The 57,671-nt window shown below is 25.9% G+C and carries 53 protein-coding genes and 1 pseudogene (2 of these 54 cut by a window edge); 44 read left to right on the plus strand and 10 right to left on the minus strand.

The annotated features are described in order from the left end of the window. Positions 1–567: the 5' portion of a hypothetical protein gene (locus AC07E4_RS14045; RefSeq protein ID WP_040328339.1), read on the minus strand. It extends 66 nt beyond the left edge of the window; only the first 567 of its 633 coding nucleotides appear in the window; the start codon lies at positions 565–567; its stop codon lies beyond the left edge, outside the window. Positions 568–878: 311 nt separating this feature from the next. Between AC07E4_RS14045 and AC07E4_RS14050 the strand changes: the two genes are divergently transcribed. From AC07E4_RS14050 to AC07E4_RS14075, 6 genes are all read left to right on the plus strand, one after another. Beyond that, complete coding sequence (locus AC07E4_RS14050; RefSeq protein WP_478216724.1) at positions 879–1,853, plus strand: ABC transporter ATP-binding protein; 975 nt, start codon at positions 879–881, stop codon at positions 1,851–1,853. Then, positions 1,850–2,653 (plus strand): ABC transporter permease, encoded by an 804-nt coding sequence (locus tag AC07E4_RS14055; RefSeq protein ID WP_430830378.1) that lies wholly within the window; start codon positions 1,850–1,852, stop codon positions 2,651–2,653. Before AC07E4_RS14050 ends, AC07E4_RS14055 begins: the two co-directional genes overlap by 4 nt. 4 nt (positions 2,654–2,657) lie before the next feature. Then, positions 2,658–3,440 carry an ABC transporter permease gene (locus AC07E4_RS14060; protein ID WP_040328342.1) on the plus strand — a complete coding sequence of 261 codons (783 nt, stop codon included), beginning with the start codon at positions 2,658–2,660 and terminating at the stop codon, positions 3,438–3,440. 373 nt (positions 3,441–3,813) lie between these two features. Next, positions 3,814–4,635 (plus strand): methyl-accepting chemotaxis protein, encoded by an 822-nt coding sequence (locus AC07E4_RS14065; RefSeq protein WP_040328343.1) that lies wholly within the window; start codon positions 3,814–3,816, stop codon positions 4,633–4,635. A gap of 341 nt (positions 4,636–4,976) precedes the next feature. Next, a complete protein-coding gene (locus AC07E4_RS14070; RefSeq protein WP_478216725.1) occupies positions 4,977–5,417 on the plus strand; it encodes a hypothetical protein in 441 nt (146 codons plus the stop codon). A gap of 282 nt (positions 5,418–5,699) precedes the next feature. Continuing rightward, the gene (locus AC07E4_RS14075) at positions 5,700–7,088 is read left to right on the plus strand and encodes an MATE family efflux transporter (protein WP_478216726.1); all 1,389 of its coding nucleotides are present in this window, start codon (positions 5,700–5,702) and stop codon (positions 7,086–7,088) included. A 55-nt stretch (positions 7,089–7,143) separates the two neighbouring features. Here AC07E4_RS14075 and AC07E4_RS14080 read toward each other — a convergent pair whose 3' ends face one another. After that, entirely contained in the window at positions 7,144–8,496 is a 1,353-nt protein-coding gene (locus tag AC07E4_RS14080; RefSeq protein ID WP_478216727.1) for an MATE family efflux transporter, read from the minus strand. A 237-nt stretch (positions 8,497–8,733) separates the two neighbouring features. Between AC07E4_RS14080 and AC07E4_RS14085 the strand changes: the two genes are divergently transcribed. The 9 genes from AC07E4_RS14085 to AC07E4_RS14125 all read left to right on the plus strand — a co-directional run bounded on the left by AC07E4_RS14085 (position 8,734) and on the right by AC07E4_RS14125 (position 17,820). Next, complete coding sequence (locus AC07E4_RS14085; RefSeq protein WP_478216728.1) at positions 8,734–9,258, plus strand: RNA polymerase sigma factor; 525 nt, start codon at positions 8,734–8,736, stop codon at positions 9,256–9,258. After that, positions 9,233–10,186 carry an anti sigma factor C-terminal domain-containing protein gene (locus AC07E4_RS14090; protein ID WP_478216729.1) on the plus strand — a complete coding sequence of 318 codons (954 nt, stop codon included), beginning with the start codon at positions 9,233–9,235 and terminating at the stop codon, positions 10,184–10,186. Before AC07E4_RS14085 ends, AC07E4_RS14090 begins: the two co-directional genes overlap by 26 nt. A 185-nt stretch (positions 10,187–10,371) precedes the next feature. Continuing rightward, positions 10,372–10,932, plus strand: a complete 561-nt coding sequence (locus tag AC07E4_RS14095; RefSeq protein ID WP_430830385.1) for a class I SAM-dependent methyltransferase — start codon at positions 10,372–10,374, stop codon at positions 10,930–10,932. Between the two features lie 41 nt (positions 10,933–10,973). Continuing rightward, positions 10,974–11,735 carry an alpha/beta hydrolase gene (locus tag AC07E4_RS14100; protein WP_478216730.1) on the plus strand — a complete coding sequence of 254 codons (762 nt, stop codon included), beginning with the start codon at positions 10,974–10,976 and terminating at the stop codon, positions 11,733–11,735. 82 nt (positions 11,736–11,817) lie between these two features. After that, the gene (locus AC07E4_RS14105; protein WP_478216731.1) at positions 11,818–12,771 is read left to right on the plus strand and encodes a transposase; all 954 of its coding nucleotides are present in this window, start codon (positions 11,818–11,820) and stop codon (positions 12,769–12,771) included. 356 nt (positions 12,772–13,127) lie between these two features. Next, on the plus strand, positions 13,128–13,427 hold the full coding sequence (locus AC07E4_RS14110; RefSeq protein ID WP_203226295.1) for a DUF898 family protein: 300 nt from the start codon (positions 13,128–13,130) through the stop codon (positions 13,425–13,427). 132 nt (positions 13,428–13,559) lie between these two features. After that, positions 13,560–14,567 carry a YeiH family protein gene (locus AC07E4_RS14115; RefSeq protein WP_203226296.1) on the plus strand — a complete coding sequence of 336 codons (1,008 nt, stop codon included), beginning with the start codon at positions 13,560–13,562 and terminating at the stop codon, positions 14,565–14,567. Between the two features lie 159 nt (positions 14,568–14,726). Next, positions 14,727–15,602 (plus strand): potassium channel family protein, encoded by an 876-nt coding sequence (locus AC07E4_RS14120; protein WP_478216732.1) that lies wholly within the window; start codon positions 14,727–14,729, stop codon positions 15,600–15,602. 190 nt (positions 15,603–15,792) lie between these two features. After that, positions 15,793–17,820, plus strand: coding sequence for a carbohydrate-binding domain-containing protein (locus AC07E4_RS14125; RefSeq protein WP_478216733.1), 2,028 nt, complete (start codon positions 15,793–15,795; stop codon positions 17,818–17,820). 855 nt (positions 17,821–18,675) lie between these two features. On the opposite strand, the gene AC07E4_RS14130 is transcribed toward AC07E4_RS14125, so the two are convergent. The 4 genes from AC07E4_RS14130 to AC07E4_RS14145 all read right to left on the minus strand — a co-directional run bounded on the left by AC07E4_RS14130 (position 18,676) and on the right by AC07E4_RS14145 (position 22,176). Beyond that, entirely contained in the window at positions 18,676–19,932 is a 1,257-nt protein-coding gene (locus AC07E4_RS14130) for a sensor histidine kinase (RefSeq protein ID WP_478216734.1), read from the minus strand. Positions 19,933–19,934: 2 nt separating this feature from the next. Next, a complete protein-coding gene (locus tag AC07E4_RS14135) occupies positions 19,935–20,606 on the minus strand; it encodes a response regulator transcription factor (protein WP_430830392.1) in 672 nt (223 codons plus the stop codon). Between the two features lie 134 nt (positions 20,607–20,740). Then, positions 20,741–21,430, minus strand: coding sequence for a DUF4956 domain-containing protein (locus AC07E4_RS14140; protein WP_478216735.1), 690 nt, complete (start codon positions 21,428–21,430; stop codon positions 20,741–20,743). Continuing rightward, complete coding sequence (locus AC07E4_RS14145) at positions 21,424–22,176, minus strand: polyphosphate polymerase domain-containing protein (protein WP_040328365.1); 753 nt, start codon at positions 22,174–22,176, stop codon at positions 21,424–21,426. Before AC07E4_RS14145 ends, AC07E4_RS14140 begins: the two co-directional genes overlap by 7 nt. Before the next feature lie 411 nt (positions 22,177–22,587). Between AC07E4_RS14145 and AC07E4_RS14150 the strand changes: the two genes are divergently transcribed. Beyond that, a complete protein-coding gene (locus tag AC07E4_RS14150) occupies positions 22,588–25,524 on the plus strand; it encodes an insulinase family protein (protein WP_478216736.1) in 2,937 nt (978 codons plus the stop codon). 316 nt (positions 25,525–25,840) lie between these two features. Here the strand turns inward: AC07E4_RS14150 and AC07E4_RS14155 are convergent, their stop codons facing one another. Further along, the gene (locus AC07E4_RS14155; protein WP_040328368.1) at positions 25,841–26,146 is read right to left on the minus strand and encodes a hypothetical protein; all 306 of its coding nucleotides are present in this window, start codon (positions 26,144–26,146) and stop codon (positions 25,841–25,843) included. Between the two features lie 538 nt (positions 26,147–26,684). Between AC07E4_RS14155 and AC07E4_RS14160 the strand changes: the two genes are divergently transcribed. From AC07E4_RS14160 to AC07E4_RS14225, 14 genes are all read left to right on the plus strand, one after another. After that, a complete protein-coding gene (locus AC07E4_RS14160; RefSeq protein WP_478216737.1) occupies positions 26,685–27,179 on the plus strand; it encodes a MarR family winged helix-turn-helix transcriptional regulator in 495 nt (164 codons plus the stop codon). Next, on the plus strand, positions 27,154–27,651 hold the full coding sequence (locus tag AC07E4_RS14165) for a GNAT family N-acetyltransferase (RefSeq protein WP_478216738.1): 498 nt from the start codon (positions 27,154–27,156) through the stop codon (positions 27,649–27,651). Before AC07E4_RS14160 ends, AC07E4_RS14165 begins: the two co-directional genes overlap by 26 nt. A 364-nt stretch (positions 27,652–28,015) precedes the next feature. Then, the gene (locus tag AC07E4_RS14170) at positions 28,016–28,462 is read left to right on the plus strand and encodes a DUF2712 domain-containing protein (protein WP_478216739.1); all 447 of its coding nucleotides are present in this window, start codon (positions 28,016–28,018) and stop codon (positions 28,460–28,462) included. Positions 28,463–28,546: 84 nt separating this feature from the next. Then, positions 28,547–29,365 (plus strand): hypothetical protein, encoded by an 819-nt coding sequence (locus AC07E4_RS14175; RefSeq protein WP_478216740.1) that lies wholly within the window; start codon positions 28,547–28,549, stop codon positions 29,363–29,365. 34 nt (positions 29,366–29,399) lie between these two features. Beyond that, positions 29,400–30,182 (plus strand): hypothetical protein, encoded by a 783-nt coding sequence (locus AC07E4_RS14180; protein ID WP_478216741.1) that lies wholly within the window; start codon positions 29,400–29,402, stop codon positions 30,180–30,182. A 92-nt stretch (positions 30,183–30,274) separates the two neighbouring features. Further along, positions 30,275–31,057, plus strand: a complete 783-nt coding sequence (locus AC07E4_RS14185) for a hypothetical protein (protein WP_478216742.1) — start codon at positions 30,275–30,277, stop codon at positions 31,055–31,057. A 104-nt stretch (positions 31,058–31,161) separates the two neighbouring features. Next, positions 31,162–31,956 carry a hypothetical protein gene (locus tag AC07E4_RS14190; RefSeq protein WP_478216743.1) on the plus strand — a complete coding sequence of 265 codons (795 nt, stop codon included), beginning with the start codon at positions 31,162–31,164 and terminating at the stop codon, positions 31,954–31,956. Positions 31,957–32,064: 108 nt separating this feature from the next. Further along, the gene (locus tag AC07E4_RS14195) at positions 32,065–32,859 is read left to right on the plus strand and encodes a hypothetical protein (protein WP_478216744.1); all 795 of its coding nucleotides are present in this window, start codon (positions 32,065–32,067) and stop codon (positions 32,857–32,859) included. A gap of 132 nt (positions 32,860–32,991) precedes the next feature. Beyond that, on the plus strand, positions 32,992–33,684 hold the full coding sequence (locus AC07E4_RS14200; protein WP_478216745.1) for a hypothetical protein: 693 nt from the start codon (positions 32,992–32,994) through the stop codon (positions 33,682–33,684). Beyond that, the gene (locus AC07E4_RS14205) at positions 33,677–34,552 is read left to right on the plus strand and encodes a hypothetical protein (protein WP_478216746.1); all 876 of its coding nucleotides are present in this window, start codon (positions 33,677–33,679) and stop codon (positions 34,550–34,552) included. Before AC07E4_RS14200 ends, AC07E4_RS14205 begins: the two co-directional genes overlap by 8 nt. A 20-nt stretch (positions 34,553–34,572) precedes the next feature. Continuing rightward, a complete protein-coding gene (locus tag AC07E4_RS14210; protein ID WP_034439505.1) occupies positions 34,573–35,238 on the plus strand; it encodes an ABC transporter ATP-binding protein in 666 nt (221 codons plus the stop codon). Next, positions 35,228–35,803, plus strand: coding sequence for a hypothetical protein (locus tag AC07E4_RS14215; RefSeq protein WP_478216747.1), 576 nt, complete (start codon positions 35,228–35,230; stop codon positions 35,801–35,803). The genes AC07E4_RS14210 and AC07E4_RS14215 overlap by 11 nt, the downstream gene beginning before the upstream one ends. Positions 35,804–36,009: 206 nt before the next feature. After that, complete coding sequence (locus AC07E4_RS14220) at positions 36,010–36,408, plus strand: GntR family transcriptional regulator (RefSeq protein ID WP_478216748.1); 399 nt, start codon at positions 36,010–36,012, stop codon at positions 36,406–36,408. Positions 36,409–36,410: 2 nt separating this feature from the next. After that, on the plus strand, positions 36,411–37,799 hold the full coding sequence (locus tag AC07E4_RS14225; protein ID WP_478216749.1) for a PH domain-containing protein: 1,389 nt from the start codon (positions 36,411–36,413) through the stop codon (positions 37,797–37,799). Between the two features lie 62 nt (positions 37,800–37,861). Here AC07E4_RS14225 and AC07E4_RS14230 read toward each other — a convergent pair whose 3' ends face one another. Together AC07E4_RS14230 and rpsD are read right to left on the minus strand one after the other, a co-directional pair. After that, the gene (locus tag AC07E4_RS14230; RefSeq protein WP_034439495.1) at positions 37,862–38,551 is read right to left on the minus strand and encodes a hypothetical protein; all 690 of its coding nucleotides are present in this window, start codon (positions 38,549–38,551) and stop codon (positions 37,862–37,864) included. Positions 38,552–38,734: 183 nt separating this feature from the next. Beyond that, complete coding sequence (rpsD, locus tag AC07E4_RS14235; protein WP_478216750.1) at positions 38,735–39,328, minus strand: 30S ribosomal protein S4; 594 nt, start codon at positions 39,326–39,328, stop codon at positions 38,735–38,737. 1,113 nt (positions 39,329–40,441) lie between these two features. Between rpsD and AC07E4_RS14240 the strand changes: the two genes are divergently transcribed. From AC07E4_RS14240 to AC07E4_RS14300, 13 genes and pseudogenes are all read left to right on the plus strand, one after another. Then, positions 40,442–41,401 carry an ABC transporter permease gene (locus AC07E4_RS14240; RefSeq protein ID WP_034439490.1) on the plus strand — a complete coding sequence of 320 codons (960 nt, stop codon included), beginning with the start codon at positions 40,442–40,444 and terminating at the stop codon, positions 41,399–41,401. Further along, the gene (locus AC07E4_RS14245) at positions 41,391–42,401 is read left to right on the plus strand and encodes an iron chelate uptake ABC transporter family permease subunit (RefSeq protein WP_478216751.1); all 1,011 of its coding nucleotides are present in this window, start codon (positions 41,391–41,393) and stop codon (positions 42,399–42,401) included. Before AC07E4_RS14240 ends, AC07E4_RS14245 begins: the two co-directional genes overlap by 11 nt. Next, positions 42,398–43,153, plus strand: coding sequence for an iron ABC transporter ATP-binding protein (locus tag AC07E4_RS14250; RefSeq protein WP_034439488.1), 756 nt, complete (start codon positions 42,398–42,400; stop codon positions 43,151–43,153). The genes AC07E4_RS14245 and AC07E4_RS14250 overlap by 4 nt, the downstream gene beginning before the upstream one ends. A 43-nt stretch (positions 43,154–43,196) precedes the next feature. Beyond that, complete coding sequence (locus tag AC07E4_RS14255; protein WP_430830411.1) at positions 43,197–44,129, plus strand: siderophore ABC transporter substrate-binding protein; 933 nt, start codon at positions 43,197–43,199, stop codon at positions 44,127–44,129. 644 nt (positions 44,130–44,773) lie between these two features. After that, entirely contained in the window at positions 44,774–46,048 is a 1,275-nt protein-coding gene (locus tag AC07E4_RS14260; RefSeq protein ID WP_478216752.1) for a radical SAM protein, read from the plus strand. A 299-nt stretch (positions 46,049–46,347) separates the two neighbouring features. Further along, entirely contained in the window at positions 46,348–47,949 is a 1,602-nt protein-coding gene (locus tag AC07E4_RS14265; RefSeq protein ID WP_478216753.1) for a Na/Pi cotransporter family protein, read from the plus strand. Positions 47,950–48,175: 226 nt separating this feature from the next. Next, positions 48,176–48,649: a helix-turn-helix transcriptional regulator gene (locus AC07E4_RS14270; protein ID WP_478216754.1), complete on the plus strand. Its 474-nt coding sequence runs from the start codon at positions 48,176–48,178 to the stop codon at positions 48,647–48,649. An 80-nt stretch (positions 48,650–48,729) separates the two neighbouring features. Then, a pseudogene (locus tag AC07E4_RS14275) lies at positions 48,730–48,786 on the plus strand (hypothetical protein); the annotation flags it as partial. 12 nt (positions 48,787–48,798) lie between these two features. Continuing rightward, positions 48,799–49,143, plus strand: a complete 345-nt coding sequence (locus AC07E4_RS14280) for a WCX domain-containing protein (protein WP_478216770.1) — start codon at positions 48,799–48,801, stop codon at positions 49,141–49,143. An 87-nt stretch (positions 49,144–49,230) separates the two neighbouring features. Then, positions 49,231–49,794, plus strand: a complete 564-nt coding sequence (locus AC07E4_RS14285; protein WP_430830415.1) for a DJ-1/PfpI family protein — start codon at positions 49,231–49,233, stop codon at positions 49,792–49,794. A 231-nt stretch (positions 49,795–50,025) separates the two neighbouring features. Continuing rightward, positions 50,026–51,192: a methyltransferase gene (locus AC07E4_RS14290; RefSeq protein ID WP_040329532.1), complete on the plus strand. Its 1,167-nt coding sequence runs from the start codon at positions 50,026–50,028 to the stop codon at positions 51,190–51,192. Positions 51,193–51,644: 452 nt separating this feature from the next. After that, positions 51,645–53,021 (plus strand): L,D-transpeptidase family protein, encoded by a 1,377-nt coding sequence (locus AC07E4_RS14295; protein WP_040329531.1) that lies wholly within the window; start codon positions 51,645–51,647, stop codon positions 53,019–53,021. A 599-nt stretch (positions 53,022–53,620) separates the two neighbouring features. Further along, a complete protein-coding gene (locus AC07E4_RS14300; RefSeq protein ID WP_478216755.1) occupies positions 53,621–55,366 on the plus strand; it encodes an oleate hydratase in 1,746 nt (581 codons plus the stop codon). A 76-nt stretch (positions 55,367–55,442) separates the two neighbouring features. Here the strand turns inward: AC07E4_RS14300 and AC07E4_RS14305 are convergent, their stop codons facing one another. Beyond that, positions 55,443–57,095 (minus strand): hypothetical protein, encoded by a 1,653-nt coding sequence (locus AC07E4_RS14305; RefSeq protein ID WP_051540428.1) that lies wholly within the window; start codon positions 57,093–57,095, stop codon positions 55,443–55,445. A 198-nt stretch (positions 57,096–57,293) separates the two neighbouring features. Here AC07E4_RS14305 and AC07E4_RS14310 point away from each other — a divergent pair, with 198 nt between their 5' ends. Then, positions 57,294–57,671, plus strand: the 5' portion of a protein-coding gene (locus tag AC07E4_RS14310) for a hypothetical protein (RefSeq protein ID WP_478216756.1). It continues 51 nt past the right edge of the window; the window shows 378 of its 429 coding nt (coding positions 1–378); its start codon is at positions 57,294–57,296; the stop codon falls past the right edge of the window.

A 57,671-nucleotide genomic window follows, 5' to 3' on the forward strand; every position in this document is an offset into this window, starting at 1 on the left:
ATGAAGCTCTTGTCCGTATTTCCCAAGATCAGAAACAAAGTATTTAACCCAACCAACTTGATCCATATAGTCAACTTTTGGAGTCCCATATGCGTTAATAACATCATCATATGTTGAGTTTAATGTAATTCCTTTTGGTAATACTACAGTATTTTCATAACCTTCCTTGGTTTTGGAAATTTTAATGATTCCTAACATTGCGTCATCAAAATTAACTGTATCTCCACTTGTGTTAAAAAGAGTTGCATACATACGACTTTCTTCACTTTTGCTTCCATCATCCATACAGATATCTTCAACATAATATCCAGTCTCTAAAGGCTGACCTTTATCACTATAATTATTATATTTAAAACCGTTATCTTCTAAGTTCTTAGCTTTTGTTGGTAAAGTGTATTTTACACCATTTAAAGTTATATCACCTGATAGAGGTTCTTCACTCATTTGTGAAGTATAAGTTTTAACATCATCTTCAGTCAGTTCTTTAACTTTATTAGATGTGCCACATGCAGTTAATATGAATAAACATAATGATAAGTTTAAACATAAAATAAGTAATTTTTTCATAAATAAATCCTTTCAAATAGAAAATATAATTTTTTCAAACAAAATAATATTCGAAATTTTTCTACATTATTATACCATATTTTTATAAAAAGTAAAATATGTGTAAAATATGACAAAATAATATTAGAGGTTTTATTAACATTTTAATAAAATAATATAGTTACTATAAATAGGAGCAAACTTTAAAAGAAGATGTATGGCTTATATTCCACGAGAGTATTTTAAAAATTTTGAATAATCTTTCAAAAATCTTATTGTTATGGTATAATTTATAAGCATTTCACCTAATTTAAAATAGGAGGATTAATATTTTGATAGAAGTTAGAAATTTATGCAAGAGTTTTAAAGTTTCCAAAAGAGATGAAGGTCTGGGGAAAGCTGTAAAGGCACTTTTTCATAGGGAATATGAATTAATTTATGCTCTTAAAGATGTATCTTTTAAAATTGAGGAAGGAGAAATGGTTGGTTATATTGGTCCCAATGGTGCAGGAAAAAGTACTACAATAAAAATTATGAGTGGTATTCTAAATCCAGACAGTGGAGAATGTATTATAAATGGAAGAACACCATGGAAAGATAGAATAAATCATGTAAAAGATATAGGAGTAGTATTTGGACAAAGATCTCAGCTTTGGTGGGATGTACCTGTAGTAGACTCCTTTAGTTTAATAAAAGATATATATAAAGTACCAGACAAACAATATAAAAAGAACATAGATGAGCTTGTAGAAATGCTTAACATAAAAGAACTAATTAAAATGCCAACTCGTCAACTAAGTTTAGGACAACGTATGAGATGTGAAATTGCGGCTTCACTAATTCATAGTCCTAAAATCTTATTTTTAGATGAACCTACCATAGGATTAGATTCAGTATCAAAAATTGCAGTTAGAGAATTTATAAAAAACATTAATAAAGAAAGAAAAACAACTGTTATTCTTACCACACATGATACCCAAGATTTAGATGCATTAACAAATAGAATAATATTAATAGGAAAAGGACAAGTACTTTTAGATGGAAAATTAGATGAATTAAAAGAAAAATTTAATATTAAAAGAACTATATCTCTTAATTACTCAGGAAAACTAGATGCAACGTATAATGGACTTAAAATTATAGATAATCATAATGAAATAGCCAATATAGAAATAGACACATCAAAAATTTCAGTTTCAGAGGGAATTGCATATTTATCATCAAAAGTAAATATTAATGATATACAAATAAGTTCAAGTACAGTAGAAGATGTGGTTGTTGGACTTTACAGGGAGTATAAGATATGAAGGCATATTTAAGTTTTTTTAGGATAAGATTTATAAATGGGCTTCAATATAGAGCTGCCGCTTATGCAGGAATAGTAACTCAATTAGCATGGGGATTCATGTATATTATGTTATATCATGCTTTTTATAGAAGCAATCCATCGGCTGTACCTATGGAAATTTCAAAACTTTCAACGTATATATGGTTACAACAAAGTTTTCTAGCATTATTTATGACTTGGTTTTTAGAGAAAGATATACTGGAGTTAGTATCAAGTGGAAATGTTGCATATGAAATGTGTAGACCATTAAATATATATGATATGTGGTTTATGAAAAATTTAGCAACTAGAGTATCAAAGACAACATTAAGATTTGCACCAATATTAATAATTACAGCTTTTTTGCCACAAGCATATAAATTTAACGGACCTAATTCATTTATAGAATTTATACTATTCTTAATATCTATGATATTAGGAACTATTGTTGTTATTGCATATTGTATGCTTATTTATATATTTAGTTTTTATACTATATCATCCAAAGGTGTTGAAATAGTTATGATTATGGTAGCAGACTTTTTTTCGGGCGGTGTTATTCCATTACCATTATTACCAGATAACCTAAAAAAATTTATTTACATAACACCTTTTGCATCTATGCAAAATGCTCCATTTAGAATATATATAGGTGACACACAAATTAAAAGTGCTTTGATTTCTATAGTATTACAATTATTTTGGGCTATAGTATTAATTTTTATTGGAAAAATTATAATGAAAAAAGCAATGAAAAAAGTTGTAGTGCAAGGAGGTTAAGGTTGTGAAGTTGTATTTAAAATATTTTTCAATACATTTAAGATCTGCTATGGAGTATAAAACATCATTCTTTTTCACTATATTTGGACAAGCCATTGCAACAATACTTTCATTTTTAGGAATGTATTTTTTGTTTGAGAGATTTGGTAGCGTAGATGGATATACATTTAACGAAGTATTATTATGCTTTAGTACTATACTTATGTCCTTTGCATTAGCAGAATGTTTTGGAAGAGGCTTTGATAGATTTTCAGTTATAATATCTAATGGAGAGTTTGATAGGATAATGTTAAGACCAAGAAATGAAATTATTCAAGTCTTAGGGAGTAAAATAGAATTTTCACGAGTTGGTCGTTTAATTCAAGCTGGAATAATTTTTATATATGCAATAATTACTTGTGATATAGGTTTTACTATAGGAAAAGTATTCACATTAATGCTTATGATAATAGGAGGTACAGTTCTATTTTTTAGTCTATTTATGATATATGCAGCAATATGCTTTTTTACTATAGAGGGATTAGAATTTATGAACATATTTACAGATGGAGGAAGAGAAATAGCGCAATATCCACTAAGTATATATAAAAAGTGGATATTGAAATTTTTTACATTTGTAGTACCATTAGCATTTGTTAACTACTATCCTTTCTTATATTTAATAAATAGGGTTAGTAAAAATACATGGTTATATATGATATCACCAATATGTGCAATATTATTTATTATACCTTCATATATTTTATGGAGAATAGGAGTTAGACATTATAAATCTACAGGATCATAAAATTTAAATTAGAAATAAAGATTTATAAAAGGTAGTTATTGCTATATTTTTATAAATCTTTATTAAAATATAGCACCTATGTGTATTATAGATTCATACTTTTATAATTGTCATATAAGTTTCTTTCTATATTGATATATTTTTTGTTTTTAACGGTAATATAATAATTTTCGTATAATAATAGTAATCAAAAATTTAATATGTAGTTTTTTATAAGTAATCTGCAAAATATAATATTCGATATGTACAGAAAGTGGAGAATATTTAATTAATTATTTATGAACTATATTGATAGGTGGGTTATTTAATAGTAAAATATTTTTAAAATAATTTTAATTTTACTATAATTTAAATTAAAAGATAGGAGCTATATATGAGAGAAGAAAAGTTACAGCAGTTGAAAGAAATGCTACCATTAGTAAAGAAAATGGTTGATGAAGATTTAGCTATAACTATATTTGATAGAGAAGGAACTGTTTTATATTTTCAAAAGGCAGATACATTCCCTTTGCATTTTGATATTGGATATAGAATTGAAAATAGAAATGATAAAATATTTGAGGCTATGAGGACAGGAAAAGTTATACATAATAAATTACCTAAAGAAGTTTTTGGGGTGGCAATTCAAGGTAATTTAGTTCCAGTTGAAGATGATGGACAAGTAGTGGGTATTATTACTTGTGCATTCTCAACAGAACACAAAGAAAAAATTGGTGAAGAAGCTATAGAAATGAATAATGCACTTAATGAAACTAAAGATTCTATTAATGATATTAAGAATGGAGCAGTAGATTTATCAGGAGCATTAAATAATATTAAAGATATAATGAAGGTTGTAGAAAAAAATGTAAGTGATGTTGTATCAGTAGTTAATTCTATAAGAAGCAATGCATCAAGGTCTAATATATTATCATTAAATGCATCTATTGAGGCAGCTAAGGCAGGCGAAACAGGAAAAGGATTTACAATAGTTGCAAGTGAAATGGGTAAATTAGCAAAGATGAGTGGAGAATCTGCTAATCAAATTGATAAGGCGCTAAATGAAATGATTAAGTCCATAGAAGGTGTAGCAAAAGCGGTACATGGTTCAAATGATATAGCAGCTACTCAAGCTGAGGCTGTTCAAAAAATTACATTAACACTAGAAAACATAACTCAATCAGCAAATTTAATATCAAAAACTATAAATAAATAATAGTAAGAAAGGAATTGTAACTAATTTTGTTAACAATTCTTTCTTTATTTAAAGCATATTAATCATATACACTAAATATAATTTAAAAAAGCGTAAATTAATATAGTTACATGAAGAACTATATTAATATTATGATAATTAATTTTTATATAATATAGCTACAACTATTTGAAGTATATAGTAAGGTGAACTAATATTAAATTGTTTTAAAATAAAAATATCTATATTTATAAAAAGTATACAGGTAAAATTTATATAAACAAATTATAACTATCTTTTTTAAAAAATATGAATATACATATAATATACTCGTATTTATAAAATCGAGGAGTGATTGTTTAATGGGATATTATGAAGAAGATATATTGAAATATAAAAATTCTTCTTTAGAATACTTTGAAGGACTAATTAGTGAATATACTGACATAGAAAAGATAGAGGATGAAGAATTTATATTAGGATTAGAAGAATTAAGGGATGCAATTGAAAGCATAGAATATGGAATATTATTAAATTGCCAAAGTAATGAAGTTAGAAATGAAGTTAATAAATGGATAGATAGTTTTATAGAAGTATATGATACTAATTGGTCAGATAGTAAATGTAAAATATTAAGGCAAGAATTAGAAAATATTATTAATGAGGTAGAAGAGTTAGAAGCAGAAAGTTTATATTATGCTAAAATTGCAAAACAGAAGTTAGCAAAAAGCAGAGAACTAAATAAATTTTTAAATGAATTGCAACAAAAAATGGAAGAAAATTGTTATATAAATTTAAATTAGATATAAATAACACAATATGGATAAAGATGTTTGTATTTTCAAACATCTTTTTTATATATGTATAAATATTAAATTTCTTTTATATAAAATTAAGATTTATAAAATTTTATACCAAAAATGAGGTGAGTTTTTTTTACTTTATATGATATAATAGTTTTAATTTCTAAAATATGTTAGATGGTATTTTAGAAATTAAGAGTTAATTAAATGCAAATTAATGCCAATATTCATAATATTATTTAATATATTATGAAGTTTTTTATTTACAAAGGAGGGGAATCTATGGCAAAAATTTCAGAATTATTTGCGCCAAAAGACATGACAGAAGGAACGCCGTGGAAGAGAATTGTTGAATTTTCAATACCAATGCTAATAGGTAATATAGCTCAGCAACTCTATAATACAGCAGATTCTATAATTGTTGGTAAATATGTAGGAGATAACGCTCTTGCAGCAGTTGGAAGTGCATCACCAATATTGAATTTGTTACTTGTATTATTCGTCGGAATTTCAGTAGGTGCTGGAATTATGGTTTCACAGTATTTTGGAGCAAAAGAACGTGAACATTTATCACATACAATAGGCATTTGTATATCGCTTACAGCTATTGCATCTGTGATAATAATGGTTATAGGTCCAATTGTTACAAAACCATTACTTTTATTACTTAATACACCAGATGCAATACTTGATTGGTGTTCAAAATACCTTATAATATACTATTTAGGTATTGCAGGATTTGCTTATTACAATATTTTAGCAGGGGTTTTAAGAGGACTTGGAGATTCTATATCAGCACTTGTTTTCTTATTAATAGCAACAGTTTTAAACATAGGACTTGATATTTGGTTTGTAGCAGGACTTGACTTAGGAGTTCCTGGAGTTGCACTTGCAACAGTTATTGCACAGGGTGTGTCAGCAGTGCTTTGCATTATTAAGCTAGCTACAATGAAGAGTACTTTTGATTTGAATTTAAAAATGTTAAAGGTAGACAAAAAATATTCAATGAAACTTATAAAACTAGGGTTACCATCAGGACTAACACAAGCTATTTTTTCATTAGCTATGATAGTTGTACAATCTTTAACTAATAGTTTTGGAGAAATGGTTATAGCTTGTAATGTAATAGTTATGCGTGTAGATGGATTTGCAATGATGCCTAACTTTACTTTTGGAAGTGCTATGACAACATATGCGGGTCAAAATATTGGTGCAAAAAAGATGGATAGGGTTGACAAAGGAACCAAAGATGGAACAATGATTGCGGTTATGGTCTCAACTACTATAACAATTTTAATTTTAACTTTTGGCAAGTATTTAATGGCTATATTTACAGATACACAAGAATTAGTTGATTTAAGTATGCATATGATGAGGATTCTTTCATTAGGTTATATTGCTATGGCAGTAACACAAAGTTTATCAGGGGTTATGAGAGGTGCAGGAGATACAATGACACCTATGTGGATTTCATTAATAACTACTGTAATACTACGTGTACCAATTGCGTATGGAGTTGCTTATTTAACAAGAAGTGCAGCATATCCTACAGGCAGACCTGAATCTACATTTATATCTTTACTTGTTTCTTGGGTATTAGGAGCAGTAGTAACTGCGATTTTCTTTAAAAGAGGTAAGTGGAGAGAAAAAGGAATTACAGGTGAAATTTAATTAAAATGCGAATGAATTCAATGCTAATATTAGTGTTGAATTCATTCGAAGGACATTACTTCTCTTTAAGGGAAGGCCAAACTGTAAAAATCATTGTTATGTAACAAGCTAAACCTCCTAAAAAATTAGAGATTGGTTCTGCTAAAAATACACCCATGATACCTAAATTAAACATTTTCGGTAGTGTTAATGTAAGTGGAACAACAATTATTATTTTACGTAATAATGAAAAAAAGATTGCTTGTTTAGATTTGCCAAGTGCTACATAAGTAGATTGTCCTGAAAACTGTAAGGACATCATGAAAAATCCAAAGAAATACATATTCATAGCAGGAACAGTGCTTTTAATTAAAGCAGGATCACTATTAAATATTTTTATAAAAAATTCAGGAAATATTCTTAAGACTAACCATATTAAACTTGCATATATAATACAAACTATAGACATGAATTTAATACCACTTCTAACTCGTTCATATTTTTTTGCACCATAATTAAAACCTAAAACAGGTTGTGAACCATTAGTAATTCCATGAACAGGCATCATGATAATTTCACGAATTGAGTTAATAACAGTCATAACACCTATATATAAATCTCCACCATAAACTTGCAATGTAATATTACAGATAGCTTGAACAACACTATTTGTTAATGCCATAATAAAACCAGATAAGCCTAGAGAAATAATTTGTTTTAGTATAGGTATTTTTATTTTGAAGTTTTTATATTTGATTTTAAGAATTGCATTTTTGCCAGTTAAAAATTTTAAAACCCATATTGATGATAAGCATTGTGAGATTATAGTTGCAATTGCGGCACCTTGTACACCCATATTTAATGCAAATATAAAAATAGGATCCAAGACTATATTTGTAATTGCGCCAAGTAAAATAGTCATCATACCAATTCTGCCAAAGCCTTGAGAATTGATAAAACTATTCATACCAAGACTAATCATAACAAAAATACTTCCAAGAAGATAAATAGTAATATAATTATTTGCATATGAAAAGGTAGATTCACTAGCACCAAATAGAAATAGAAGAGGCCTTTTAAATATTAAACCTAATGCAGTAAGTAAAATTCCAAAAATAATTAAAAGAGCAAAAGAATTTCCCATAATTTCTTCTGCTTCATCAATATTACCTTTTCCTCTTGCAATAGAACAGAGCGGAGCCCCACCCATTCCAAATAAATTAGCAAATGCCATTATTATTGTAATAATAGGAAATGTAATTCCAACACCAGTAAGTGCTAAAGTTGAAGCATTTGGTATTCTGCCAATATACATACGATCAACAACATTATAAAGAATGTTTATAAGTTGAGCTAATGTCATTGGTAATGCTAAATCTATTATACATTTAGGAACACTTCCTTTAGTAAAATCATTTTTTGGTCTCATATGTATCTCCCCCTAAACATAAATTTTAAAACAGATAAATATTACGAAATAATACATATTTTTACACTATGTATATTAATTATTATACAATTAAATAAGAAATTAATAAAATTATAATTTAAAATATAGGTAAAAATTATAAAAAATGTATACATTTTAAAATATGGATTGTTATATATATGAAGGCAATTTAATTAGAGAGGATTTTAAGCAATAAATAATTAGAAAGGATGAAAGATGGAGCAAGATTTAGTTATAAACTTATATAAAAAGCAATTTAAAATAATATGTTTATATCTTGTCAAATGTGGTTGTTCTATTAGTGATGCAGAAGACATTGTGCATGATAGTTTTATAAAAGCTATAGAATATATGGATTCTGTTGAAGTTGAAAAACTTTCTTCATGGCTATTTAAGGTGGCTATGAATAACTATAAAAATAGAATAAAAAGAAAAAAAATAATAAGTTTTGTTTCAATTAATGAAGAGCGATTTTACGAAAATATTGAAGATGAATGTAATGTAGAAAATGAGATATTGAAAATGGAAAAAGCTTTAGAAATATCGAAGCTTTTAAATGATATGAAGGAAGAATATAGGTCACTTCTAATCTTAAAATATGAATTACAGTTAAGTTATAAAGAAATAAGCTTATTATTGGGGACAGAAGAAACAAATGTAAAAACTTATTTATATAGGGCAAGAAATAAATTTAGGGAAGAATGGAGGGCTTTAAATGAAAGAAATAGAAGAAATCTTTGATGAGAAGAAAATAAAGAAATCAGTAAAAAAGGCTAAATTTAAATTAATTATTAAAATAGTTACTATATCTATAATGGTATTTTTAGTTGGTGGAGTTTTAAATTGGTTAATGTGTTTTAAGTTTAGTAATGATGCTTATGAAAAAAATGAAGTTGATGTTAAATTATCAATTCCCAATGGATATATGAGTGAAGCAAATGATATTTTTGGATTTTTAGGTGGACAGGGAACTTATAAAATATCAAAACAAATTGGAGATAAATCTATTATATTAGAAGATAGGACATCTTCATTTGGAATTAGTTTTTTTAAGATGTGTTATAGATTCTGTGGAGCGGGATATCATAAAAGTGGAGAGTGGCCAGTAGATTTTTGGGAAAATGGATATAAGAAAATGAGATTTTTTCATCCAGAAATTAAATATAAGGAATATCAAAATGATTTGGAGAAAATAGACAGAATTCCTGATGGAAAAATTATTGAAATGGCAATATCATTTGACAAAAAGTATAAAATAGTAAACATGCCTACAATGAAAAATAAATATAATTTTCCAGAGATAACATGGATATGGTTAAATGAATTCACAAATAAAAAAATGGATGAATACAAATATAAAGTTGATAACTATGATGCTAAAGCCAATGGAATTAGGGAATCAGAGGTATTAGGTTTAGAAATTTCACACGAAATTTATGGTAGTTATGACAATGATTATGATGAATTGATAGAAAATTTAAAGAAAAGTAGATATAGATACAACAATGAACTACATGATGCAATTATGGAAAGAGGAAAAACATCAGTTGAAGATGCTGAAATCTTAGGTGTTATTGTTCAAGGAACAAAAGAAGAAATGAAAAAACTTATAAATAGCCCAGTAATAAAGGCTACATCAATTGGAATCGTAACAGACCCAGTCTATTAAGGATAAAGAACAGTTTATTCTTAATAGACTGTTTCTATTTAAATAAAAATACCAATATATAATGTAACAAAAAATACATCAATTAAGAAAATAAAAGGATTATAATGTAAGAAGGTTATTTTGATAATGTATGACAAATACAAAATGGAATAAATATTTATGGGGAATACATGGGGGAAAATAAAATGTTTATTAAAGAATATATAAAACATCCAAGAAAAGTAGGGGCTATTGCACCAAGCAGTAAATATTTAGCTTATAAAATGATTAAAGAAATAAATTTTGAATTAGCAAAATGTATTGTAGAATATGGTCCAGGAACAGGAGCTTTTACAGAAAAAATATTAGCAAGAGCTAAAGATGATACTAAAATAATATTGTTAGAGGTTAATGAAGAATTTTACTGCAAACTGAAAGAACTATATGGACACAAGAAAAATGTAATAATATTAAATGAAAGTGCAGAGAAAATAAGTGAAATAATAAAAAAATATAATATAGAATTTGTAGATTATATAATTTCAGGGCTTCCATTTGCATCATTGCCAGAAGAGGTATCTATGAATATTTTAAAGGAAACGTCAAAGACAATAGAAAAAAGAGGAGAATTTATAACTTTTCAATATACTTTATTTAAAAAAAATTTATTTAAAGAATTTTTTAATGAAATTGAAATTGATAAGACCTTTAGAAATTTACCACCTGCATATGTTTTACAATGTAAAATGGAAAGTGAAAGTGTATAAAATTTAATTTAAAACATTATAAGAATAAAGGAAGTAGCAATATGATAGGAAAATTAGAAAGTATTATTTTAAACAAAAGAAAAATACTTATATATACACCAAATTCGTACAATAGTATCAACTGTAGCTACCCAGTTTTATATTGTAATGATGGTGATATTATGGAAAAATCAATAAATAAAATTATAGAAAAAGTTGAAAAATCAAATGAAGAAAACAAAACTTATGAATGTATCATAGTAATGATTTATCCTATTAATCGTGGTGAGGAGTATACTCCATGGAAAAGTAAAAATCCATTTGATAACAGTATTTTTAGTGGAAATGGAGACAGATATTTAAGTTTTATAAATAATAATGTTAAAAGTTTTATAGATAATAATTATAGAATAATTAGAGACAAATCATATATTGTGGGATATTCATTAGGTGGATTAATTTCACTATATGCTATGTACAAAATTTTCAACTTTAAAAAAGCTGCCTGTATATCTAGTTCATTATGGTATGATGGATGGTTAGAATTTGTAAAAAATAATAAAATAATAAATAAAGATTCTGAAATATTTTTATCACTTGGAAAAAATGAATGTAAAACTAAAAATAAAATAGTATCAAAAGTTCAGGAAAACACTTATGAAACATACAAAAGTATAAAAAATCAAATTAATATAAATGGTAAAGTGGAAATTGTACTTAATGAAGGTGGACATTTTAGTAATGTAGAAGAAAGATATTTGAGCGCAATACAATGGTTAAATAAAAAAGAATTAAAAGAGAAAAATGAAAAATCATATTTATAGAAAAACAAGACACTCCTTTTGTTTAAATAAATATCAGTTGGTAATACTTACAAACAAATGATAATAAAAAGGAGTGATTGTTTTGTCACGTCAAGCAAGAGTAACAGATTTAAATGGAATATATCATATAGTAATCCATGAATCAAAATCAAAACCATTATTTACATCAGAATCAGATAAAGAAATGATGATGGAAAAAATAAGAGAAAGTCAAATAAAATATCAATTTAAAATCTATGCATATTGTTTAATGGACACTCATGCACACTTCATAATAGACTCAAATGGCGAAGAAATTAGCACCATAATGAAAAGTATAGGACTTAGGTATGTAAAATACTATAACCCTAAATATGACACAAACGGACCACTGCTAAAAGAAAGATTTTTTAGTGAAGTAATAAATACGGATGAATATTTACTAAAAGCATCACTATACATACATGCTAATCCAAAAGACATATTTGGATATAGTGAAATGCCTGAAACATATAGATTTTCAAGCATGCGTTGTTACCTCGGAAATGAAGATGAATTTGGAATATTAGATACAGACTTTATACTAAGTATATTATCAATAAACTCTAGATATGCAGTAGAATCATACGTAAAACTATTCAAACACACATTAATACAAAAAGTATCACACTTTAAAGAATTAAACCTATCAACCACACTAACAATCAACAACAGAAAAATAGAAATAAAAATAAACGATAAGAAATTTGGAATAATAAGAAAAATACTAAAAAGAAACTTTGATGTAGAACAAATAATAAACTTCGTAGAAAAAGAAACAGGAATAACAAGAAGTTCATTCCTAACAAAAGCAGATCATGGAGTAAAAACACCAAAAGCATTATTCATACTATTAGCAGGAATATACACAGAAAAAACAACATATGAAATAGGACATATCCTAGAAAACATGTCCATAGAAGAAGTAAATGCCCTAAGCAACGAAGGCATTCACTTAGTACTACATGAAAATAAATACAAAAACATAATTGAAAAATTTTATAGTGAAAATAAATAACAAAAAAATTTAACAACTAAAATAACACTAGAAATTTTAAAAAAAATAAAGACATTCTACTTTTCTCCTTTAAAAGTGTACAAGCTATCAAAACTTCAATTAAAATTGAAAATATATACCCTTTATAGCTCATTTATAAGTGACAGTCACCAATTTATATGCTATTTAAAGTTATTTAAAGTGACAGTCATTAAAAAATAGTCAATAAATAAATGACTGTCACCTATAAATTATGACTGTCACTTATAAGTCACCTACAGTTTAGTTAAGGATTATTTAAGGATGAATAAATGTATAGTTTATGTTAGAAAGTTACTATACTATTATAGATATAACAAATGAGGAGGAAGGATATTATGTCAAGATTTGAAGGTGGATTATTAGGTCTGATATGTGTTAATTTATTAGCAGCTTTAATAAGTGTTGTTACTTTAGGGATAGCAACACCATGGGCTATGTGTATAAAGTATAGATGGGAAATAGAGAATACAGTTATAGAAGGAAGAAGACTAAGGTTTATAGGCAGTGGTGGTAGTTTGTTTATGAATTATATAAAATGGTGGATGTTGACTATTATAACATTTGGAATATATGGTTTTTGGTTATATATAAAGTTAATAGAGTGGAAGACTGAAAATACTGTTTTTGATAATTAGATTATAAATAATCATTAATAATATTAATTATTATCATATGAACAATTCATTTTACTTATGATTTATCAGTGATTATACTATTACTTGTGATTAGGAAATTAATTAAATTTTTATATAAAGAGGTAATGGTATATGATGAAGAAAATAAAAGAAATTATTCCAGGACTAGTCGTTTCAATAGGTGTAGGAGTTTTGAGTATATTTATAGGGCAGTTTGTTCCAAAGTTAGGAGCTGCAACAATTGCTATATTTTTAGGGATGATTGTTGGAAATCTATTTTTAAATCAAGAAATTTTTCAAAAAGGATATAAATTTTCAGAGACAGACTTATTATCATATTCAATAGTATTATTAGGGGCAACATTGAGTGTTTCAACATTAATGGAGCTAGGAATTGGAGGAATTACATTTATTGTATGTCAAATGACTGTTACTATAGTTGGTGCTTTGTTTATAGGAAAGAAATTAGGCTTTGGAGAAAATTTTAGATTTATGATGGCTAGTGGAAATGCAGTTTGTGGTTCATCTGCAATTGCAGCTACAGCACCTGTAATAGATGCAGATGATAAAGAAAAGGGAATAGCAATTACAATAGTTAATGTAACTGGCATATTTTTAATGTTTTTATTACCGCTTATTGCTAAGGTTCTTTACAGTCATGAAACTATGCAAACGTCAGCGTTGATTGGAGGAACATTACAATCAGTTGGTCAAGTTGTTGCAAGTGGGGCAATGGTAAATGAATCAGTAAAAGACCTATCTACTATATTTAAAATTGTAAGAGTTATATTGCTTGTAGTAGTAGTGCTTGTATTTGGTCATTTAAAGAATAAAAATAATGAAGAAATAATTGAAGAAGAAGCTATAGATGTAAAAAAGGGCAAGGTAAAAATACCTTGGTATGTAATAGGATTCTTTGTTACTTGTGCATTGTTTTCATTAGGAATCATATCTAATGATGTATCAATGTTATGTAAAACAATAAGTAATAAGCTTGAAATATTTGCTTTAGCTGCAATAGGATTAAAAGTAAATGTTAAAGATTTAATAAAACAAGGAAAAGCAGTATCACTTTATGGATTGTTTGTTGGATTACTACAAATAGTTTCAGCAGTTATATTAATAATGATTTTCCTATAATATAATAGATATATTAGATAGAGTTAAAAGATGATGAAAATAAATCTTTTAACTTTATTTTTTTACTTAAATATTTAAAAGTAGAAATAAATAATTTTACTGTAGTATAATTACTTTAAATTTATATAAAATATTTTATATGGTAAATGGAGATTATTTATGGGAAAATTTTTTATGATTGCAACTACAATTATCATATTAATAATTGTGTTTATTAGAAAAGTTTATAATAAGAAAACAGTATATTCACTTAAAAAAGGAATAAAAGATATAAATAACTATTATAAATCCTTATTTAAAGAACGAAATGCAATTGGGAGATTGATGCAAACTATACTTTTAGTATTAGCACAGATATTTATGATGATAAATATTACAACGGGAATTATAAAGTATTTAGATGTAGCAGAGAACATTTATGTAAATTTAATTACAAAAACAATAATTATAGCTTGTATAATTAATGGGATTTATTTTATAGTAGGATATATTCTTTTAATTTCATCTAAAGTATATAAGTTATTTTATACAGTTGAAGATATGAGTATGAAAATAGACTTATTAATTAGTTATTTTATATTAAATATATATTTTACTATTCTTATATTTTTTCCAAGTGAATTTGCAGACACTTGCTATATTGGTATGATTGGAGTTGCTATAAGTCATTTGCTAAATTTAAGAATTCTTATTAAAGTTATAAGAAATCCTAGAAATATAAGTGGGAAGAGTTCCGAAAAAGTGGATTCAAGAAGTATAATTATAGTTTCTATAGTTATATTAATTATGATAATTTTAAATTTATTTTTGGGTGTATGCCTTGTTGAGAGTATGAATGCAAATGCATATTCTGGTAATCCAAGCAAATTTGATTTATTCTACTATACAATAATAACTTTTACTACTATTGGGTATGGAGATATAGTGCCTATATCAGTTTTAGCAAAACTTATGAGTATAATAATTGCAATAACAAGTGTTATATGTCTTACTGTTTTTTTAGGATCAGTTTTAGGAAATAAAGAAGAACATTAAAAAAAGATGACTGTCACCAAATTTTATTTTGGTGACAGTCATCTTTTTTTCAATAAAACACCTAGATATGAATTTTGCATTTTAAAATTCTAATTTGAAACTTAAGTTTGGTTTAAGGTACAAGTGTTATTATTTCATTAACGATGAAAGAACTTTATTTTTTATATAAATATAAAAAGGAGAATTTATTATGAAGAGAAAATGTATATCAATTTTAATAGCATTAACATTATGTTTAACAGCTACAGCTTGTTCAAGCAATACAAGTACCAATAATTCAAATGAAGTTAGTAAAAGTTCAAAAATAGATATAAAGTCATTAGATAATGAAACTGTAGGGGATGTTGATACAATTATAAAATTAGGAAGTGATATGTCGGTTCAGGGAGAAGGAGCTTCCATAGATAACAACAAGATAAATATTACAAAAGCTGGAACTTATAGCATAAGTGGAGATATGGAAGATGGACAAATAGTAGTAAATGCAAGTTCAGAAGATAAGATATATATAATATTAAATGGTGTAAATATAACATCTAAAAGTAGTGCGCCTCTATATGTAAAGAGTGCGAAAAAATGTGTGCTTGCTTTAGAGAAAGGTACAGAAAATACTTTTACAGATGGGGAAAGTTATGTATTAGATGATGAAGCTAATAATGAACCTAATGCATCAATTTTTAGTAAGGATGATTTAACAATTATAGGGGAAGGTAAATTAATTGTTAATGGGAATTATAATAATGGAATTGCAAGTAAAGATGATTTGAAAATACAAAGTGGAGAAATAGTAGTTAATGCAAAGAATAATGGGATAAAGGGTAAAGATTGCATTAATATATCAAGTGGAAATTTAACAATTAAATCAGAAGGTGATGGCTTAAAAGCGGATAATACAACAGATGCAACTAAAGGATATATATATATTGAAAATGGGAGAATTAATATAACATCAGGAGAAGATGGAATTCAAGCTGAAACAGAATTGCTAATTGCAGATGGAGACATTACAATTTCTTCAGGTGGAGGAAGTGCTAATAGTAGTTCTAAGAGTGAAGAGTTGAGTATTAAGGATAAGATGAAAGGTGAAAAATTTGATCCTAATGCTTCTGAAAATATAGATCCAAAAGCTGTAAAGCCTCAAGAGCCACAAACTAATACGACAAATGAAACAGAAGAAGAATCTACTAGTAGAAAAGCAATAAAAGCAACAACTAATATAACTATAGATAGTGGAAATATAAAAATAGATTCATCAGATGATTCTATACACTCAAATGGTGATTTAACAATAAATGAGGGAACATTTGATTTATCATCTGGAGATGATGGAATACATGCAGATTCTACAGTAACAATAAATAATGGAATTATAAATGTAAAAAAATCATATGAAGGAATTGAAGGACAAGTAATAAATATTAATAATGGAGATATTCATGTTACTGCTAGTGATGATGGAATAAATGCAGCTGGAGGAAATGATAGTTCATCGGTAAATGGAAGACCAGGTCAAAATGAATTTGAATCTTCAGGAAGTGGAGAAATTAATATAAATGGGGGAAATATTTTTGTAGATGCAAGTGGTGATGGGTTAGATGCTAATGGTTCAATTAACATGACTGATGGAGTTGTAATAGTAAATGGACCAGAAAACAATGGAAATGGAGCACTAGATTATGATGGAAAGTGTGAGGTTAGTGGAGGAACATTAATTGCAGCAGGAAGCTTAGGAATGGTTCAAACACCAAGTGATTCATCTAAGCAAAATACATTAAATATAAGTTTAACATCACAAGAAGCAAATACTTTAGTCAATGTAAAATCAGAAAGTGGTGAAGAGATTATTACATTTGCACCATCAAAATCATATCAATCACTTGTTATATGCTCACCAAATATAAAAAGTAATGAAAAATATTTAGTTTCAGTAGGGGGATCTTCAACTGGAAAACAAGTAGATGGATTATATAGTGATGGAAAATATTCAGGTGGAGCTAATGTAGGCGACATAGAAGTTACAAGTGTTATAAATAACATTACACAGGAAGGTGCCACTCAAGGTGGAGGCATGGGCGGTGGCCGTGGTGGAAATAAGGGTGGACGTCCAGAAGGTGAGATGAATGGAGAAAATTTAACACCACCAGGAAAAGAAATGAAAAATCCTAATGATGCTGAAACATCAGCAACACCAAAAAACGAAAATAATAGTCAATTATAAGAAGTATATATAAATTTGAATAGAAAAGGGTGAATTATTTAAGATAATTTACTCTTTTTCATTGTATTTTATTCTAAATGCAATGATGTATAGTACATTTAAAATTATTAATGACTGTCACTAATGATGATAGTGTATTTAAATTAGGGCCCGCCAAGATTGAAATCTCGGCTACAAAGAAGAAAAAAATGTGACAATATATGTAGGGTGGAATTCATTCTACCAGGAATTAGGAAATGAGAAAAATCAAAGTCCGCCAAGGTTAAAACCTCAGCTACAAGTGAGAAAGAAAATTTGTTTTCAATATATAGGCCAGGTTTTAACCTTGCAAAACGTTATTTAAATATATATTTTAGCTTACAAAAAAGACAGTCACATAAATTAATGACTGTCACCAATGATGAGAGTGTATTTAAATTAGGGGCTGCCAAGATTGAAATATCAGCTACAAAGAAGAAAAAAATGTGACAAGATATGTAGTAGGATGAAATTCATTCTACCAGGACTTAGGAAAGGAGAAAAATCAAAGTCCCCCAAGGTTAAAACCTCAGCTACGAGTGAGAAAAAAATTTGTTTCCAATATGTAGGCCAGGTTTTAACCTTGCAAAACGTTATTAAAATATATATTTTAGCTTACAAAAAAGACAGTCACATAAATTAATGACTGTCACCAATGATGATAGTGTATTTAAATTAGGGCCCGACAAGATTGAAATCTCGGCTACAAAGAAGAAAAAAATGTGACAAGATATGTAGGGTGGAATTCATTCTACAAGGACTTAGGAAAGGAGAAAAATCAAAGTCCGCCAAGGTTAAAACCTCAGCTACGAATATGAAAAGAAAATTTATTTTAATTTATTGAGGCAACTCTATAATGAAGGAAGTAGATTTATTAATTTCGCTTTCAGCATAAATTTTACCTTTATGTTGTTTTACTATAGAGGTTGCAATAGAAAGTCCTAAGCCATAACCACCAGTTTTTCTATCACGAGAACTATCAACTCTATAAAACCTTTCAAATATTTTTTCAAGATGTTCAGGTGCTATTCCTTCACCAGTATTTTTTATAATTATTCTAACCTTATTTTTTTCAATGGACATAGAAACTGTTATTTTTCCTCCTGGATTAGTGTGTTTAACCGCATTGTCCATTATAATACTAAATAGTTTTTTTATACTTTCTTGATCTCCATTTATTAAAACATCATTTTGAATATTTGATTCTAAATCTATTTCGTTTTCATAAAGAACAGCATCAAACATTAAAATCATATTGTTCATAATTTTACTTATATTTATAGGGGTTAATGTAAGTTTGTTTTCAGCAATATCTAATTTAGCAAGTGATAACATTTCATTTATAAGTGTAGACATTCTATCAGCTTGTGCATTTATATAATTAATCCACTTTGATTGATTTTCTACTGTGTCTTGTGGATTACTAAGAATTAAAGATGTGTTTGTTTTTATTATAGTTAAAGGTGTCTTCAATTCATGAGATGCATTTGCAATAAATTCCTTTTGCTTTTCAAAAGTTTCTTTTATCGGAGCTATAGTTTTATTAGTAAGATAAACACTTATTACAAATAAAGCAATTAAGCTTATAGAACCTATTAAAAGAAAGTTTTTTAATAGCTCAGCCATTAGGTACTCATAGTGGCTTCTATCTACAAAAGCAATTTTACGTCCAAATTCACTAGTATACTTTAAATATGAATAATTAGTACTATCTATAGTTATTGTCCCAGAAGACGATTCAGTATTTAAAGTTGTGTTTATAGCATTTTTAAGTATAGCATCATCAATATCTACACCAAATGATTGAAATTTTTTTAGAATATTACCTGTATTATCAACCTCAACAACAATGCTATCTGAATTTGGAATTGGTTTATGATTAGCTTTAATTAATTCATTAGAAGTTTTATCAAATTCCTTAATTTTAGGTTTATTAATATTACCGTTTTTTATCAAATTATCAAGAGTCATATTAATTTCCCTATTTATATTTGTTGAAGTCATTATATAGATAGTTCCAAATATAGCTAAAAACACTACAGTTAATAACATCATATTTATTAGAATAAATTTTGATTTAAGTTTATCAAACATATTTATTCCTCCAATCTATATCCAACTCGTCTAATAGTAGTAATTTTCACATTGGAATTTAAATGAGATAATTTCTTTCTTAAAAAAGATATATAAACTTCAATATTATTATGTTCAACTTCAGATTCAAAACCCCAAAGTTTAGTTATTAAGTCATCTTTACTTACTACAATTTTAGGTCTTTGCATAAAATATTTTAGAATTTCAAATTCTTTTAAAGTCAGTGTCAATGAATTATCATACACTATCATTTCATATGTAGCTAAATTTAAATTTATATCACTAAATTTAAGTATATTTTCATTAACAAATTCACCATTTCTTCTTGTAAGAGCTCTTAATCGTGCAAGCAATTCATCTGGTGAAAATGGCTTTGGCAAATAATCATCAGCACCAGAATCAAGACCTATAATTTTGTCTTCTATGCTACCTTTAGCTGTAAGCAAAATTACTGGTGTAGAGATATCTTTTTTTCTAATTTCTTTTAAAACATCTAAGCCATTTAATTTTGGAAGCATAATATCTAAAATTATTACATCATAAACATCTGTAAGTGCATATATAAGCCCATCTTCACCATCAAACAAAGCATCAACAGAATACTTGTTTTTAACAAGGATTTGCTTTAATGCTTCAGAAAGTTGTATTTCATCTTCTATTAGTAATATTCTCATCTAAATCACCTCATAACATATAATATATACAGTTTTAATTTTTATAATTAGATTTTAACATTTTAACCTTAAATGAAAATTAATTTATAAAAAAATCCCTGAATATATTTTAATAATACATTCAAGGATGGAGGTTAGCCATATATTTTTTCTTCAAAACCATTAAAAGTTAAACTAATATTTAAATTACCATTTCTAGAGCGTAGTGAATCTAAAAACTCTTTTTGATTTATATCTTCTTTTAAATAAATCATGTAACTAAGTTCAAATAATGCTCCAAAATCTCTAGTTCTTACCTTTTGCATTTCATGGAAAGTAGTATAAGTATTTAATATATCTTCAAAAATGTCTTCATAGTTTAATTCTTCAGGAATAGTAATTTTGAGTTGCATAATCTTACCATTAGGTGCAGCAAATTTTGTTACAGAAAGAACAAACATTAAAAGACAAAGTATAGTTGTAAATATTACAGCATATCCAATATAACCCATACCACATGTAAGTCCTACAGCTAAAGTAAAGAATACATAAGAAATATCTTTTGGATCGCCAGGGGCACTTCTAAAACGAATAATTGAAAATGCACCAGCTAAACTAAATGCTCTAGCAACATTATTCCCAACAAGTAGTATTATAATTGAAATTATAACAGGTAACATTATTAATGTAATTGTAAAACCTTGATTATACCCATTTTTTTTATTAGTTTTCATATATACAATACTAATTATTAAACCAAGTATAATAGAGGAAGCTATAATTATTAGTGCGTTAGCCAGGGTAAACGATTCTCCTGTAGTTGATGATATTAGTGTATTTAACATATTGCTTTTCTCCTTTCAACAATGCCATATCTTTTTTTATAAGAATAATCCATATACTCATTTCCGTACTTTGAAAAATGTGTATTATATATTTCTAGTTCAGAAAGTATTTTAGTAAACCACACAGGGATTGCTCCCAAAAACTTAACTTCCATAAGATATTTATTTGTTCCTAAAATATCATTTCCAAAACATCCCTCTTCTAGGGACAAATAATCACGTCGTGTTAATATTTTAGAATCAAAGGTTATTCTAAAATCTCTATCATCTTTTGCAAACAAGGCATTTCTTGTATAAGCAATATAAACTTTAGGCTTAACTTTATTTTTGCTAAGATAATATTCAATCTCCCGTATAACTTGATTATTTATATAATCATTAGTAATAGGTGGTTTTCCAGATTCTAAAAAATCGTAAGCTTCTTTAAGTGTAAGAACTACTCTACGCTTGCTGACAATCCCATTAATCTTCTTTTTTAATTCAAGGAAAACTTTACTATTTAAATTAGTAGGATTTGTGTAAGTTCTTAATCTAAGTTTTTCCTTATAATAAGGACTTGCAATGGAATGACGTATTACATCATCAGTATCTGTATCATAATATATATTGAAAATATCATATGTTTTAGAAAGTTTACAATATTCATCTTGTGTCATATAAGGTTCTAATTTCAAAAGCAAATTATCATATTCAGTTTGGTTTAATATAAATTTTTTTTCAAAACGTTTAAAAGATTTTATAGCCATAAGTATTTACCTCCCATAAAAGTTGTTTTCGTTTCTATGAGTAAATTATAAAATTATAAGCTTAAACAAATCTTAAATTAAAAAACAAATTTTAAATAATGATAAAAACTTTAAAAGCTAAACTTAAAACACTATAAAAATAAAGGACATAACAGATTTTAAACTTTATATGAATAAAAATTTAAAAGTATTTACTTAAATGTAAAAAAGTGATAAAGTCAAAACATAAAGTTTATTAAAAGGAGGTCATTATAATGAAAAGATTAATATATATAAGCAAATTTAATAATATTTTAAATGACCTTGATTATAAATTTTAAAAATTTTTTATTTGATATTTTAAGTCATAGGGTAATTTAAACTCTATGGCTTTTTATATTGTTTTAGAAATGATGGGGGAGATGATTTAATATGAATTTTAAAGTCGATGAAATGTATCATGGTTTTAAATTATTAAGAGAAGAAAAAATTTGTGAAGCACAATCTATAGCTAGAGTGTTCGAACATGTTAAAAGTGGGGCTAGACTATTACATTTAGCAAATGAAGATGATAATAAATTATTTTCTATAGGCTTTAGGACAACTCCTACAGACAGCACAGGTGTTGCTCATATTTTGGAGCATTCTGTACTTTGTGGATCAAGAAAGTTTAAAGGAAAAGACCCATTTACTGATATAGCAAAAAGTTCATTAAATACTTTCATAAATGCTATGACATACACAGATAAGACAATTTATCCTGTTTCAAGTAGAAATCACAAGGATTTTATGAATTTAATGGATGTGTATTTAGATGCAGTGTTACATCCAAGAATATATGAAAATCATGAGATATTACGTCAAGAAGGTTGGCGCTATGAAATTGATCCAAATACTAATAAATTATGTTATAAAGGTGTAGTTTATAGTGAAATGCAAGGGGCTGTATCTTCACCAGAAGAAGTAATGGCAAGCAAAATATATAGTTCATTATTTCCAAATACAACATATGAATTTGTTTCAGGTGGAGCACCAGAAGACATTCCTAAATTAACACAAGAACAATTTGAAAAATTCCATAGTAAATATTATCATCCAACTAATAGTTATATATTTTTATATGGTAATCAAGACTTAGATAATTGTCTAAAATTTATAAATGAAGAGTATCTTGATGAATTTGATAGAATAGAAATTCCTTCTTGTATAGAAGATACTAAGATTTTTACTAATATTGAGGAGCAAATAGTAGAATATTCTATTAGTGAAGAAGCTGATGACAAAAATAAATCTTTCTTAGCATTAAACTTTGCGTTTGGAGAAACAAAAAATGGAGAAGATTATTTAGCATATCAAATACTTTACGATATGCTTATAGAATCTAGTGCATCGCCAATTAAAGAAGCTTTGCTTAAAGCAGGTATAGGAGAATGCATAATAGATATAGATGAAATGAATATGGACCCAACTAAGGAAATGTTATTTCCAATAGTAATAAAAAATGTTGAGGGAGATAAAAAGGATGAATTTAAAGAAATTATATTCAATACTTTAAAGGAACTTGTTGAAGATGGCATAGATAAGGATAAATTAAAAGCATCTATAAATACATTAGAATTTGTACTACGTGAAGCAGATTCTTTGCAAATTGCTAACAAAGGAATTGAATATAATGAAAGAGTGTTAAATAGTTGGTTATACGATGGTGATCCATTAACACATTTAAAATATGAAGAGAATCTTAATAAAATAAAAAATGCTATAAATGATGGATATTTTGAAAAATTTATAGAAGACAATATGATTAACAATAAACACTGCTCATTAGTAGTTTTAAATCCTAAAAAAGGATTAGAAGTAGAGAAAAATAGATTATTAGAAGAAAAACTACAAAATTATAAGAATAGTTTAAGTGAAGAAGAATTAGAAAAGCTTATGGAAAGAAATGAAAAATTACATCAAGCTCAATTAAAAGAAGATACAGAAGAAGAAAAAAATACTTTGCCTAAATTACCTATGGAAGAAATAGATAGAAAAGCAGAGAAGATACCGAGTGAAGTAATTAAAAATAAGGATTATACATTAATAAAAACTAATTTAAATACTAATAAAATTGCATATATAAATTTCTTATTTGATGCTACATGTATTGATGAAGGCAATATTAATTATTTAGGGTTATTAAGTGATGTATTAGGTGAAATGGATACTAAAAAACGAAATTATTCTAAGCTTATAACAGAAATTCAAAAAAATACTGGTGGTATACACTTTGAAAATGAAGTTTATACAGAAAAGAATAAGAGCATGGAATATTACCCTAAATTTACTATTAAATCAAAGGTTATTTCAGAAAATATAAGTGTATTATTAGAATTAATTAAAGAAATAATATTTGATACTAAGTTTGATGATAGTGCAAGATTAAAACAAATTATTCAAGAGATAAAATCTAAACTTCAAATGAAATTAATAAATGCTGGACATGTAATTGGAATGAATAACGTATTATCAAAAGTTTCATGCAGCAGAGAGTATAGTGATAGGGTAACTGGTGCTTCATATTATAAATTTATATGCAATTTAGAAAATAACTTTGAAAATAATGTAGATGAAATTAAAAATAAACTTTCAAAGGTTTATAAAACTATATTTAACAAAAATAATTTAATTGTATCTATAGTTGGAGAAAATGGTGAAAGTGATAGATTAACATCTAATATAAACACAATTTTAGATAGTATGAATAATATCAAATATGAACCTTTTAAATTAGAAGAGAAAAAAGGCAGGGATATTGAAGGAATAATAACTGCTAGTAATGTACAATATGTAATAAAAGGATTTAACTTTGCAAAACTTGGATATAAGTATTCAGGTAATCTAAATGTACTTGAAAATATATTAGAAAATGAATATTTATATCCTATGGTTCGTCTTCAAGGTGGTGCATATGGTTGTTATATGAATATAAATAAAAATGGAAATATGGCATTTTTCTCTTACAGAGATCCAAGTCTTACAAAAACAATAGATGTTTATAATGAAACTTATAAATTTATAGAGAAAATGGATTTCAAAAAAGATGATATGGATAAATTTATAATTGGAACAATAGGTAGAGTTTATGAACCACTAACAGTATCACAAAAGGGTGAGAAGGCAGTTAGTAATTATATTTGTAATGTAACTTATGAAGATACACAAAGAGAAAAAGATGAAATTTTAAATACAACACTTGATGAAATGAAAGAATACACAAATATGATTAAAGAAGGTATGAATGAAAATTACTGTACAGTAGTAGGTAATGAAAGCAAAATTAAAGAAAATTCATCTATATTTAATAAAATAGAAAAGCTAATATAAAAAATTAAGGCATCCATTTATATGAAGAATGGATGTCTTAATTTTATAAATTAAAACAAAATATGATAGTTATTATAAAACAAATATTTATAAATATTGTAGTATAAAGAATGAATTGTTTATACTTAGTGTTTTTAAATCGTTTAAAAAGAATTAGACTATTAAGAAGTATAAATATAAATAGGAAAATTAGATATTTTAATATGAAAATCACCACCTTGATGAAAATATATACTAATTGTGTCATAAATACATATATTAGTAAATGAAATACTAACAAAAAAACCTCTCAATATATTATGAGAGGTTTTTTGTATTATTTATTTATCCAGTCAATTACTCCAGGAGTTAAAGATGCAACATTTTCTTTATCTACTTTAGTAACAAAAATTGTATCATCTTCTTCAACGAATTCTTTAAGCTTTTCTAAAATTTCATTAGCACTTAAATCCGTTTTAACTAAAAAGCTAGTAGGCATAAAATGTGCCCAAGAACCTAATGCTTTTATGTTACCAGTAATTGCATAATCGTCACGATGATGATGGTGATGTTCATGGCTATCTCCACATCCACAAGAATGAGATTCTTCTTTTAAATAATAAGTAATTGTATAAATTGACATAATTCTACCTACCTTCATTGTTAATTTAATTGAAATTTGAAAATTGAGAATTGAAAGTGACCAGTAAAACTGAGTTTATAGGTATTTCTATTCTTAAATGTTATTATAACCTTTATAGGCGAGAATTAATTCTTGCCAAACGTCACTTGAATATATTTTTAAAAAATATTTATACTCAAATCAAGGACAGCCAAGATTAAAAATTCAGCTACCAAACTGATATAGATTTTATCTACAAAGAAAAAGTAAAATGTGCCAATTCACTTGTAGGAAAGGCTTCAACCTTGCCTAGTCACATTTGGATATATTACTTTCTAATTTTTATATAACATTTTAATTTTCGATTTCTCAATTTAAATAAGATTAATTTAATCGTCTAGCTTGTTTACCTAAATATATAATAATATATATTTCAGATAAAAGCTATACATTATCACAAAATAATGATAATTATTTTCAATTACATTATTATAGTTGAAATTTCAACTATAATAATGTAAAATATAAATTAATTAAGTTGAATATTCAACTAAATGAGGTGATAATTATTAAAAATTTAGAATGTGAGATATTAAGACAAATAGGTGCATTATCAAGAGCAATACATTATATTAGTGACGAAAAATATAAAGAAATAAATTTGCAGAAAGGGCAATTTATATTTTTGACCCGTATATGTGAAAATCCAGGTATAAATCTTATTACTTTATCAAATATGCTAAGAGTTGATAAAACAACTACTACAAAGGCAATTCAAAGATTAATTGATGGTGGATATGTAATAAAAGAAAAAAATGAAGAGGATAAAAGAGGATATAAACTAAAGCCAACAAAGGAAGCTCTAAATATATATGATTTTGTAATTGAAGAAGAAAATAGAAATATAAAAGTTTGTTTTAGAAATTTTACTGAAGAAGAAAAAACATTAGCTACTAATTTTATTAAAAGAATGGCTGAGAATACAAAAGATGATTGGAAATTTATGAAAAGAGAAAGGGAGTGCACTAATGATAAGAAAAGCAAAAGAAGATGATGTATTAAAAATAATGGAAATAATAAAATCTACAGTAAAAGAAATGAAAGGTTACAATAATACTCAATGGGACGAGAACTATCCAAGAGATATAGATTTTTTCAATGACATAAAAAATGGAGATTTGTATGTTGAAGAAATCGAAAAATCTATAAAAGGATTTGTATGTATAAACTATGTTGAACCTAATGAATATAAAGATTTAAATTGGTCATCTAATGAAAAGTGTATGGTAATTCACAGAATGGCAGTGGATTCTAATTTTAGAAATAAAGGAGTAGGTAAAAAATTAATAAGTTTTGCAGAAGAATTAGCAAAGGAAAATAATATTAAATACATAAAAACTGATACATACTCAATAAATACAAAAATGAATTCATTATTTTTAAAATGTGGGCTGAAGCTAATTGGTGAAATGAGCTTTTTAGGCAAAGAAAAGCCATTCTACTGTTATGATAAAATTTTATATTAAAAGTATATTAAAAATTCACACTTAAAAGGTGTGAATTTTTTATTTAAAGAATAAATTAATTACAAAATATGTAAAAGTTTACACAAATGATACATAATATACATAAAAAAGAAATAGAATAATGAAACAATAAATATATGAGAAATGTAGTAATTTTGAAATTTTACATTCTTTTATATGATTATTTAATATGTATTAAATAATTATATAGCTAAAACATTTATGCTAGGGGTGAAAAAGAGATTACATGAGAAAAATTTAAATTTATAAGAAGAACCTATGAAATTTTGATAAGAAACAAATTTAAAGATAAAAGTTTATATAGATTAAATAATTATTAAATTTTTTTAGGGGGAGTAAAGAAATGAAAAGTAAGAAAACAATTTCAAAAGTATTAGTAGGAGCAATGGTATTTATGTCAGTTACTTCAGCAGGAATGGCATCAGTTAAGGCAGCAGGAAATATTGAAGATAAACCATATAATTTTAAATTTACAATAGTAAATGATGAAAGAGCGTTACAAAGTTTAGATAAGCTAGATTATACATCATGTTATATAAATAATTATGGTTCACAAGCTGGTGTTAATGCAGATGTATGGGCTACCGATAGAAGAGATGAGTATAGTGGGAATTTTAGTTTAAGAGCAAATTGTAATGCAAATGGAAGACAATTTGTAGCTAAAGGACAAGTAAAGTATTTACCTAATTATGTAAAAGAAAATGGATATAATACATGTACACTTGTGTTAACTCCTGGTGGTGCTATAAGAACTCCTGTTGAAGGGGTATGGAGTCCAGACAGTATATAAAATAATAATATATATGAAGTGATAAAAATACCACTTTTATTTTAAACAATAGAAGTGGTATTTATCATATAAAGGAGAGTTAAAATGGGAAAAATATTCAAATTAGAATTATCAAGAGCTATAAAAAGTAAGGCTATGTTAGGAACAATTTTAATTGGTTTAATTATAACTATAGCTCATAATATTCAATATAATACTGCCGCAATTAATTTTATTAAGATGGCAAGTAAATATCCTAAACCTATGTATTCACCACCTAATACATTTACTGAGTGGATAGGTGCAAGTTATACAGCAGAATCATTTTTATATTATTTAATAGTACCTATTTTAGCATGTATACCTTTTGCAGATTCTTTTTTTACAGATAAAAAGAGTGGATATATAAAAAATGTACTTATAAGAGCTAATAGAAAAGATTATTTTATAGGAAAATATCTAGCTACATTTATAGCAGCAGGCATTGCAGTTGTAATGCCATTAATTGTTAATTTAATAATAACATCAATGTTTTTACCATCATATGTTCCTAATGTAAGCACTTATGGACAAATAGGTCAAGTAAGTATGTGGAGTAAAGTGCTTTTTACTCATCCATATATATATATATTAGGTTATTTAATTATAGATTTTATGTTTAGTGGATTCATTGCAACAATAGGACTTTCCATAAGTTTAATAGCAGAATACAGATTTATGGTAATCATAGCTCCATTTTTAATATATGTATTTATATATTCTGTATTAGGTTCATTTAATTTAGAATCATATATACCACTTATATTTTTACAACCATATTCTTATAAAAACAAATTTATAATTATATTATTAGAGACAGTAATGATGTTTTTAATTACAGCAAGTACATTTTTAATTAAGGGAAGAAAGGAAGACATTTATTAAAAAGTATAAATTAGAAGTATTGAGGTGCTATAAAATGAATAAAAAACAAATAGCTTTGATAGTGTGTGGCGTGATTATGATAATGGTAGTAGTTTACAATAGTTTGCTTAAAAATAATTTTATACCCAAAAATAATGTTTTAAATAGTAAATCAGAAAATAATGAGAAAGATGAAAACATAAAAGATGATAAAAATGAAAAGGAAAATGAACAAAAAGATGGACATGTAATATCAGCAGGTGAAAAGTTGGAAGGAAAACAAATTACAAGTGTTACTGAAGAAACTGATGAAAATGGAGAAGAATTTAAAGTTGGAAAAGAAATAGAGTTTGATGATTCAATTTATATAGTTAATAAAGTAGAGAGAAGTAAAGAACAAAAAAACTTTAAAATGATAAAAGATTATCCTATGGCAAAGGTTAATGAGGAAGGGAAAATTATAGAGGAAAAGACAGTAGAAATTGATGAGGCAGGAAATATAACAAATGAATTTTCATACTTTATTATAAATATGACAATAAAAAATAAAACAGATAAAGTTTTAGAGAAAAACCTAGGGGAATATGGAATTTATTATTATGATAATAACAATAAAATAATAAATGGTGGCTCTGTACTTTTGACCAATAAGGAAAAAGAATATGGAGATAAGAGATATTTTTATTATAATTTACAACCACATGAAGAGTTTACAACAGATTTAATATATATAATGTGGGATGATGAGTTAGATTATAATAATGTTGAGTTAATTATTGGAACTGTAGATTATAAAGCTAGGGGTCAAAATGGAAAAGTATTAAAGGTTAGATATTAATTATAGAAGTATTAAATAGTTTTTAGTTACATCAAAATACATTTTAAAATGAAAGGAAAGACATAAATTTAAAAGTATTGAGGTGCTATAAGATGAATAAAAAACAAATAGCTTTGATAGTGTGTGGCGTGATTATGATAATGGTAGTAGTTTACAATAGTTTACTTAAAAATAATTTTATACCCAAAAATAATGTTTTAAATAGTAAATCAGAAAATAATGAGAAAGATGAAAACATAAAAGATGATAAAAATGAAAAGGAAAATGAACAAAAAGATGGACATGTAATATCAGCAGGTGAAAAGTTGGAAGGAAAACAAATTACAAGTGTTACTGAAAAAACTGATGAAAATGGAGAAGAATTTAAAGTTGGAAAAGAAATAGAGTTTGATGATTCAATTTATATAGTTAATAAAGTAGAAAGAAGTAAAAAACAAAAAAACTTTAAAATGAGAAAAGACTATCCTATGGCAAAGGTTAATGAGGAAGGGAAAATTATAGAGGAAAAGATGGTAGAAATTGATGATCAAGGAAATATAACAAATGAATTTTCATACTTTATCATAAATATGACAATAAAAAATAAAACAGATAAAGTTTTAGAAAAAAATTTAGTTGAAAATGGAATCCATTATTATGATAATAACAACAAAATAATAAATGGTGGATCTGTACTTTTGACGAATAAAGAAGATAATGGACAAGATAAGAGGTACTTTTATTATAATTTACAACCACATGAAGAGTTTACAACAGACTTAATATATATAATGTGGGATGATGAGTTAGATTATAACAATGTTGAGTTAACTATTGGAAGTGTAGAATATAAAGCTAGAGGTCAACAGTCTAAAACATTAAAAGTTAGATATTAATTATAGAAGTATTAAATAGTTTTTAGTTACATCAAAATACATTTTAAAATGGAAGTTAAAGTGAAAGGAAATATATAAATTTAGAAGTATTGAGGTGCTATAAAATGAACAAAAAACAAATAGCTTTGATAGTTTGTGGCGTGATTATGATAATGGTAGTAGTTTATAATAGTTTACTTAAAAATAATTTTATACCTAAAAACAATGTTTTAAATAGTAAATCAGAAAATAATGAGAAAGATGAAAACATAAAAAATGATAAAAGTAAAAAGGAAGAAAATATTAAAGAAGAAGAAAGCAACGGGAATGTTATATCACAAGGTGAAAAATTGGAAGGCAGAGAAATTACAATTGCTACTGAAAGAGAAAATGAAAATGGAGAAGAATTTAAAGTTGGAAAAGAAATAGAATTTGATGATTCAATTTATATAGTTAATAAAGTAGAAAGAAGCAAAGTGCAAAAAAACTTTAAAATGATAAAAGACCGTCCTATGGCAAGAGTTGATGAAAGAGGAAAAATTATAGAAGAAAAAATGGTGGAAATTGATGATGAGGGAAATATAACAAATGAATTTTCATACTTTATTATAAATATGACAATAAAAAATAAAACAGATAAGGTTTTGGAAAAAAATCTAGGAGAGTATAAAATTGACTTTTATGATAATAACAATAAAACAATAAATGGAGCTGCACCAACATTGACAAATAGAGAATATGATGGTCAAGATAGACGTTATTTTTGTTACAATATACAGCCACATGAAGAACTTACAACAGATTTAATATATATAATGTGGGACAATTATTTAGATTATAACAATGTTGAGTTAACTATTGGAAGTGTAGAATATCAAGCTAGAGGTCAACAGTGTAAAACATTAAAAGTTAGATATTAATTATAGAAGTATTAAATAAATAGTTTTTAGTTACATCAAAATACATTTTAAAATGGAAGTTAAAATTAAAGGAAAGATATAAATTTAAAAGTATTGAGGTGCTATAAAATGAACAAAAAACAAATAGCTTTGATAGTTTGTGGCGTGATTATGATAATGGTAGTAGTTTATAATAGTTTACTTAAAAATAATTTTATACCTAAAAATAATGTTTTAAATAGTAAATCAGAAAATAGTGAGAAAAATGAAAACATAAAAGATGATAAAAAAGAAAATGAAAATGATAGTAGAAATGAACAAAAAGATGGTCATGTAATATCAGCAGGTGAAAAGTTGGAAGGAAAACAAATTACAAGTGTTACTGAAAAAACTGATAAAAATGGAGAAGAATTTAAAGTTGGAAAAGAAATAGAGTTTGATGATTCAATTTATATAGTTAATAAAGTAGAAAGAAGTAAAGAGCAAAAAAACTTTAAAATGATAAAAGACTATCCTATGGCAAAGGTTAATGAGGAAGGGAAAATTATAGAGGAAAAGACAGTAGAAATTGATGAGGCAGGAAATATAACAAATGAATTTTCATACTTTATCATAAATATGACAATAAAAAATAAAACAGATAAAGTTTTAGAGAAAAACCTAGGGGAATATGGAATTTATTATTATGATAATAATAACAAAATAATAAATGGTGGATCTGTACTTTTGACTAATAAAGAAGATAAGGGACAAGATAAGAGATACTTTTATTATAATTTGCAACCACATGAAGAGTTTACAACAGATTTAATATATATAATGTGGGATGATGAGTTAGATTATAATAATGTTGAGTTAATTATTGGAACTGTAGACTATAAAGCTAGAGGTCAAAATGGAAAAGTATTAAAGGTTAGATATTAAGTACAAATTCACAATTTGAAATGGAAAGTTTGAGGTGAGAAAATTATATTTAATGATTTAAAACTTTGGACAAGTGATTTTTTTAGAAATATAAAAAATAATTGGATATCAATTTTAAGTTACTTATTTTTTTTGATTATTATGTTATTAATAGATTATAGAGACATTATAATATCAGCAATGAGAAGTAATATACAATTAAGTATTGCAGATTTTCTAATTGCTGTGACATCAGCAAGAAGCGCAACAATTATACTGCCTGTTACTATAATTGTTTTCTTTTTTATAGTTAAAAATGATTTTAATATTTTTTTTGTTTTACAAGAAAAAAATAGAAAGAAACTTTGGTTCAAACAGATATATAAAATAGTATTATTTTCAGTGTTTATAACAATTTATGTATCTATATGCACTTATTTTATAGGTGCTTTGTATTCAACTTCATATATAAATTGGAATAAACCAAATAGTATTTTTAATTTTGAAAACAAAGGACTTCTATTAAAAGTTAGTTTTTTAAAAGTAATAATATACTTCTTTTTAGTGTATTCAATAAAAATGATAGTAATGAGTTCCTTAGCATTACTTATATATTGGATAACTGATAAAAAAATCATTTCACTAGTTATAATAATGGCTATAAATATTTTTGAAAGACATGCAATATTTTTAAAAATATTTAATAGAGTTATATCAATAGATTACAAATTGTGGGTAAATAAACAAAAAATAATTCTAGGAATTTTATATGGAATTGTATTAATTTTTATAATCACTTTAATAGGAAAACATATATCAAAGGGAAAGGAATTTTTAAATGAATAATGCATATAAGAAAAAAGAAAAATCTAAGAATATGTTTTTAATGCAAGTTAAGCATGATTTTATTATGGGAACTATCTATTCATGGAAAAAATATATTATAGTATTTTTAATTTTTTTATTTTTTATAATTAATTTTCAAAGCATTATATCAAGTGAAGTGAAATATAATTCTTTTAAAAATTTGCCCAACTTTTCTGATTATGTAATTGAAATATATAAAGGAAGGACAAGTTTTAATTTTGATAATAAATTAGAAACATTAAAAATACCTGCATCATGGATATTAATAAATATATTTCTTACTTTTATTATAGGATATTATCCATTATTAGATTTAAAAACTTATGGAATGCAAATATTACTTCGCTCAAAACGGAGATACCAATGGTTTCTTAGTAAATGTATATGGGTAATAGGAAATGTTATTATTTATTATGCTATAGGTTATGTTGTGATGATTTTGTTTTCAGTATTTAATGGAGGAATTTCATTAACTCCAACAAATGAAATTAATATGAATATTTCTCAAGTAAATACAACAAGTTTTACATCGCAAACATTTTTTTGTATATGCATACTACTACCTATAATAATATCAATAGCATTATCGTTATTTCAAATGACAGTAGCATTATTTACAACATCTATTTTAAGTAATATAGTTATAATTTTAATACTTGTAATTTCAACATTCTATTGCAATGGAATGTTTATTGGAAATTATTTAATGATACTTAGAAATAGCAAAATAGATTTAAATGGGGTTAATACTATTAATGGATTAATTATAGGAACAATTATAATTATAATATCTATAATTATAGGAATTTTAAAATTTAAAAAAATAGATATATTAGATAAGAATTAGAGTATTATAGGGGGATTAATATGGAGATAGAAGTAAAAAGTTTAACTAAGGTAATAGCAAAAAACACCATACTTAATAATATAAATTTAAAAATGGAACAAGGAAAAATTTATGGTTTAAAAGGTAAAAATGGCTCAGGAAAAACCATGCTTATGAGAGCAATTTGCGGATTAATTTTACCTACTGAAGGTGAAATTGTAATAAATGGTGAAGTATTAGGAAAAGATATTTCATTTCCAAGAAGTATAGGAGCACTTATTGAAAATCCAGGTTTTATAGGAAATTATTCTGGATATAAAAATCTGAAAATTCTTGCAGATATTCAAGGAAAAATTGATGAAGAGCATATTAGAAAAACTATTTCTTTAGTTGGACTTGACCCAGATGATAAAAAGAAATTTAAAAAGTATTCATTAGGAATGAAACAGAAATTGGGAATAGCAGCAGCGATAATGGAAAATCCAGACATTATAATTTTAGATGAACCTATAAATGCATTAGATGAAAAAAGTGTAAAAGTAGTACGAGAGATATTACATGAACATAGAGATAGAGGAGCTTTAATATTAGTTTCTTGTCATGATTCAGAAGAATTGGAGTACTTATCAGATGAAATATTTATAATTGAAAATGGTGCTATTAAAGGACATCGAGAATTGAAAGAAGGTAATATTGATGAAAAATAAAGCTATAAAAATCAATAAGAAAAAAATAATTTTCATAATCATGTTCATTTTAATAGGAATTGCCATTGTCTCAAGATATATATATATAAATAATAAATATCCAAGTCCAATTGTAGAAGAACACAAATTAAATGAAGCAGTAGAATATAATGGAGTAAAAATTACAGCAAAAGAATTTAAATTAATAAAAGATGAAGAGCTTAGAAAAATGGATTTGAAAAATGTAAATATGTATGAAGAAGATGAAGAAAAAATGAATGCTGGTGTGGTAACATTGAACATTAAAAATGACAGCAATGAGATAAAAAAAATAGAAACATATGCCTTTGTGTTAAGCACAATAAATTGGAGAAACGGCTTGAATCTTGAGATGTTTCAAAATTTTAATGATAATGATACTAAATTATATTTAGAACTTAAACCAGGAGAAGAAGTTACTAATAAATATGTATATACGATGATAACGGACCAATTTACTGAGAAATGTTGGAATAATATAGATGATGAAAAATTCAAATTAGTTTTAAACTTATATCCTGTAAATAAATCTATCAATCTTAATTAGTATTAAGATGTTGAAAATATGAATAACCACAAATTAAATTATCGAGGTATAGATAATCTATAAAAATTAAATATTAAAGAGAATATTAAAAATTCGCATCTAAATAGGTGCGAATTTTTTATTAATTAATAAAAAACTATTCTATTTAAGTATTATTTGTATTATAATATATAATACAAATAATACTTAAATAGAAGGTGAAAAATATGATTTTAAAGTTAGACATGTCTAGTAATATACCTATTTATGTTCAATTAAGAAATGAAATTGTTATGGGCATAGGTAGAGGAGAGATTAAGGTTGGAGAAGGACTTCCCACAGTAAGGCAAATGGCAGAGGATATAGGCATAAATACAATGACTGTTAATAAGGCATATAATATCTTAAAAAATGAAGGTTATATTGAAATAGATAGAAGACATGGTGCTAGAGTAAATCCATTGCTAGATACAAGCAAAGAATTTAAAGAAAAAGTAGAAAGTGAACTTGAGCTTATAATAGTTGAATCTGGCTTAAAGGGAATTAATTATGATGAATTTATTAATATGTGTGAGAATATATTTAATAAAATGGATGGTTTAAAGCTTAAAGGAAGTGAGATTTAGATATGTTTATAAATATAATTTTGTTCATTACCGCTTTAACAACTATAATTGCAATTTTTATAAATAACAGTAGTGGAGTAGCAGAAAAAAATAATATTATACTTGGGGTTACACTTCCAAGTTCAGAACTTAAAAATTCTCAGGTTTTAATAATATTGGATAAGTATAAAAAAGCTAACAAAAAATGTATGTGTTATAGTATATTACTATTTTTGCCTACAATAATTGTAAATTATATTTCTTTAAAAATAGCCTATTTATTTTTATGGATTTTTGGATTAATGTATATAAATTATAGGGTTTTTATAAAATACAATGAAGAATTAAAAGAATTAAAAAGAGAAAAAGATTGGTTTATTAAAAATAGATATATTATAAATATAGATACAGAAGTTACTAGGTTAAAGGATACAATGGTTGTGTCTAAAACTTGGTTTATACCAAGTTTAATTTTATCTATTATTCCAATATTAATAGTAATAAAAGATAGACAAACTATAGATACATCTATTATATATTTATCATTTATCGGGTTAATAGGAACTATTATATTTATCTTTATGTACAATGCTTATTGTAAGGATAGAACTAAGGTTTTCAGTGAAGATAGTAAAATTAATCTGGTATGTAATAGAATATTTAAAAAAAATTGGACGTTAGGATGTGTTATTGCTGCAACTATACAAAGTTTAAGTATGTTATTTATGTTTTTATTGATTAAGATGAATAGCATAAATATGATTTTAATTTTAATAATTGTTATAGCACCATCATTTATAATTTTAGGCGGAATTTATATTATTAATGAAAAAGTTAGAAATGAACAAAATAAATTAATAAAAACTTGTGAAACCCCAATATATAGTGATGAAGATGAGTATTGGAAGTATGATATTTATAATAATCCCAATGATTCAAGAACTATGGTTGCAAAGCGTGTAGGATATGGAATGACATATAATATGGGAACTAAAAAGGGCAGAAATATAGTATATATTTCTTACATTTTAACAGCTATTTTTCTTGTTGGACTTGTATTTATGTTTATTATTTTAGATTTTACTAAATTCAATATGAATATAAGAGAAAATGAAGTAGTAATGTCAGCACCTATGTATAGCATGTCATTTGATATTGATGAAATAGAGGATATTAAAATTATAAATAGTATACCAAAGGGAGTTAGAACAAATGGTGCAAGTACAGAAAATTATAGTTTAGGACATTATAATATAGATGGATATGGCAAATCTATGTTATATGTATATTCTAGAGAAGGTGAATATATAGTTATTAAATTAAAAGATAAATATGTTTTTGTTAGTGGAGAAAATAAAAAACAGACTGATGAATATTATAAGGAATTAATAAGCAATTTAAACAAAAATTAAATTTAAAAGCTATCAATTTACGGAAAAATTGATAGCTTTTAATCAAAGAAATCATAGTAAAATTAAAACATTATAGGCATATTAATATTTAATATATCTATAAATTTTTTGTTTAGTAAAGGTGCAATTATAGCATTTTGGCAAGTAAATTTAAGCTTGTCTAAACTCATATTTATTTCTTGCTCAATAAAATCCTCAAAATCCCATTCAAGAGATTTCTTAATGAAATTAAATATTTCATTAGGATTATTAAATATTTTAATAAAAACTTTTTTATCCTTGGAGTCCCAAGTTTCACTAAATTGATTACAAAAGTTATCTAATTCTATGAATAGGGAATTAGAATCAAATGCCCAATATTGATTTAGGAGGTGAAAATTCTTTTCCATATGAAAGAATTTCTTATAATCAAGTTTAGTGTTGTTATTTTGTATTTCATCAATTAAAACATCAAAGTGTGATAGCGGTATGAAAAAGCCAGTATCTATACTATTATCAAACCATGTTAAAAGTGATGTAGGTAAAAATACATGTTGAACAAAACCTAAAAGTGTAAATATATCTGGATAAGATGCCCAACCACATTCAAATATATTTTTAGAGTTATTTATTATTCCAGTATAGACAAATTTTGATTTGTGAGTTAATGGTTTATTATCAAAATTACAATTCCATAAAGGAGTATCTTTAATAAGTTTATCTTCCCAAAAGAAAAATTTACTTATAGAAGAGTTTTGAGCAGTTTCATTCATAGAATTAATTCACCTCCAATCTTTATATTAAGAATATAGATAAATATAGGGTTATAAACTAATATTTTAGTTTATACTTAAAACCCATAAATATTGGCAACATTTAAAGTTTTTAAATTAATTGATATAGCAGATTAATTATAAAAGTAATATTTATCTATACTCTTTAATAAACTTAAAAAATTAATGATTAGAGTAAAATTCAACTATTGAAATTTCATCAATTAAAATAGGAATTTCCTCTCTTTCAGGATATTTTAAGAGATTTCCTGAGAAATTATCATAGTCTTTAGATAAATAATTGTATTGATTTAAAGAATTAATGAAGTTATCTTTAAATAATAAATTATTTCTAGATGATTCTTTTAAAGATATAACCTCTCCAATTTCAACACTGTAAGAAGGAATATCAACTTTTTTATTATTAATTAAAATATGTCCATGAACAACCATTTGTCTTGCTTGACGAATAGAATTTGCAAAGCCAAGTCTGTAAACTAAATTATCAAGTCTACATTCTAATCTTTTTAGTAAAGCATATCCAGTTGGATCTGTATCTTTAGTAGCTTTTTTTACATAATTAGAAAACTGTTTTTCTAGTACTCCATAGTAAGCTTTTAATCTTTGCTTTTCTAATAATTGAACACCATAAGGTGAAAGCTTTTTATCAGCTCTAGATGTGCCTTTTGTAGCTCTATCCATTGCTTTTGGATGCCCACATACATTTAATCCTAGACGTCTACATTGTTTAAATCTAGGTCCCATAAATTTTGCCATAATTATCATCTCCTTAGAAATTTGCCGCGATAATTTAAAGCCCATAAATAATATACAATAAATGCAAATGAAAATCAATATCATTTATAAAATTTATAAAAATTATTTTTTCACAGCCGAGGTTTCAACCTTGGCGGACTATAATGTGGATAAAAAATTAAAAGCAATATATAAAAATGAGGGTTTACAAGAATAGATTCTCGTCTACAAAGGTTTGGATAATTAATATTAAATTTTCTTCGTAGCTGAGGTTTCAACCTTGGCAGATTGTAATGTGGATAGAAATTAAAAAGTAATGTATAGGAATCACGATTTACAAGAATAAATTCTCGTCTACAAAGGTTTGGGTAATTAATATTAAATTCTTCGTAGCTGAAGTTTCAACCTTGGCGAAGTGTAATGTAGATAAAAATTGAAAGCAATATATAAAAATGACGATTTACAAGAATGAATTCTCGTCTACAAAGGTTAGGGAATTAATATTAAATTTTCTTCGTAGCTGAGGTTTCAACCTTGGCGGATTATAATGTGGATAAAAAATTGAAAGCAATATATAAAAATGAGGGTTTATAAGAATAAATTCTCGTCTACAAAGGTTTGGATAATTAATATTAAATTTTCTTCGTAGCTGAGGTTTCAACCTTGGCGGACTATAATGTGGATAAAAAATTGAAAGCAATATATAAAAATGACGATTTACAAGAATGAATTCTTGTTTACAAAGGTTAGGGAATTAATATTAAATTTTCTTCGTAGCTGAGGTTTCAACCTTGGCGGATTATAATGTGGATAAAAAATTAAAAGTAATATATAAAAATGAGGGTTTACAAGAATGAATTCTCATCTACAAAGGTTTGGGTAATTAATATTAAATCCTTTGTAGATGAGGTTTTAACCTTGGCGGATTATAATGTGGATAAAAAAATTGAAAGTAATATATAAGGAGTGATTATTTATAAGAATTAATTCTCACAAGCAGAGGCTAAGTATTTAATTTTATATAAAATTAAATTAAATTAAAAAATATATTGACGATGAAAGGAAAATATTATAATATTTAAATGAAATTAATTATCAATTAAAACAAATTATCAATTCAGATAGGTGGAAATTATGAAGGTAAGAAAAAGACATTTAGTAGTTCTGCTTATAATTTTTTCTATAATATCATTATTTTTAGGAAGTAAGAATATAGGTATTACAGATGTTTTAAGTGGAAATAAGGAAAGCATACATTTAATGCTTGTTAGTAGAGTACCAAGACTTGTTAGTATATTAGTAGCTGGTATGGGAATGAGCATATGTGGAATTATAATGCAGCAAATAAGTCAAAATAAATTTGTGTCACCAACAACAGGTGCAACAATTGATTCTGCAAAATTAGGAATTGTAGTTGCAATGATTATTTTTCCAAGTGCAAGTATAATGCAAAAAACTATTATATCATTTATATTTGCATTGATAGGTACATTTATATTTATGACTTTTATAAGAAAGCTTAAGTTTAAAAATGTAATTTTTGTGCCACTTGTAGGTATAATGTGTGGAAATATAATTGGTTCAATGACTACCTTTTTAGGATATAGATTTGACATAATTCAAAATGTGAATTCATGGATGGAAGGAAATTTCTCAATGATATTAAAGGGAAACTATGAGCTTGTATATTTGAGTATTCCATTAATGATTGTAGCAGTTTTATATGCAAATAAGTTCACTGTTGCAGGGATGGGAGAAGATTTTGCAATAAACTTAGGTGTTAATTATAAAAGTGTAGTGAATTTAGGATTAATAATAGTGGCATTAGTAACAGTATGTGTAATAATAACCGCTGGCAATATACCATATATAGGGCTTATAGTTCCTAATATAGTTTCACTTTATAAAGGTGATGATGTTAATAAAATAATTTGGGATACAGCATTATTTGGGGCATTATTTGTTTTAGTATGTGATATAGTTAGCAGAATTTTAATATATCCATATGAAATTTCAGTAGGACTTACAGTGGGGGTTATAGGTAGTATTACATTCTTAATCATGCTGTTTAGGAGGAATTCTTATGCAAGTTAATGTAAAAAGACAAGATTCAAGTTTAAATTCAATAAATAAGAATGTATTAAATAAGTTGTACAAGCCTATATATTTATTAACAATATTAGTGAGTATATCTATGATTTTATTTTTAACATTAGGTGTAAATAAAGAAAATATAAGTTATGCAATGTCACAACGTGTACCTAAATTAGTGGCAATAGCATTAACAGCTGGAGCTATAGCATTTTCAACAGTTGTGTTTCAAACAATTACAAATAATAGAATATTAACACCAAGTGTTTTAGGCTTAGATTCACTATATGAACTTATTCAAACAGTAATATTTTTTATATTAGGTGCAAGTAGTTTATTAATAACGAACAAAAAGTTAAATTTTGTGATTTGTGTTGGCTTTATGGTTTTATCATCTTTTGCATTATATAAAGTATTATTTAAGAGCAAAGGTGCAAATATAGTATTTTTATTACTAGTTGGAATGATTTTTGGAACACTTTTTAGTAGTTTATCTTCATTTATGCAAATGATAATAGATCCAAATGAGTTCTTAGTTTTACAAAATAAATTATTTGCAAGTTTTAATAATGTAAATGTAGATATACTTTTAATTGCAATATTGATGATTTTAATAGTGATACCTTTTATATATGATGATATAAAATATTTAGATGGTATAAGTCTTGGAAGAGATCATGCTATAAATCTTGGAATAAATTATGATAAAGTAGTTAAAAAGTTTTTAGTAGTAATATCTATATTCTTGTCTATTTCAACAGCATTAGTTGGACCTGTAACTTTTTTAGGACTTTTAGTGGTTAATATAACAAGACAAGTAATGAAAACATACAAACATAATATTTTAATATGTACAAGTGTTCTGGTAAGTTTATTTACATTAGTTTCAGGGCAATTATTAATTGAAAAAATACTAAAGCTAAATACTCCAGTAAGTGTAGTTATTAATTTAATTGGTGGAGTTTATTTTATGTATCTTTTATTAAAGGAGAGCAAGATATGATTGAAGTTAGAAATATAGTAAAGAAATATGAGGATAAAAAAGTTGTTGATGATGTAACGTTAAAGATAGAAAAAAGTAAAATAACTTCTTTTATAGGACCTAATGGAGCAGGAAAAAGTACATTACTATCCGTTATAACTAGAATTATCAATAAGGATGAAGGTGAGGTATTTATTGAAGGAAAGAAGATTGAAGAATGGGATAAAAAAGAGCTATCAAAGAAAATTGCAATATTAAAACAATCAAACAATATCAATATAAGACTTACTATAAAAGAGCTTGTTAGCTTTGGAAGATTTCCATATTGTGAGGGAAGATTAAAAGAGGAAGATGAAAAATATGTAAGTGAAGCTATAGAATATATGCATCTTACAGATATTCAAAATAAGTATTTAGATGAGTTAAGTGGTGGACAAAGGCAAAGAGCATACATAGCAATGGTAATTGCACAGGGAACAGAATATATATTTTTAGATGAGCCATTAAACAATCTAGATATGAATAATTCAGTAAAAATGATGAAAGTATTAAGAAATTTATGTAATGAACTTGGAAAAACAATAATTCTTGTTATGCATGACATAAACTTTACATCATGTTATTCCGATTACATAGTAGCATTAAAAGATGGGAAAATAGCGAAAGAAGGTAATGTTGAAGAAATAATAAATGAAAACACTTTAAAAGAAATATATGAAATGGATTTTAATGTACAAGAAATAGAAGGAAATAAAATAAGTATATATTATTAATGATAATGATTTTAAATATCAAATAATTCAAGAGGTGATTAATATGAATAAAAAAGTAGCAATAATAGCTGGATTGGCAATAGTAGGAGTAATTGGTGCATTTGCATTAGTTGGAAATAAAGATACAAAAACAAATGATAAAGAATTAATTACAATAACTGATGGAAAGGGAGAAGTAGAAGTTATTAAAAATCCTAAAACTGTAGTTACTTTTGATTATGGTGCATTAGATGCATTAGATAATATGGGAATAGAAGTTAAAGGACTGCCTAAAGCAAGTGTTCCATCAAGTCTTTCAAAATATGAAGATGAAAAGTATGTTAATTTAGGAGATTTAAAAGAGCCTGATTTTGAAGCTGTAAGTGAATTAAAACCAGATTTAATTGTTATTAGTGGAAGACAAGAAGATATGTATGATAAGTTTAAAGAAATAGCACCAACTGTTTATTTAGGAGTAGATGGAAGTAATTATATGGATGACTTTAAACGTAATATGACTGCATTAGGGGAAATATTTGATAAAAAAGATTTTATAAATAAAAAAATAGAAAATATAGAAAATAGAATTGAAGAAATAAATAAAAAGGTAAAAGGTAAAAATATAAATGCTTCAACAGTTATGGCTAATGATGGAAATTTAAGTGCTTTTGCAGCAAAATCAAGATTTGGATTAATATACAATCAACTAGGATTTAATAATATAGATACAACTTTAGAAGAAAGCAACCATGGACAACAAGTTTCTTTTGAATATTTATTAGATAAGAATCCAGAATACATATTTGTTATAGATAGAGGAAGCGCTATTGGTGGAGAATCAAGCGCTAAAGCACTATTTGATAATGAAATCATAAAAGCAACGGATGCATACAAAAATGATAAAATAGTATATTTGAATTCTGAAGCATGGTATATAATATCTGGAGGCATAACTTCAACAGAGACCATGTTAAATGATATTGAAAATTCTTTATAAAAAATAAATAGGATTGAGAAAGAGTTATTCTTTTTCAATCCTTTTATTTTTTAAATAAAAATGAATGCAATGTAAGGTAATAGTTATACAATTAATAAAATTACAAGGTAAAAATGCTTATAAAATTTTAATAAAATAAAAAACATTAAAAATAAATTAACAAAAAATGTATTGTAAAATAATTCCATAATGATACAATAAATATTGAATTAAGTATACTTAATAAAAATTAAAGTTGATTGGGGGGATAATGAATGAAAGTTTATGGAAAGAACAAAAAGGAATCTATAAAAAGAAGAAGACCATACACATGGTATGATGATGGTGTATGTTAATAAATTGATTTTTACAAAAATAGGAGAAAAACTTATTTTTGAACAATAAATAAAGTACTCACATATAATAGGTAAAATTTAAATAGAATATAAGTATACTTAAAATAAAAATAGAAGGAGAATAATAGATGAAAGTTTATGGAAAAAGCAAAAAAGAGATAAAAAGAATACCTAGTTATATATATTATGGTGGCACTAGAGATTGCTATTAAAATACAAAAAGTGGATTTTAAAATCCACTTTTATACATATAAAAAATAATATATAAATTTTATAATGTTGATATGTTATAACTAGGGGGATATATTTATGAAGGAATTTAATGATAAACTAATATTTTCAAAATACACAAAATTTCTTGAAAGTGAAAATGAAGTAATAATTATAAATGGTAAGAGCGGAGTTTGGGGAGTATTAGATAAGGATAAATTTGAATTAGTAAGAGAGTGTATTTCAAATGAAATAGAACCAGAAAATTATATTTTAAAAATAGAATCAGAAAGTACAAAATCAGAATTGAATGACATATTTGAAGTGTTAATTGATGAAGAAATGATTGTAAATGATAATATGGAAAAAGAGAATATACAAATAGACAATGTAGAATTTAAGTTAACAGGAAGATGTAATTTAAATTGTATCCATTGTGCTGCTGATTGTGATATAAATGGAAAAGAAATATTAAATACTGAAGATGTAAAGATAATTTTAGATAAATTAATTAGATTAGATATAAAGACATTAATGGTAACAGGCGGAGAGCCACTTATTAGAAGGGACATTATAGAAATACTAAAGCACATAAGAAGTAAGTTTAAAGGAACATTAAGAATGATAACAAATGGAACGTTAATAAATGATGATACAGCCTTTGAATTAAGAAAATATCTAACAGAAATATCTATTAGCTTAGATGGATATAATGAAGAATCTACTGATTTTGTTAGGGGAAAAGGGGTATACACTAAAATAGTACAAGCCATAAAAAGCCTTAAAAGGGTTGGATTTGAAAAAAATGAAATTGTACTTACAATGACTGCAACATCTCAGAATTCAGAACATATAGATGATTTTATGTTGCTTTGCCAAAAGTTGGAGGTTGAAGGCGGAGTAAGGCAGTTTGTTGCAGAAGGAAGAGGTTCAACTAATTTCAATAAAATAGGCATGGTATCTTATCCAGATTTATCATTTAAAAATGAAGATGAGTTAGAAGAGTTAAGAGGTAAATTAAAATGCAATATAGTTTGTAAAGCTGGTATTAATAAACTTACAATTAATGAATTTGGTGATATGTATCCTTGTTTATTTTTAGAAAAGAAGGAATTTAAGATAGGCAATATATTAAATGAAGATTTAGATGTTATTTTTAATTCAAAAGAATATAAGAGTTTTATTAACCAAAAAATAATTAAAAGCATTGTAGACAATGAAAAAAATCATAAATGTAAAAATTGTAATGTTAGATATTTTTGTATGAACGATTGCTTAGGATATAATAACATTGACTATAATAATGACATAATATTGAAAGAAAAATGTACACATATGAAACCTATACTGAATAAGATTTTATGGGATAAATAAAATTTTTATAAATTATAAATAAGCTTTTATGTAAGATGAAAATATAAAAGATATTTTGATATATATTAGAGTTTAGATTAATTAAAAAACTATATAAAATTGATAAAAAAGGTGATGTTAGTGATATGAATAGTCACCTTTTTTCTGTTGTTTATATCTCCAAAACATAAATAATATAGTATTTGTAATAATTAAGTTAAGGTCAAGTTAAAACTAGGTTAAATTTCAAATATTATCAATTTAATGTAATAAAATAATCATATAAATAAAATATTCTAAAGTTAAGGGAGAGAGAAGTTTTGGATGTTATTGATATGGTTATTAAATTATTTGGTGGCTTAGGTTTATTTCTATTTGGAATGAAGCTTATGGGGGATGGACTTGAAAATGCAGCAGGAAGTAAATTAAAGGGTATTTTAGAAAAAGTAACAAGTAATAAATATTTGGGAGTATTAATAGGGGCACTGGTAACAGCTGTAATTCAAAGTTCAAGTGCAACAACTGTAATGGTAGTTAGTTTTGTAAATGCAGGACTTATGAGTCTTGTTCAATCAGTTGGTGTAATAATGGGTGCCAATATAGGAACAACAATTACAGCACAAATGGTTTCTTTTGATTTAAATAAAATAGCACCAATTTTTATAGGGGTAGGAGCTATTATTGTTTTAGTATCTAAAAGAAAAAAGACAAAAGATATTGCGTACATAGCATTAGGCTTTGGTGTTTTATTTTTAGGAATGGGTATGATGTCTGAATCAATGCAGCCATTAGCAGCATCTAGTATGTTTAAAGAAACAATAGCAATTATAGGAAGTAGTAGATTTTTAGGTGTTTTAACAGGACTTATAATGACAGCTATAGTTCAGAGTTCTTCCGCAACAACAGGTATATTAGTAGCCTTAGCAACAACAGGAAGTATTGATATGAATGTAGCATTACCTATTATATTTGGATGTAATATAGGTACTTGTGTAACTGCACTTTTAGCAGCAGTCGGATCAAATAAAACAGCTAAAAAAGCAGCATTAATTCATCTTCTTTTTAATGTTATAGGAGTAATTATATTCTTACCATTTGTAACTATAGTTATAGATATAGTTCAAAAAATAAATCCAACTAATGTAGCAAGACAGGTTGCAAATGCTCATACAATATTTAATTTATGTGTAACTCTTATTTTGCTACCATTATCTAAGTACTTAGTTGTTATTGTTAATAAGATAATACCAGGTGATGAAATTATTGATAATGTAGGGGCAATATATTTAGATGAAAAATTGCTAGAAACTCCAATGGTAGCTACAGGACAAGTATTAAAAGAAACAGTTAGAATGGCTGAACTTGCAAAAAATAATGTGGAAATTTCTATGAAAGCATTTTTAGAAAATGATGAAAAGTTAATTGATACAGTATATAAAAATGAGCAAATTATAAATACATTAGAAAAACAAATAACTAATTATTTGGTATTGCTATCTTCACATGATTTGCCAGAGGAGGATAGTCAGACTATATCTAATACTTTTCATGTTATAAATGATATAGAAAGAATTGGAGATCATGCAGAAAATATAGTTGAATTGGCTATTGAAAAAAATGAGACAAAAGTAAATATAAAAGGCGAGGCAAAAGAAGAATTAATAAATATGTATTCAAAAACATTAGAAGCAATTACACTAGCTGTTAATGCATATAGTAAAAATGATATAATTGAAGCAAGAAAAATGAGTGATGTTGAGAATGCTATAGACAAATACAAAAAAGACATTAGAGAAAATAACATAAAAAGATTAAACAATAAAACATGTGAATCTAATGGAAGTGCTATATTTTTAGATTTAATAAGTAATCTAGAAAGAATAGGAGACCATTCAAATAATATAGCACAAACAGTTTTATAACCATAATATTTAATGCTAATACAAAGTTTAAATTTGTATTAGCATTTTTAAGTTTATATACATATTAAAAACCGCCAAGACTAAAGTCTCAGCTACGAAGGGGAAAAATGTGACAATGTAGATAAAAATTTAATATTGAGAATAATTAACTTTACTTTGATAATATGAGAAAAAATTAATTTGAAAGTATAATGGTTATTAAGTAGCAATTGAGGAGAGAGTAAAAGTGAAAAAGATAGAGAGGTTAATGGGGATAGTATTAAAAATATATATTGATAAAAGGGTTACTGCAAAAGAATTATCGGATTTATTTGAAGTTAATATAAGAACAATATATAGAGATATTGAAGCAATTTGTGAAATGAATGTTCCTATTGTAGCGTTAACTGGAAATAATGGTGGTTATTCACTAATGGATAATTATTTTATTCCACCAATTATTTTTAGTGAAGATGAAACATTTGCATTATTATTATCTAGAAAAATAATAGAAAATATAAATATTCCAGGATATAGTGAGTATATTAACTCAGCATTTTTAAAAATAAGAAATAATATTAATGAAGAACAAAACAAAAAAATAGAAGGTGTGGAGGAGAAGATTCTATTTGATATTCAATGTAAGAATATAGAAAAGGAAAGAATTAAATACTTTAATATAATAAAAAAGGTATTGAGGAAAGTATTAAAATTAGTATAGAATACTTTAACCCACATCAATTAAAAATTACAAAAAGATTGATACATCCTTATGGAATAATTTTCTAAGATGGGGCATGGTATATTATAGCATTCTGTGAACTAAGAAATGAAAATAGATGTTTTAGACTAGATAGAATAGAAAGAGCAATATGTACAGGGGAAAATTTTAAATTACCAGAGGGATTCAATTTAGAGGAATATAAAAATGAAAGTGATTATATAAAAGCATTAGAGTTAGAAAGGAGTTATGAGATAAAATTAAAGATAAAAGATGAACTTTATAATATTGTAAAAGATTATTACTATATAAAGTATGGACAAGTTACTAAAAAGAGAAATTATTATATTGTAAAAGTTAAGACTTTAGATCCAGAAAGTTACATAAGAAGAGCATTTCAATTTTCAGATGGGCTGGAAGTTTTAGAACCTTTATGGTTAAGAAAAAAAATAAAAGATGAAGTTGAAAGTTTATATAAAATCTATGAAAAATAAGATAAACATGTTGAGTTAATACTGACATAACGTAGTCAGTATTACTTTGGTATATTTATTTTATAAAGATAGATTGGTGGGGAAGTTATGAATATATATATTTTATATTATGATGATTTTTGTGAGTTTGAAGTGGTACTTGCAGCAAGTATTTTTAAAGAAAATTGCTTTTCAGTTGCACTGGAAAATCGCATTTATTTAAGCGAGGAAAAGCAAAAATATTTGCCAGATGAAGTAGTAGAAAAGTTGAATGTAGATGATGTTGATATGCTAATAATTCCAGGAGGAGATCCTTCATATCTTTTCAAAAATGAAAAAATAGAAAAATTAATGCAGGAATTAAATTATAAAAATAAATTTATAGCAGGAATTTGTGGTGGTGTGGATTTAATGGCTAATTTTCATTTGCTTGATAATAAGATGTGCACTGGTAATGGTGATGGAATTTTATTGGATGAAGAAGAGAACAAAGAATTATATAGGAAATCAATAATTAATAACAAAAAAGATGTAATTATTGATAAAAATTGTATAACAGCAAAAGGATGTGCTTTTATTGAATTCTCTATAGAGTTAGGAAAAATAATGAACGTATACAAAGATGAAAAAGAGATGAATGATTACTATAAATGGTTAAAAAACATAAAATAAATTAAAAAAGTACTAATGCAAAATTATTGATAATTTGTATTAGTATTTTTTTATAAATTAATTTACTTAATGTTACAGGGATAAAGGGGTTTTTTTTAGTCGAAAATTATATTAAACTTATATAAGGTTTAAAAAGATATTTAATGTTAAGTTTAAATATAATTTTTAAGGTAAGAGTTAAATAAATTAAAGAATTGTTTATATAAAAATAAATAAGTAAGGTGTGAAGAAATGGAAGAATTAAGAAGTGCAATTAGCGAAATAGCAAATGAAAGAGTTCTAAAGTTAGTTGTAAGTAATAAATGTAATAAAGAATTGAAATATAATAAGATAAATTTCTTTTTAAAGGAAAATAATAAGAAGGAATATTATCAAATAGAAAAGTATACTGATAAACAAGTGTTTCATGAGAATATTGATGTAGAAGATTTAGAAGAAAAGTTATTAGAATATGTAGAAGGTAATTTTAAACAAGTATCAGCATTTTCAAGTGATGTTACATTTGAATTAAAAATATCTAAAAAAGGTAAGGTGTTTTTAGGTAAGAAAAAAAGTGATAATGCTAAGGTTGCTAATAAGAGTCATAACAAAGAAAAAAATTACATATTAAAAGAGGGAATGATAATTGAACCACTTATAGATTTAGGAGTATTCACTAAAGAAGGTAAAGTTGTCAATTCAATGTATGATAAGTACAAGCAAATAAATAGATTTGTAGAACTTATTGATGATGAAATTAAGAAGAATGATTATAAAGAGTTAACAATTTTAGATTTTGGATGTGGAAAATCTTATTTAACATTTGTTTTATATTATTATTTTGTAGAGATAAAAAAGATAGATGTAAAAATGATAGGATTAGACTTAAAAGAGGATGTAATTAAAAAATGTAATGATATAGCAAAACAATATAAATATGATAATTTACATTTTGAATTAGGAGATATAAATGGATTTAAGTATAATAATAAAGTTGATATGGTAATCACTTTACATGCTTGTGATACAGCAACAGATTATGCCTTATATAATGCTATAAAATGGAATAGTAAGATGATTTTTTCAGTTCCATGTTGTCAACATGAATTAAATGCACAAATAAAATCAGATGAATTATCTCTTATTACAAAATATGGAATAGTGCAAGAAAGAGTTTCTGCATTAATGACTGACTCAATTAGAGCAAATTTATTAGAAGCAGTTGGGTATAAAACTCAATTATTAGAGTTTATAGATATTGCACATTCACCTAAAAATATTTTAATTAGAGCTTCTAAATCTAAGATTTCTAATGAGAAAAAAGAAAAGTCTTTGAATGAAGTAAGAAATATAATGAATACTTTTAATTTAAATCCAACATTATATAAATTATTAGAAAAAGATAATTTTATAAAATAAGAATTTCTTTCAGAAAAAATGTGATATGGGTTAATTATAAAAACAATAAACGATAATAAAATAGTATGGGCTATCTTAAAATTTGATGAAATTTTAAGATAGCCTATATAAATAGTGATAAATTAATGTTTGTAGAGTTATATAAAATTGAGTTTTATTCAAAATTATAATTACTTTGTAATAATTTGGGATAAGGTTGATAGTATAATAAAAAGTGAAGATTAATTAAGTGCTGAAAGAAGATGATTAATGTTGAGTTAATAAAAAGAGGTAATTTTAATAGTATGAGTTTTGGCTATACAGATAATTTTAGTTATATATGAAATAGCAACAAAATTAGAGTTTGACAATAGAAAAAATAGTATTAAAATTACTTATTGTGTGCATTAATAAAATGAATTAACAAATTTTGAGTTGAAATTTTGTTTTTAGTTTAAAAGGAGAAACTTACTATGGAGGGGACAAAGAAAAAGCATATTAAAATAGGATGTGCAATTTTATTTTGTATTTTACTTGGAATTTATTTAGGAGTATCATTTTATTTTAAAAATCATTTTTACTTTAACACTAATATAAATGGACATAGTGTTTCAGGAAAAACTGTGGATGAAATAGAAAATGAATTAATGAAAAAGTCGGAAAAATATGTATTACAATTAAAAGAACTTGATAATAAAACTGAAGAAATTAAGGGAAAAGATATAAACTTAAAATATGATATTGAAGGGAAAGTACAAGCTGTAAAAGATAAGGAAAATCCTTTTGCTTGGATATCTTCAATTTTCAAAAAGAAAGAGTATAAGCTAGATAATGCTATAATTTATGACAATGCATTACTAGATGAAGCTATAACAAAGCTTTCAGCTATGGATTTAAATAATGTAGTAGAGCCTAAAAATCCTGTATTGGAATATAAAGATGGTAAATATAATATTATAGATGAAGTAGAAGGTAATAAATTAAAAGAGGATGTATTTAAAGAAAAGATTATAGAAGCTATAAATGGTCAACAAGCTAGCATTGATTTAGAAAATCTTAATTGTTATGAAAAACCAAAATATACTTCAAAATCTGATGAAGTAAAAAAAGCAAAAGATACTCTTGATAAATATGTTTCTACAAAAATTACTTATGAAGTTGCAAATACAAAAGATGTTTTAGATGCCAGTATAGTTAATAAATGGCTTAATGTAGATAATGAATTTAATGTAGTTATAGATGAAGATGCAGTAGCTAATTATGCATTTATGCTAGCAAGTAAATATAATACTTGGCAAGGAACAAGAAATTTTGTAACATCTGAAGGCAAAACTATTAAAGTTAGTGGCGGAAATTATGGATGGATAATAAATAAAGACGAAGAACAACAAGAATTAATAAAATCAGTAAAAAATGGTGAACAAAAAACACGTAAACCAATATATTTGCAAACAGCACTTGTTGAAGGTGAAAATGATGTTGGAAACACATATGTTGAAATAAATTTAACAAAACAATATATGTGGTATTATAAAGATGGTCAATTAGTGACAGAAGGAAAAGTAGTTACAGGAATGGGAACTAATGAACACGCAACACCACCAGGAACGTACCAACTTAACTACAAAGAAAGAAATGCAACATTAAAGGGTGAAAATTACGAAACAAAAGTAAGTTATTGGATGCCTTTTAATAATGATATAGGAATTCATGATGCAACATGGAGAAAAGATTTTGGTGGCGAAATTTATATGAATGATGGATCACATGGATGTGTAAATGCACCATATAATTTAGCAGGAAAAATATTTGAAAGTATTCAACCAGGAATGCCTGTTATTTGTTATTAGGACTAATTTATTTAATATTTTATATAAAAAGATATGCTTTAAGATTTAAGCATATCTTTTTTAGTATATAAATATAGGAATACAAGTCTAAACTTTAAGTTATTTATGTTTCATTTGGGAAAGAGCAATTTCAAGTGTTATACAAAATTAACAATTAACGATGAACAATTAACAATGAAGGATAAAACTGAAGTCTCAGTTTATTTGAATCAATTTTTATGATAATTTGCTAAGCAAATTAGTTTTAAAACAATATAAAAACTATGTTTTTATGGAATTCTATTTATAAATATTAAGAATGAAGTGAATAATATTAACCATTATTGTTAATTGTTAACTGTTAATTGTTAATTGGTTCCAGACATTATAATAGAATAAGCTATAAGATTAGTAGTATTATTTGAGAAAGCTATTATTTAAAATTTCAGTTTGGAACTCTACAATATGTAACAAGATTGTCATACTAAAAGAATAGAATTTTTAAAACAAATATTTTAAAATTTGTACAAAATCTTTAAATTGTATAAATACAAATGAAATGCTTAAAAATATAATAGAAACATAAACTTAAAATATAAAAATAGAAAGGGGTAGTTATAATGAAAAGAAAAGTAAGAAGAAAGTCTAAAAACAAAGCAAATATTAATCCATTATTAGCAATAGGAGCAATAGCAGGTGCAGCTACTGTAGCCACATTAGGGGCAAAGAAATTAAAAAATAATAAATCAAAGTCTTCAATAGAACTTATTAGTAATGTAAATAATGATAATAGACAAGTTTATTTTGTGGGTGGTGGATTAGCCTCATTGGCTGGTGCTGCTTATCTTATTAGAGATTGTAACTTTAAAGGAGGAAATATTCATATTATAGAAGGTATGAGAATTCTTGGAGGTAGTAATGATGGGGCAGGAAACCATAATGATGGATTTGTTTGTCGTGGTGGTAGAATGCTTAATGAAGAAACCTATGAAAACTTTTGGGAGTTATTTTCAAGTATACCGTCATTAGAACTACCTGGGAAAAGTGTAACAGAAGAAATTTTAAATTTTGATCATTTACATCCAACACATGCACAAGCACGATTAGTAGATAAATATGGTGTTATTCAAGATGTAAGAAGTATGGGATTTAACAATGCAGATCGTATGGCATTAGGAAAACTAATGATTACATCAGAAGAAGATTTAGATGATATGACTATTGCAGAATGGTTTGAAAATAGTCCACATTTTTTTGAAACTAATTTTTGGTATATGTGGCAAACAACTTTTGCATTTCAAAAATGGTCTAGTTTATTTGAGTTTAAAAGATATATGGAACGTATGATATTTGAATTTTCACGTATAGAAACATTAGAAGGTGTTACGCGTACACAATACAATCAATATGAGTCAGTAATTCTTCCGTTAAAAGCATATTTAGATAGTTATGGAGTAGACTTTAGTATAAATGCTACAGTTACAGACTTGGACTTTAAACCAGGGGAAGAAATAACTGTAACTGCAATACATCTAGATGATGGTGATGGTGAAAAAATTATAAATCTAAATAATGGTGATGTTTGTATAATGACTAATGGATGTATGACAGATAATGCAACATTAGGAGATATGCATACAGCACCAGAATTTAATGCTGAAGAACCAATATCAGGAGAGCTTTGGAAAAAGGTTTCTAAAAAGAAAAATGGACTTGGAAATCCAGAGCCATTTTTCAATCATCCAGATGAAACTAATTGGGAAAGTTTTACCGTTACTTGTAAAGGAAATAAGCTTTTAAAACTTATTGAAAAAATCTCTACTAATATTCCAGGTAGTGGAGCATTAATGACATTTAAGGATTCTAATTGGTTAATGAGTATAGTTGTTGCAGCACAACCTCACTTTAAAAATCAACCGTTAGATACAACTATTTTCTGGGGATATGGACTATATACAGATAGGATTGGGGATTATGTGAAGAAGCCAATGCGTGAATGCACCGGTGAAGAAATTCTTACAGAACTTTTACATCATCTTCATATAGAAGATAAAATTGATGAAATTATGGACACAGTAGTAAACGTAATTCCATGTATGATGCCATATATAGATGCACAATTCCAACCAAGAAAGATGAGTGATAGACCAAAAGTTGTACCAAATGGATCTACTAATTTTGCTATGATTAGTCAATTTGTTGAAATTCCAGAAGATATGGTATTTACTGAGGAATACTCTGTACGTGCAGCAAGAATTGCTATATACAAATTATTTAATGTGAAGAATAAAAATATATGTCCAGTAACGCAATATAAAAAACAACCTAAAGTATTAAAAGAAGCACTAAAAACTTCTTTTAGATAAGAATTAGAATATAGAAAACATCTTGTTAAAAATAAATAAACAAGATGTTTTTTAACTTAAATATAAAGAAGAATATTTAAATAACATCAAAATGACTTGTGTTAAAAATTTCTTTACTTGAATCAATAGAGTTATTTTTATGTGGATTCCTTACTTTATAAACTTCGCAACCTTGAAATGGATTAGCTGTACCAATATATAAAACATTTTCTCTAGTAACAAGCATATTACGAACACCATAATTATATACATTTCCAAATCCATTAAGACTAATAGGATTAAATGTTATGCCATCACTAGATACCCATAAATCACAACCTAAGAAATCCTTCAAATTAGAAAGTATATTTAATTGTAGTTTTAATAAAATTATAGATAGATTTGTTAGTTCAGTAGATAAAATATCACATAATAGTTCATAATTTTTTATAAAAAGTTCAGAATAAGGTTCTAAAGCAATAGAAGAGTCATAAGTAGCAACATATAATTTATCATTATATACTTTCATTTGCCAGATGTAATAATTATAAGGATTATTAAAACCACTTAAAAATCCACTTAGAGGAGCTTTGCGACTTCCTGTAGAAGGGGTGGTTGGAGTGAAGGCAGGACCACCTATTACTAATTCCCAATTATCACTTTTATCAATTCTAATTAAATCAGCACCTTTAGGAATTACATAAAATAAAGGATTAAGCGTATTATTTGCAGTTCCAACATACAAATAGTCTCCGAAAGATTGAAGTGTTAAAGCAGCATCATTTGCTGCATCTCCAGCACCCTTATCTACAATTAATTTCCACTCATCCTTTTTGGGGTATTTTCCTATAGTTCTCCAAATTTGGAATCCATCTGGTGTAGAAGTTCCAACATAAAGGTGATTATTAAATTCTTCTATAGTCCAAATGGAACCAACAGGATTTTGTCCATCTTTACCATTAGGAGTCTCTAATTCCCAGCCATATAAATCAGGATCTTTAGATGAATATAATAGTGATGGAAAATCATTAGATGCAAAGTTATCTCTCATAACAGCCATGTAAAGTTTGCCATTGTATTCCTTAATGGTTCTAGTAGTTCCTAAAATGTTAGTAGAAATTTCATAAAAGTCTATACCGTTAGTAGATTTTAGGATTTTAACACCATAAGGAGAAATAGCGCCAGCATATATACAAGGTTTTACTCCAGTAGGATTAAAAGTTGCAAGGGCTCGAAAACCAGAGTAGCATGCTTTTCCAGTATAATCGACATTAGATTTAAAAACTCTTTGCCAAGGAAGAGAACCATCTTTTTTATAACGCCATATTTCAGCAGTCATATCTAAATTTTTAGAAACAAAATCTATAGGAGGTTTTATGTTCTTTACTGAATGAGGAATAGCTGCTGCAATTAAATTTCTTCCAGTGCCAACATAGATATATTCCCCAAAATCACACATTGACCATGCATAATTATTTTGTCGTGCATTAGTAGGATTTAATGAATCAAAACCATTATATGGTGTTATATTTATGAAATCGTAGTTTTTAAGATGGTAATTATCAATAGAAGTACACAAATTATTTGAATCCTTGTAAAAAATATCATTTAATTCACTTTTTAGAAGTTCTAGTAAGGGTGTAAGTTTATCATTATGAGTTAAATTTTTATCGGAAAGTAAATTTTTAAACTCATCTTTAAAGATTGATGAATTTTGAAGTTTTTCTAATATAGAAAAATCAATATCCATAGTATCCTCCTAAACAAATAACTATATAATAGTATATGATTGTTATTGGAATTAGTTGAGTAGATAGCCTTGAAATATAACTTTTTAATTATTATTCTTAATTTAATGTGTAGTCAATATTTAAAATGAAATCATATATTATATGTAAGTGGAATTTTATGTATTTCATGTTAGTAATAAAAAGGACGGATTAATAGTATGGATAATTGCAATTATGGAAATAGCAATGCACAAAAAACAGATAGCACAGTAGATTACAATGAATTAAAAAGACAACTAGGCATATTAAATTTATCAATAGATACTATATATGTTATAGTAGTAGCTATAGTATTTAATATTTTATATTTAGATAATCAAAGGAATACATTGTTAGATTCTATAAATGGGACTAACTACACAAAAAATGGGCCAGATTTAAGTAAAATACCTAGAATAACAAATTATATGGTTGTTTATGCTACAGGAATGTTCCTGCTTATTAATGGAAGTGAATATGAAAGACAATTAAGTATGACAGGAGAAAATAGGAATGAAAAATCTATATGCAAGGCTTGGAAAAGTGTTATGTCTAGT

Source organism: Clostridium amazonense (assembly GCF_056431285.1).

Excerpts from the sequence above, each read along its gene's own strand:
- AC07E4_RS14250 (WP_034439488.1), top strand. The coding sequence starts at position 42,398 with ATGATTGAAGTTAGAAATATAGTAAAGAAATATGAGGATAAAAAAGTT.
- AC07E4_RS14170 (WP_478216739.1), top strand. The coding sequence starts at position 28,016 with ATGAAAAGTAAGAAAACAATTTCAAAAGTATTAGTAGGAGCAATGGTA.
- AC07E4_RS14260 (WP_478216752.1), top strand. The coding sequence starts at position 44,774 with ATGAAGGAATTTAATGATAAACTAATATTTTCAAAATACACAAAATTT.
- AC07E4_RS14140 (WP_478216735.1), bottom strand. The coding sequence starts at position 21,430 with ATGTTAAATACACTAATATCATCAACTACAGGAGAATCGTTTACCCTG.
- AC07E4_RS14225 (WP_478216749.1), top strand. The coding sequence starts at position 36,411 with ATGTTTATAAATATAATTTTGTTCATTACCGCTTTAACAACTATAATT.
- AC07E4_RS14190 (WP_478216743.1), top strand. The coding sequence starts at position 31,162 with ATGAACAAAAAACAAATAGCTTTGATAGTTTGTGGCGTGATTATGATA.
- AC07E4_RS14295 (WP_040329531.1), top strand. The coding sequence starts at position 51,645 with ATGGAGGGGACAAAGAAAAAGCATATTAAAATAGGATGTGCAATTTTA.
- AC07E4_RS14135 (WP_430830392.1), bottom strand. The coding sequence starts at position 20,606 with ATGAGAATATTACTAATAGAAGATGAAATACAACTTTCTGAAGCATTA.
- AC07E4_RS14090 (WP_478216729.1), top strand. The coding sequence starts at position 9,233 with ATGAAAGAAATAGAAGAAATCTTTGATGAGAAGAAAATAAAGAAATCA.
- AC07E4_RS14220 (WP_478216748.1), top strand. The coding sequence starts at position 36,010 with ATGATTTTAAAGTTAGACATGTCTAGTAATATACCTATTTATGTTCAA.
- AC07E4_RS14075 (WP_478216726.1), top strand. The coding sequence starts at position 5,700 with ATGGCAAAAATTTCAGAATTATTTGCGCCAAAAGACATGACAGAAGGA.
- AC07E4_RS14110 (WP_203226295.1), top strand. The coding sequence starts at position 13,128 with ATGTCAAGATTTGAAGGTGGATTATTAGGTCTGATATGTGTTAATTTA.
- AC07E4_RS14085 (WP_478216728.1), top strand. The coding sequence starts at position 8,734 with ATGGAGCAAGATTTAGTTATAAACTTATATAAAAAGCAATTTAAAATA.
- AC07E4_RS14195 (WP_478216744.1), top strand. The coding sequence starts at position 32,065 with ATGAACAAAAAACAAATAGCTTTGATAGTTTGTGGCGTGATTATGATA.
- AC07E4_RS14175 (WP_478216740.1), top strand. The coding sequence starts at position 28,547 with ATGGGAAAAATATTCAAATTAGAATTATCAAGAGCTATAAAAAGTAAG.
- AC07E4_RS14070 (WP_478216725.1), top strand. The coding sequence starts at position 4,977 with ATGGGATATTATGAAGAAGATATATTGAAATATAAAAATTCTTCTTTA.
- AC07E4_RS14290 (WP_040329532.1), top strand. The coding sequence starts at position 50,026 with ATGGAAGAATTAAGAAGTGCAATTAGCGAAATAGCAAATGAAAGAGTT.
- AC07E4_RS14245 (WP_478216751.1), top strand. The coding sequence starts at position 41,391 with ATGCAAGTTAATGTAAAAAGACAAGATTCAAGTTTAAATTCAATAAAT.
- AC07E4_RS14055 (WP_430830378.1), top strand. The coding sequence starts at position 1,850 with ATGAAGGCATATTTAAGTTTTTTTAGGATAAGATTTATAAATGGGCTT.
- AC07E4_RS14180 (WP_478216741.1), top strand. The coding sequence starts at position 29,400 with ATGAATAAAAAACAAATAGCTTTGATAGTGTGTGGCGTGATTATGATA.
- AC07E4_RS14130 (WP_478216734.1), bottom strand. The coding sequence starts at position 19,932 with ATGTTTGATAAACTTAAATCAAAATTTATTCTAATAAATATGATGTTA.
- AC07E4_RS14165 (WP_478216738.1), top strand. The coding sequence starts at position 27,154 with ATGATAAGAAAAGCAAAAGAAGATGATGTATTAAAAATAATGGAAATA.
- AC07E4_RS14100 (WP_478216730.1), top strand. The coding sequence starts at position 10,974 with ATGATAGGAAAATTAGAAAGTATTATTTTAAACAAAAGAAAAATACTT.
- AC07E4_RS14185 (WP_478216742.1), top strand. The coding sequence starts at position 30,275 with ATGAATAAAAAACAAATAGCTTTGATAGTGTGTGGCGTGATTATGATA.
- rpsD (WP_478216750.1), bottom strand. The coding sequence starts at position 39,328 with ATGGCAAAATTTATGGGACCTAGATTTAAACAATGTAGACGTCTAGGA.
- AC07E4_RS14115 (WP_203226296.1), top strand. The coding sequence starts at position 13,560 with ATGATGAAGAAAATAAAAGAAATTATTCCAGGACTAGTCGTTTCAATA.
- AC07E4_RS14120 (WP_478216732.1), top strand. The coding sequence starts at position 14,727 with ATGGGAAAATTTTTTATGATTGCAACTACAATTATCATATTAATAATT.
- AC07E4_RS14155 (WP_040328368.1), bottom strand. The coding sequence starts at position 26,146 with ATGTCAATTTATACAATTACTTATTATTTAAAAGAAGAATCTCATTCT.
- AC07E4_RS14305 (WP_051540428.1), bottom strand. The coding sequence starts at position 57,095 with ATGGATATTGATTTTTCTATATTAGAAAAACTTCAAAATTCATCAATC.
- AC07E4_RS14255 (WP_430830411.1), top strand. The coding sequence starts at position 43,197 with ATGAATAAAAAAGTAGCAATAATAGCTGGATTGGCAATAGTAGGAGTA.
- AC07E4_RS14300 (WP_478216755.1), top strand. The coding sequence starts at position 53,621 with ATGAAAAGAAAAGTAAGAAGAAAGTCTAAAAACAAAGCAAATATTAAT.
- AC07E4_RS14095 (WP_430830385.1), top strand. The coding sequence starts at position 10,372 with ATGTTTATTAAAGAATATATAAAACATCCAAGAAAAGTAGGGGCTATT.
- AC07E4_RS14080 (WP_478216727.1), bottom strand. The coding sequence starts at position 8,496 with ATGAGACCAAAAAATGATTTTACTAAAGGAAGTGTTCCTAAATGTATA.
- AC07E4_RS14150 (WP_478216736.1), top strand. The coding sequence starts at position 22,588 with ATGAATTTTAAAGTCGATGAAATGTATCATGGTTTTAAATTATTAAGA.
- AC07E4_RS14215 (WP_478216747.1), top strand. The coding sequence starts at position 35,228 with ATGAAAAATAAAGCTATAAAAATCAATAAGAAAAAAATAATTTTCATA.
- AC07E4_RS14210 (WP_034439505.1), top strand. The coding sequence starts at position 34,573 with ATGGAGATAGAAGTAAAAAGTTTAACTAAGGTAATAGCAAAAAACACC.
- AC07E4_RS14125 (WP_478216733.1), top strand. The coding sequence starts at position 15,793 with ATGAAGAGAAAATGTATATCAATTTTAATAGCATTAACATTATGTTTA.
- AC07E4_RS14285 (WP_430830415.1), top strand. The coding sequence starts at position 49,231 with ATGAATATATATATTTTATATTATGATGATTTTTGTGAGTTTGAAGTG.
- AC07E4_RS14145 (WP_040328365.1), bottom strand. The coding sequence starts at position 22,176 with ATGGCTATAAAATCTTTTAAACGTTTTGAAAAAAAATTTATATTAAAC.
- AC07E4_RS14240 (WP_034439490.1), top strand. The coding sequence starts at position 40,442 with ATGAAGGTAAGAAAAAGACATTTAGTAGTTCTGCTTATAATTTTTTCT.
- AC07E4_RS14205 (WP_478216746.1), top strand. The coding sequence starts at position 33,677 with ATGAATAATGCATATAAGAAAAAAGAAAAATCTAAGAATATGTTTTTA.
- AC07E4_RS14065 (WP_040328343.1), top strand. The coding sequence starts at position 3,814 with ATGAGAGAAGAAAAGTTACAGCAGTTGAAAGAAATGCTACCATTAGTA.
- AC07E4_RS14230 (WP_034439495.1), bottom strand. The coding sequence starts at position 38,551 with ATGAATGAAACTGCTCAAAACTCTTCTATAAGTAAATTTTTCTTTTGG.